This is a genomic window from Thermus islandicus DSM 21543 (genome assembly GCF_000421625.1).
GTDB lineage: Bacteria > Deinococcota > Deinococci > Deinococcales > Thermaceae > Thermus > Thermus islandicus.
In genome coordinates, this window is record NZ_ATXJ01000001.1 from 162,695 (window position 1) to 215,954 (window position 53,260).

Consider the following 53,260-nt stretch of genomic DNA (forward strand, 5'->3'; position numbering starts at 1 on the left):
AGGACGCGGACTACGATGTGGTGCGGGAGGCCCGGCGCATCTCCGGACAGGACAAGTGAGGGCCAGGCCCCCGGGGCCGCCCTGAGGTCCTTTGGGCCCTCCCATGATTGAGGTGAGGCGCCTAAGCAAGGTCTACCCCGACGGGACGCGTGCCCTTTCCGGGGTAACCGTTTCCATACCCGAGGGCGACTTCGTGGCCATCCTCGGCCTTTCCGGGGCAGGCAAGAGCACCTTCCTGCGCACCCTAAACCGCCTGGTGGAGCCCACCGAGGGGGAGGTGTGGGTTGGCGGGGTAGAGGTGACCCGGCTCTCCCGCAAGGACCTCCAGGCCTTCCGCCGCCAGGTGGGCTTCATCTTTCAGCAGTTCAACCTGGTCCAGCGGCTCACCGTCTTGGAAAACGTCCTCCACGGTCGCCTGGGCTACCTCCCCACCTGGCGGGGGCTTCTGGGCCTGTACCGCGAGGAGGATGTGGCCATCGCCCTGGAACAGATCCGGCGCGTGGGGCTTCAGGGCAAGGAGCGGGCCCGGGCCGACCAGCTCTCCGGTGGACAGCAGCAGCGGGTGGCCATCGCCCGGGCCCTGGCCCAGGAGCCCCGGCTGATCCTGGCCGACGAGCCCATGGCCTCCCTGGACCCCCGGCTTTCCGACGTGATCCTGGGCATCCTCAAGGAGTACAACGAGGAAAAAGGGGTGACTGTCCTGGTGAACATCCACGTGCTGGAGCTGGCCCGGCGCTATGCTCGCCGCATCCTGGCCTTCAACCGGGGGCATCTGGTGTTTGACGGCCCCGTGGAGGCCCTCACCCCGGAGGTGGAGGCCCGGGTGTACGCGGGCAACCTGGAGGCGCTATGAGCCTCGGCCTCTTCCTCGCCGGCCTCCTCCTGGCGGGCCTTCTGGGCCTGGGCCAGGGCTCGGTGCGCCGCTACCAGGTGGCCGCCGGGCTAGGCCTCCTGGTGGCCAGCGCCGCCTTCCCCCTGGCGCAGGCCGTGGGGTACCTCTCCCGGGAGGCCCTGGGGCCCACCCTCCTGGCCCTGCTGCCCTTCGCCCCGTACCTAGCCCTGGTGCCCCTAGGGGGGCTTCTGGCCCTGGGGTTCGCCCCCCTGGGGGGGCGGGTAGCGGGGCTCGGGGGAGCGGTGGGAGGCGGGCTAGGCCTCCTTAGCCTCCTTGCCTTCCTGCAGGGCCCGGCGCACCTGGTGCGCCTCAAGCCCCTCCCCGGCCTCATGGAGGGGTTTGCGGGCCTCGCCCTCTTCCTCACCCTCGCCCTCCTCGCCTACCAGGACCGGCGCCGGGCCTGGCTCTGGCTTCCCTTGGGGGGGGCTCTGGGCCTTGCGGGCTTCCTCTGGCTCAGCTCGCCCGCGGGGCACACCTACTTCCCCCGGATGGAGGGCTACTACAAGCTGGTCCTGCCCGCGGAACCCGGCGCGGAGAGGCGCCTGGTGGAGCGCTTCAACCAGGGCCTCGAGGCGCTCAACCAGGCACGACGGGAGATCGGCCTGCCCCCCCTTAAACCCGTGGAGAGCCTCGCCGGCCTGGGCGAGGGACGCCTCCCCCAGGAGGTCAGCCAGGAGGGGTACCGGCTCCTCCGTCCGCAGGCCCCGGGCTACGGCGCCGCCGCCCTCCTGCTCTTCCTTGGTGTCCTGACGGGGTCCGGGCTCTGGCTCCTCCGGTCCCCCAGCCTCCAGGAAGCCGGGGACCTACGCGCGGGCCTCGTCCTGGCCGGGGTGGCCTTGAGCGTCTTTCCTGCCTTTGACGCCACGGAGTTTGACCTGGGCAAGCTGGTCAAGGGCTGGCCCTTCCTGGTGAACTTCCTGCACCGAGCCTGGCCCCCCAACCTGGCCCAGCCGGAAAGCGGCCTCTATCCCCTCCAGAGCGTGGCCAGCGAGATGCTCCTCACGGTGGAGATCGCCCTGGTGGGCACCCTGCTCGCCGCCCTTTTCGCCCTCCCCACCAGCTTCCTGGCCGCGCGCAACCTCACCTTCCGGAGCCCCCTTCTCCGCCCCCTCTTCTACCTGGTGCGGGCCTTCTACAACGTGGACCGGGGGATAGACACCCTGATCCTGGCCCTGGTCCTGGTGGCGGCCGTGGGGCTCGGCCCCTTCGCCGGGGTGCTGGCCATGGCCATCCACTCCCTGGCCGACCTGGGCAAGCTCTACTCCGAGGCCATAGAGAACGTGGACCGGGGGCCCATTGAGGCCCTGGAGAGCGTGGGAGCGAGCGGCAGCAACGTCCTCCGCTGGGCCATCCTGCCCCAGGTCCTGCCCCTCTTCGTGTCCTACACCCTCTACCGCTTTGAGATCAACTTCCGCGTGTCCATCGTCCTCGGGCTGGTGGGAGCGGGAGGGATCGGCTTCTTCATCAAGGGGGCCATGGACGCCGGGCACTACGACCAGATGGTGATCGGGATCCTCGCCATCGTGCTGGTGGTGAACCTCATTGACTTCGCCTCCAGCTGGCTGCGAAGCCGCTTGGTGTAGGCCCCGGAGCCTCAGGACTGGAGGAGGGCCTCGGCCTCGAGGCGGGCGAGGACCCGCTCCAGGCTTCCCCCCCGCCAGCGCTCCACGGCATAGGTGGAAAGGGGAAAGCGCTCCTTAAGCCGCCTAAGAAGCCCCGCCGCGTCCTCAGGACGGCTTCCCTGGAGGACCAAAAGGTACCCCGTCTTAAGCCGGAAGGCCAGATCCCCCCGCCTAAGCTCCTCCTGGAGCTTCCCGGGGGGGGTCTCCGTGCCCAGGTAGATAAGGACCAGGGGCCGCCTCAGGGCCAGGCCCTCCAGGGCCCCCGCCATCCGCCTGAGGTCCTCCAGGCTCCCCACCCCGGGCAGGGGGGGGAGGAGGGGAGCCTCCCGCCCCGTGCCGAGGAAGAAGGCGGCCCCAAAGGCCAACGCTCCCAGGATCCCGCCCAGGGCCACGATCCCCGGCGCCTCGAGCCCCGTGAGGAGCAGGGTGCCCTCGAGGGCGAGCTGGAAGGCCAGAAGCCCCAGGCCCAGCACCAGGGCCAGCTGTACCGGAAAGGCCAGGGGAAAGCGGGAGTAGAGGCTTCCCGCCCCCGCCAAGAGCAGGGCGGCCGCCACCAGGCCGAGGCCCCGGTCCACCTGGCCCGGCGGGCCGAACCAGGCCAGGGGGGCGAGCCCGAGCAGGCAAAGACCCCAGGGCAGAAGGAAAAGCCCCCGCATGCCTCCCAAGGCTACCACAACCCCCCTTAAGCCGGCCTTAGCATGAGGGGGTGGAGCCCCTTGCGGAGCGCCTCAGGCCCCAAAACCTGGAGGAGGTCCTGGGCCAGCCCCACCTCACCGGCCCCCAGGGCCTTCTCCGCCGGATGCTGGAGGGGAAGAGGCTCTTTTCCATGGTCCTCTTCGGCCCCCCGGGCACGGGCAAGACCACCCTGGCGAGGCTCCTCGCCGAGGGGGCGGGGAGGCCCTTCCTCCGGCTTTCCGCCGTGGAGGCGGGGCTTAAGGAGGTGCGCCAGGCGGTAGAAAGGGCCAAGGAGGGAGGGGGGCTCGTCCTCCTCCTGGACGAGGTCCACCGCTTCAACAAGGCCCAGCAGGACGCCCTCCTCCCCCACCTGGAGTCGGGCCTCCTCACCCTCATCGGGGCCACGGCGGAAAACCCGGCCTTTGAGCTCGTCCCCGCCCTCCGCTCCCGCCTCCGCTTTTTCCCCTTGAGGCCCCTCCAGGAGGCCGACCTCCTCGCCCTCCTCCGCCGGGCCCTGGAGGACCCCCGGGGGCTTCCCGGCACCCCTTACGAGGAGGAGGCCCTAAGGCTCCTGGCGAGGGCGGCCGAGGGGGATGCCCGCTTTGCCCTGAACACCCTAGAGCTGGCCGCAAGCTTCGGCCGGGTGGACCTAAAGAGCGTGCGGGAGGCCCTGGGGGCGGAGCGCTTCGGCATGGACCGGGAGGGGGACCGCTTTTACGACCTGGTCTCCGCCCTCCACAAGTCCCTGCGGGGAAGCCACGTGGACGCCGCCCTTTACTACCTGGCGAGGCTCCTCAAAGGCGGGGCCGACCCCCGGTACCTCGCCCGGAGGCTCATCCGGGTGGCCCTCGAGGACGTAGGCCTCGCCGACCCCCTGGCCCTAAGGCTCACCGTGGCCGCCAAGGAGGCCTACGAGGCCCTAGGAAGCCCGGAAGGGGAGCTGGCCCTGGTGGAGGCCACGGTCTACCTCGCCTTGGCCCCGAAGAGCCACAGCCTCTATGCCGCCTGGAAGCGGGCGGAGGAGGCGGCCAGGGCACACCCCGAGGCCCCCGTTCCCCTGAACCTGAGGAACGCCCCCACCGGCTTGGCCCGCGCTCTGGGCCACGGGGAGGGCTACGCCTACTACCACGAGGACAAGGAAGGCAGCTTCGCCCAAAGGTACCTGCCTGAGGGCCTCGAGGGCCTCCTCCTTTTCCAGGCCCAGGGGGAGGGCTGGGAGGAGCGGGTTCGGGCCCGGCTGGCCCAGCTTAGGGCCCGGTTTCAAGGCGGAAGCGAAGGGCCCCCGCCAGATAGATGATGAGGTTTTCCCCCACGAAAGCCCCCGCCTCGAGGCCCCCCTCCGGCCCCATATAACCGAAAGCCGCCTGGGGCACCAGGAGGACAGGGGGGCCGCAGAAAAAGTTGTACCCTCCGGGCGTACACGGAGGAAGAAGCCCCACGGCCAAGTGAAGGGGGGGGCTCAGGTAAAACCCCCCCTGGCCCAGGAGCACCCCCCCGGGGCTAAGGTGGCCTTAAGCCCAGCCCGAAGGCCAAGCTGAACGGAAAAGTTCTCCTCCTGGGCCCCATCGCCCCGGGCATAGGCCAGATAGGGAAGGGGAATCAGGGGGTAACGATCCCGGTTGGAAAAGGGATTCCGCATCAGGCTGAGCCCCAGGGCCAGCTCCTCTCCCCGCACCGGCTCGGGCGAACGCAAAACGGCCACCGGAAGGCACCCCGCAAGGAGAAGCGCCAAGGTCCAGACCGCACGCATACCCGTTGCCCCCTCGGGACGAGGGTAGCCCTTCGGGGATCAGCCCTTCAAGCCCTCCTCAAAGGTGGCCACCACCCGCCGCTCAAAGAGGAGGTAGAGGAGGGCAATGGGGAGCACGGAGAGCAGGGCCGCCGCCGAGAGGAGGCCCCAGTCCGTGGGGTACTTGCGCTGGAGGTCCGTGAGCCAGGTCTGCACCGTCCAGAACCGGGGGTCCGAAACGACGACCCGGGGGTAGAGGACCAGGTTCCAGTGGGCAGCGAAGGCCAGCACCCCGGCCGCCACCAGGCTGGGCCGGACCAGGGGGAGGAGGATGCGGAAGAGGAGGACCCGGTGCCCCGCCCCGTCCAGCCTGGCCGCCTCCAGAAGCTCCTCAGGGACGGCCCGCATGGCCTGGTAGACGAGGTAGACCACGAAGGGGCTCGCGGCGAAGGGCAGGACCAGGGCCCAGGGGGTCTCCAGGAGGGAAAGCCGTTTGAGGATGCCGTAAAGGGGAACCAAGAGGAGCTCGGCCGGGACGGCCATGAGGACCAGGTAGAAGGGGAGAAGCCCAAGCCCCGCCCGGAGGGCGTAGGCGGCGAGGAGGGCGGTGAGGAGCTGGAGGAGGGCCACCCCCGAGGAAAGGCCCAGGGAAAAGAGAAGCCTCCCCCAAAACCCCTCCTTGGCCAGGGCGCGCACGTTCTCCAAGCTGAGGCCCACCCGGGAAAAGAGCTCCCCCGAGTACACCGCCTCCTTGGGCATGAAGGCGGCGTAGGCCATCCAGAGGAAGGGGAGGAGCGCAAAGAAAAGGGCGAGGAGGGCGAGGAGGTGGCGCACGGGGGCATTCTACTAAACCCCGCCGAGGCCTGGCCCTCGGCGGGGAACCTCACGGGCCCCTAGTAGAGGTAGTAGCCGCCCGCGTAGTAGGAGACCTGCAAACCCTCGCCCCCGGGCCCGCCGTAGAGGAAGTAACCGCCCGCGTAGCGGGCCTCGGCCAGCCCAAGGAGGCCGAGCAGGAGGAGCGTAAGAAGGATCCGCCGCATCTTCCTCACCTCCTTTCCCCCGGCTTCCTGCCGGGACACCCTCCTTTTACGTACCCCACCGCGGCTTTCGCCGCGGTGGGGGCCCCAAAAGGGCCTCCTTACAGCCTGAGTTTGGCCATCCCAGGTTGCGAAACCAGCGTGCGGACACTTAGCCCAGCTCCCTTGAAGGAAAGGGGGTTAAGATGCCCTTGTGAAGCCCCTTTCTGGCATCAAGGTCCTGGACCTCTCTCGCGTTCTCGCCGGCCCCCTCTGCACCCTCATCCTGGCCGACCTGGGGGCCGAGGTGGTCAAGGTGGAGCCCCCTTGGGGGGACGAGACCCGGGGCTGGGGACCGCCCTTTTTGAAGGGGGAGAGCGCCTACTTTCTTTCGGTGAACCGGGGCAAGCGGAGCCTGGCCCTGGACCTGAAGCGTCCCGAAGGCCAGGAGGTGGTGCGGCGCCTCGCCCAAAGGGCCGATGTCCTGGTGGAGAACTTCAAGACGGGGGACCTTGAGCGCTACGGCCTGGACTATGAGCGCCTAAAGGGCCTGAACCCCCGACTGGTCTACCTCTCCCTCACCGGCTTCGGCCACACCGGGCCTCGGGCCAAGGAGCCGGGCTACGACGCGGCCCTCCAAGGCTATACCGGGATCATGTCGGTGACCGGGGAGCCCGAGGGCCCGCCCATGAAGGTGGGGGTGGCCTGGATTGACGTCATGACCGGAATGATGGGGGCGGTGGCGGTGCTCGCTGCCCTTCTGGAGCGGGAGAGGAGCGGAAAGGGCCAGCACATTGACCTCGCCCTCTTTGACGTGGGCCTCTTCGCCCTGGCGAACCTCGGGGAGAGCTACCTCCTCACGGGAACCCCCCCGAGGCGCCTCGGCAACGCCCACGCTCAGATCGTCCCCTACGGGGCCTTTCCCGCCGAGGACGGCTGGCTCGTCCTCGCCGTGGGGAACGACGAACAGTTCCGGAGGCTCTGCCAAGCGGTAGGGCTTCCCGAGCTCGCCCTGCGCTTTCCCAAAAACGCCCTTCGGGTGGCCCACCGCAAGGAGGTGGAAGGAGCCCTCTCCCAGGTCCTCCGCACCCAGCCCCGGGCCTTCTGGCTCAGGCTTCTCAAGGAAGCGGGTGTCCCCGCCGCGCCCGTGAACGACCTCAAAGAGACCTTCCAGGACCCTCAGGCGGAGGCCCGGGGGGCCGTCTGGACCCTCCCCCACCCCCTCCTGGGCACCCCCCCCACCCTGGCGAACCCCCTGCGCTTCCTCTCCCGCACCCCCGCAGGGCCAAGCCTCCCCCCGCCCCTCCTGGGAGAACACACGGAGGAGGTCCTCCTCGAGGCGGGCTTCTCCCCGGAGGAGGTCTCGGCCCTTGTGGAAAAGGGCGTGGTCCAGAAGGGAACCCTGGTAGAGGAGGGGGGAAAACTCCCGTGAGCGAGGCCCCTTTTCCACGGGAGCCCGCAGGGGCGGGCCTGTGGACAACCCTGTGGATAAACTGCCCCCGGCTTCCCAGCGGCGCCCGACCCGGAGCGCTTAGGGCTGCTTCCTTCCGGACCTGACCCGGTTCACGCCCGGACCGCCGCGCTGGACCGGGGGCTCGGGTAGTATAGCACCCATGGAGGCCCTGAGGCTACAGGGGATCGGCAAGCGCTACGGGCGCAAGCCCGTCCTGGAGGGGGTGAGCCTTTCCGTGCGCCCGGGGGAGATCTACGCCCTGGCCGGCCCCAACGGATCGGGCAAGACCACCCTGATCCGCTTGGTCACGGGGCTGGCCTTTCCCACCGAGGGGCGGGCCTTCCTCCTGGGAGAGGACGTGCACAAGAGCCCCGGTGCCCGGCGCCATCTGGGGGCGGTGGTGGAGGCCCCCGCCGCCTTTTACCCCTACCTCACGGGGCGGGAAAACCTGCGCCTTTACGCTTCCCTCTCGGGGGTGAAGGAGGAGGCCCGCCTCACCGAGGTGCTGGCGCGGCTTAAGCTCCTCGCCGTGGCCGACCAGAAGGTGGGGCGCTACTCCCTGGGGCAGAGGCAGCGCCTGGGCCTCGCCGCCGCCATCCTGCACCGCCCCAAGGTTCTGGTCCTGGACGAACCCACCTCGGGTCTGGACCCCGAGGGGGTGGAGCTCGTGCACGGCCTCCTCCAGGAGCTTGCCCGGGAAGGGGTCGCCGTCCTCCTCTCCACCCACCACCTAAGGGAGGTCTCGGGGTACGCCCAAAAGGTGGGGATCCTCGGCGGGGGAAGGCTCCTGGACGAGGTAGACCTCCCAAGCCGGGAGGTCTACCGCCTCGAGGCCGAGCCCCTGGAGGGGGCCCTGGCCCTCCTCAGGAGCCTTCCCCGGGTGGCCTCGGCCCGGATCCAGGGCGGGGCCATCCTCTTTGAGGGGGAGCCGGAGGCCGCCCTCCAGGCCCTTTTGCGGGAGGGCTACCGGGTGAGGGCCCTTTTCCCCCAGCGCTTTGACCTCCAGGCCTACTACCAGGAAAGGGTGAGGCATGCCTAGGCTCGTCCTCCTGGAGCTCTTCAAGCTCTTCCGGCTGCGCTCGGTGGGGCTCGGCCTCCTCGCCGCCTTCCTCCTTCCCTTCCTCTGGGCCTTGGCCCCGGGGCTCAAGGAGGTCTACGGCCTGGTCCTGGCCTCGGGCTGGCAGGTGGTGGCCTTGAGCCTCCTCGCCGGGATGGAGTTCCTCTTTCCCTTCCTGGTGGTCATGGCGGCGAGCGAGGCCCTGGGCAGCGAGGTGAGCCAGGGCACCCTAAAGGGCCTCCTCCTCCGCCCCCTTCCCCGGAGCGCCCTCCTCCTCGCCAAGCTTCTCGCCCTCCTCCTCTACCCCTTCGTCCTCCTGGGGGCAAGCTTCCTCGGGGGGGTGGTGGCGGGGCTGCCCCACGGCCTTGGCCCCTTCTTTGGCGGCACGGGCCTAGGGGAAGGGGGGTTCGCCGGCACGGGCCTCCTCACCCCAAAGGCGGCCCTCCTGGAGCTCCTCCGGGCCCATCTGCTGGCGGGGGCGGTGCTTTTGCCCCTCGCCTCCCTGGCCCTCCTCTACGGCACCCTCTTCCTCTCCACCACGGCAAGCGCCCTGGCGGCGGTGGCCACCCTCCTCCTCATGCGCCTTCTCGTGGCCTTCCCCGCCCTCGTCCCCTTCCTCCTCACCACCTACCTGGACCTCCACCTGAGGCCCCACGCGGCCGGGCTCGGCCTTCCCCTCCTCCTCATCTACACCGCGGGCTTCGCCCTCCTCGCCGCCCTGGTCTTTGAGCGCAGGGACCTTTAGGCGGCGCTGGCTGGTATCATAGGGCCAAGATGGAAGAACCCAGGATCACGCCCCTGGCCCGAAGGCTTGCCGAGGAAAACGGCATTGACTGGCGGAGGCTTAAGGGCACGGGCCCGGACGGCACCATCGTGGAGCGGGACATCCTGGCCTTCCTGGCCAAGGTGATGGCGGGGGAGGTGGACCTGCCCCCCGTGCCGGAGACCCCCCCGCCCCTCCCCCCCGAGGAGGAGCTCAAGCGGGCCCAGGAGGCCTTGGGCCGGGAGGGGGTGGACCTGGCCGACCTTATCCCCGAAGCCCCCAAGGCCCCCACCCTCCAGGTGGAGGAGGTGGCGGAGGAGGAGCTGGAGCTGGACTTCCTCGAGGTGGACCTCTCGGAGGAAGAGGAGGCCCTGCTCCTCCCCGAGGAGGAAGCCCCCGAACCCCTGGAGGCCTGGGAGGAGGACCTCCTGAAGGCCGAAGCCCCAGCCGAGGAGGCCCCTGAACCCCTGGAGGCCTGGGAGGAGGAAGCCCCCCTCGCCAAAGAAGAGGGGCCGCCCGCCGCCTTTCAGCAGGAGGCCAACCTGGGCCTCCTGCCAGGGACGGCCCCCGCGCCCGCCCTAAGGGTTCTCGTCCTCCGCAAGCGGGTGGATCTGGCCGGTCTGGAGGCGGCCCTCGCCGCCTTCCAGGAGGCCTATGGGGTGGCCAAGACCCCCCTCCCCTTCCTCCTGCGGGCGGCGGAAAAGGCCCTTGGGGAGCTGGCGCTCCCCTACCCCGCCCTGTTGGGCCGGAGGGAAGGGGAAGGGGTGCGGGGCCTAAAGCCCGCCAGGGGCTTCCTCGCCCTCTTCCGGGAGGAGGACGGGGAGGAGGGGGAGGGCCTCCTCTGCTTCTACGGGGAGGAAGAGGTCCACACCGGCCGCCCGAGCCTCTTCCTCTCCCCGGAGGGGGTGCTCGCCGCCTCGGGCCTCGAGGCCTCCCTGGCCCGGAAACTCCTGGACCGGGTCGCCCTCTACCTGGAGCGCCCCGTCCTCCTGCTGGCTTAAATCAGCGCCTCCGCCGCTTCCTCCGGCTTCCGGGAATGGGCTCGGGGGGTTTTAGCCCCTGGAGGCGGGCCTCGAGGGCCCGGATCTCGTCCCTAAGCCTCGCGGCCCTTTCAAAATCCAAGGCCTCCGCCGCCTGCCACATGGCGAGCTCCAGCTCCGCGAGGCGCGCTTTCAGGTCCTCCCCGGAGAGGTCGGCCTCGAGGGGGGCCTCCCCGTACCCCTCGGGCCGGATCACCGCCCGCACCTCCTTCCGCACCGTCTTGGGGGTGATGCCGTGCTCCTGGTTATAGGCCTCCTGGATCGCCCGCCTCCGGTTCGTCTCCTCTATGGCCTTCCGCATGGCCTCGGACACCTGGTCGGCGTAGAGCCAGACCTCCCCCCGGGCGTTCCGCGCCGCCCGGCCGATGGTCTGGATGAGGCTCCGTTCGCTCCTCAAAAACCCCTCCTTGTCCGCGTCCAGGATGGCCACCAGGCTCACCTCGGGAAGGTCCAGGCCCTCCCTGAGGAGGTTGATCCCCACCAGGCAGTCGTAGTGGCCCAAGCGGAGGTCCCTCACCAGGGCCTGGCGCTCAAAGGCGTCCAGCTCGTGGTGGAGGTAGCGCGCCCGTATCCCGTGCTCCACCAGGAAGCTCGTGAGCTCCTCGGCCATGCGCACGGTGAGCACGGTGACCAGGGTGCGCTCGCCCCGGCTGGCTCTCTCCCTTATCCCCTCCATGAGGTCCAGGATCTGGTTCTCCGTGGGCTTGACCCGCACCAGGGGGTCCAAAAGCCCCGTGGGCCGGATGATCTGCTCCACCACGCGGCCCGAATGTTCCAGCTCAAAGGGCCCCGGGGTGGCGGAGACGAAGACCACCTGGCTCACCCGCTCCAGAAACTCCTCAAAGCGAAGGGGGCGGTTGTCCAGGGCCGAAGGCAGGCGGAAGCCGTAGTCCACCAGGGTCTTCTTCCTCACGTAGTCCCCCCGGTACATCCCCTGAAGCTGGGGCACGGTCACGTGAGACTCGTCCAGGAAGACCAGGAAGTCCTCGGGGAAGTAGTCCAGAAGGGTGTAGGGGGGCTCCCCGGGGGCCTTCCCCGTGAAGTAGCGGGCGTAGTTCTCCACCCCCGGGCAGGTGCCCATGACCCGGAGCATCTCCAGGTCGTAGAGGGTGCGCTCCTTGAGGCGCGCCGCATAGAGGACCTCCCCCCGCTCCTCAAAGTAGCGGACCCTCTCCCAGAGCTCCTTCTCTATCTCCTTCAGGATCTCCTCTAGCCCCTCCGGGCTTAGGTAGTGGGTGGCGGGGAAGAGGACGAAGCCGGGAAGCTCGCGAAGCCTTTCCCCCGTGATGGGGTGGACCTGGAGGATGCGCTCCACCTCGTCCCCAAAGAGCTCCACCCGGAGGGGCTCCGTCTCGTAGGCGGGGAAGATCTCCAGCACCTCCCCCCTGGCCCGGAAGCGCCCCGGGGCGAGGTCTATCTCGTTCCGCTCGTAGCCGAGCTCAAGAAGCCGCCCCAGAAGGGCCTCCCGGGGGTAGGGCTTCCCCCTTTCCACCACCAGGTTCCTCGCCCGATACTCCCTCGGGTCCCCAAGGCCGTAGATGGCCGAGACCGAGGCCACCACGATCACGTCCCGCCGGGTGAGGAGGCTTCGGGTGGTGGAGTGCCTTAGGCGCTCAATCTCCGGGTTGATGCTGGCGTCCTTCTCTATGTAGAGGTCCTTCCCCGGCACGTAGGCCTCGGGCTGGTAGTAGTCGTAGTAGCTGATGAAGTACTCCACGGCGTTCTCCGGAAAGAGCTCCCGAAACTCCGCCGCAAGCTGGGCCGCCAGGATCTTGTTGGGGGCGAGGACCAAGGCGGGCCGCCCCAGGGCCTCTATGACCCGGGCCACCGTCACCGTCTTCCCCGTGCCCGTGGCCCCAAGGAGGGTCACGTAGCGCTCCCCCGCCTTCAGGGCCTCCACCAGCTCGGCGATGGCCCTCGGCTGGTCCCCCTTGGGCGCTGGCCCCCGGTAGCGGAAGCTCATCCTTTAGAGTATAGGGCCCCCGCCCGGCCTTGACTGGGGTGGAAAAAGCCCCCCGCCCCTTTGGGGCGGGGGGCAGGGCGAGAGCGCCTAGAACTTGACGGTGTAGCTGATCTTGAAGCCCCGGCCGTAGGAGGTGTTCGCAGGCGTGCGGGCGAGGTCCGTGAGCACGAACTCCCCGTAGGCCACGCTGAGGTTGTAGTAGTCCGCCTGCAGGTAGAAGCCCTCCACCAGGCCGGACTGGGTGCCCGGGGTAGCCGCCCAAGGCCCCAAGATGGGGTCGGGGGAGCGGTAGACCCGGTCACGGGCAAAGTTGAAGGCCTGGTTGCCCGAGCCCACCGTGGGCAGCCCACCAACCACCAGCTTATCCCCCTCGTAGTGGGCGTAGGCCGCGCTCACGTTCACCTTGGGGGCCAGGAAGTCGCTGATCTTGATGCCAAATCGGTAGTAGAGCTCGTAGGTGGTGGTGGGGGTGTTAACCCCGCCGCCCGCAGTGGAGTTCCCTACGTAGTCCGTCTTCCGGTAAGAAACAGCACTGTCCAGGCTGAGGCCGAAGAGGATGGGATCGGTGGAAACCTGCACCCCGGCCTTCAGGGTGGTGTAATCGCCGGTTGGTGCCGCGGGACCCGTGAAGCTGTGGTAGCGGAAGCCCGGGGAGAGGCTCAGAAGGGCCAGCTTGAAGGGCTTGGCCAGGTTGGCGTAGACCTGGATGTCGGTGTAGCCGGGGATGTAGAAGCTGACGTACTGGGCGGTGAGGTTGAGGGTGGGAACCAGGGCGTCCTGGGCCGCGCCGTCATGGGCCACCCGAACGCCGAAGCTAGAGGAGTAGTTCTGGTTCTCGTGGTTCTCGTCGACGGGCAGGTAGTAGTAGACGTTGTTGTAGCTGCCGCCCGCGTTGGCCGGGTTGCTGAGGTCAAAGTACCCGTTGCCGTTATTGTAGTAGCGGTTGTAGAAGCCGGTGAGGCTGAAGCCCCGGAAGGAGCCCAGGGTGAGGGCGGCGCCCAGAGCGCTTTCGTAAGTACCAGGTCCCCCACCGTACGTGGTCTCGCTTTCCGCGTAGCCCTTGAGGGAGAGGGGCCCAAAGCCGACGCTGGCGGAGATGCCCAGGCCGCGGGTGTCGGCGCCGTAAGGGGCGCCCGCCTTCAGCAAACCATAGTAGTTAGTGTCCTCGTTTTCCGACATGCCTGCCTGGCCGTCGGCGTACTGCGGGTCCACGGCGTGGTAGTTGGCGGAGAGGGAGACGGGACCCAGCTTGGTTTCGCCCTGAACGTAATAAGCCCAGTCCGAAAGGGCATTATTGAAGCAGTTGGCCACCGGGCTTCCAGGAGTCTGGGAACAAACCCAGAGGGCCGAGAGGCTCAAGGGACCAAGCTCAAGCCCGCCGTCCACTCCGATGGCGGACCTGTTGCCCAGGTTGGTGGCGTAGTTCAGGGCCAGGTTAAGGGCGGAGAAGGGCTTGAAGGCAGTACGGATACCGAAGTAGTTCCCGTTAAGCGCCGGGCTACCATCCGCACCCGCCGCAGCCACCCCGGCCACCACGGTCACATTGGGGGAGAGGGGGAACTTGGTGGCGGAGAAGGTGGCCACCATACCCTGGCGGGGGTTGGCCGGCTCGGGGTCGTTGTCGTTGGCAAAGAGGTAGTCGTTGAATTTGAAGGCGCTGTTGCTCCGGCTGTAGGCCACGCTGAAGGGCTGGCCGTCCACCGAGCCCTTGACGCTGGCGGCATCGAAGTAGATGGGGGGCACGTTGCTCAAAGCACCGGTGAACGCATCCACGTTGAGGGTAGCGCTGGCCTCGCTCACCGCCACCCCTTGGGCCGCCGGGGCGTTGTTCTTCACCCCGAAGGTGAGGGAGGCACCACCATAAGAAAGGTTCCGTCCAGCGATGATGTCTGCCTTCTGAACGGGCGAGGAGGCGTTACCAAAGGCCCCTGTGGAGAAAGCGTTGCCCGGGAAAAGGCGGTCAACGTCAAAGGCGAGGCCCGTAGAAGTGGTGGTGCCGTAGGTGACGGAGAGGGAGCCCTTGATGGAGTACTGCACCTTGGAGAGGTCGGCCACCTGGGACTCCAGCTTGGAGACCTTCTCGGAGAGGGAGACGAGGTCGGAGCGGAGGGCGGCGGCGAACTCCTGGACGGCGGCCACGTCCTCCTTGGTGGCGAACTCCCCAAAGTTCACCCCCTGGAGGTCGGCGAGGCCCTTCTCCAGGGCGGTCACCCGGTCCTGGAGGGAGAGGACGTCCTGGTTGAGGAGGACGGCGAGCTCGTTCAGGGCCTGGATGGCCTGGGCGTTGGCCTCCACCTGGGTGGAGAGGGCGGCCACGTCCCCCTTCACCCCCTGCACGTCCTCGGAGAGGGCCTGGAGCTGCTCGGCGAGCTGCTGGGCCTGGGCCAGGGCGGTGTCCGCGGCGATGGAGGCGGCCTCCACCCGGTCCATGAGGTCCTGGAGGGCGGCCTGGTCCATGCCGGGCTCGGCCGGCTTGGCCTTCAGCTCCTCAATCAGGCTCTCCAGGCGGGCGATGTCCTCCTTGGTGGCGGCGCTGTCCTCCAGGGCGGAGACCCTAACCCCCAAGGCGGCGAGCTCGGCCGCAAGCTCCTGCACGGCGTTCTTCAGGGCCTCGAGGTCCTCGGGGGAGAGGGCCTGCATAGTGGGGGAGGTGCCCTTGGCCTTCAGCTCCTCCTCAATCTGCTGCAGGAGGCGGTAGATGATGAGGGCCGCCTGGTAGCGGGTGAGGTTCTCGTTGCCCCGGAAGGTGCCGTCCGGGAAGCCGAGGAGGAGCCCCTTGGCCGCCAGGGCCTCCACGGCCTCCTTGGCCCAGTGCCCGGCGGGCACGTCGGAGAACTGGGCTAGACCGAACCCCAAGGAGAGGACGGTCAAAAGCCCGGCCAGTAGCACGACAAGCCTTTTCTTCATAGCTCCCTACACCTCCTTTGGAGGTCTGGGGCTTGGGCGGACGAGTTTCCGCGTTTCCTCTCCGCTTTCTGCCCCGGGTGCAAGGCCAGCGGGCCACCTACGGCCCTCACTTTGACCTTGCGCCCGCAGGTATCATAAAGGGCTCATCGGGGCCTTGTCAAGCCCGGAAGGCTTCCCCTATACTCCCCCTGGGGCTTTTGCCCCTGAAGGCGGGAAGCGCAGGGGGCCTTCTGGCCTCACGAGGTGGCGGACCCCCAAAGGGGGATAACCGGCGAGGGCCGGGAAAGATCGAAGGATCCGCGGATGCCGCCCGGGGTGCGCCCGCCCCGCCCGCCTAAGGACCCCCAAGGGAAAGCCCGCCCCGCGAGGGGGGGACAACCAAGGGGGAGGGCAGACGAGGGGGGCTTCCGCCCCCCGGAGAGGGGGTTTTATGTGCGGCATTGTGGGCTATGTGGGGTTTAGGAAGGCCACGGACGTGCTCTTGGACGGGCTTAGGCGGCTGGAGTACCGGGGGTACGACTCCGCGGGGGTGGCGGTGCGGACCCCGGAGGGGCTTAGGGTGGTCAAGCGCTCGGGGAAGCTCTCGGCCCTCGAGGAGGCCCTGAAGGGGGTGGAGCTTTCCGGGAACCTGGGGATCGGCCACACCCGCTGGGCCACCCACGGGGCCCCCACGGACCCGAACGCCCACCCCCACGCCACGGAGGACGGCAGGATCACCCTCATCCACAACGGGATCTTTGAGAACTACCTGGAGCTCAAGGAGGCCCTGAAGGCTCGAGGGCACGGCTTCCGGTCGGAGACGGACAGCGAGGTCCTGGCCCACCTGGTGGAGGAGAAGTACCGGGGGGACCTCTTCCTCGCGGTGCGGGAGGCCTTGGAAGAGGTGCGGGGGGCCTACGCCGTGGCCGTGATCCACGCCGGGCACGAGGAGATCGTGGCCGCGAGGACGGTGAGTCCCCTGGTCATCGGCCTGGGGGAGGGGGAGAACTTCCTGGCCTCGGACGTGCCCGCCCTCCTCCCCTACACCCGAAGGGTCATCTTCCTCCACGACGGGGACGTGGCCCGGATCACCCGGGAAGGGGTGGAGATCACCGACCTCCAGGGCCGCCCCGTGGCCCGGGAGGCCGTGGAGGTGGACTGGACCCTCGAGGCCGCGGAGAAGGGGGGGTTTCCCCACTACATGCTGAAGGAGATCCACGAGCAGCCCTGGGTCCTGGAGAGCACCCTAGGAGGGCGCCTTCTGGAGGAGGAAGGGGACGTGGCCCTGGACCTCGCCCTGGACCCTAAGGAGGTGGAGCGGGTCCAGGTGATCGCCTGCGGCACCGCAAGCTACGCCGGGCTCTACGGGAAGTACCTCCTGGAGGCCCTGGCCCGCATCCCCACCGAGTGGGACGTGGCCAGCGAGTACCGCTACCGCGATCCCCTGGTGGACGGGAAGACCCTGGCCCTGGCCATCAGCCAGTCCGGGGAGACCATTGACACCCTCGAGGCCCTAAGGGAGGCCAGGCGCAAGGGGGCGAGGACCCTTGGGGTGGTGAACGCCAAGGGCTCCAGCCTCACCCGGGAGGTGGAGGAGGTCCTCTACATCCACGCGGGGCCGGAGATCGGGGTGGCCTCCACCAAGGCCTACCTGGCCATGCTGGCGGCCATGGCCCTCCTCGCCGTGCGCTTCGGCCGGGCCCGGGGGGTTTTGGATCGGGAGGCCTCCCGGGGCCTCATCCGGGAGATGCGCAAGCTGCCCCGCCTGGTGGAGGAGGTCCTGGAGAAGCGGCCCCTCATCGCCCACGTGGCCGAAAAGTACCACCAGGCCCAGGACTTCCTCTTCCTGGGAAGGCACGTCCAGACCCCCACCGCCTACGAGGGGGCCCTGAAGCTCAAGGAGATCAGCTACATCCACGCCGAGGCCTACCCCGCCGGGGAGATGAAGCACGGGCCCATCGCCCTCATTGACGAGCACCTCCCCGTGGTGGTCCTGGCCACCCAAGGCCCCCTCTACGAGAAGACCCTTTCCAACATCCAGGAGGTGCGGGCGAGGGGCGGCAAGGTGATCGCCATCGCCACCGAGGGGGACGAGGAGATAAGGAAGCTCGCCCAGGAGGTGATCTACGTGCCCCAGGTCCACCCCCTCCTCGCTCCCATCGTGAGCGTGGTGCCCCTGCAGCTTCTGGCCTACGAGATCGCCGTCCTCCTGGGGCGGGACGTGGACCAGCCCCGGAACCTGGCCAAGAGCGTGACGGTGGAGTAGGGCCTAGACCAGGCGGAGAAAGACCTCCACCAGCCTCGGGTCCAGGCCCTTGCCGGCCTGGGCCCGAAGCTCCTCCCGGGCCCTCTCGGGGGGCCAGGCGGGCTTGTAGGGGCGCTCGGAGACCAGGGCGTCCCAGACGTCCGCCACGGCGAAGATCCGGGCCTCGAGGGGGATCTCCTCCCCCTTGAGGCCCTTGGGGTAGCCCGAGCCATCCCAGCGCTCGTGGTGGTGGAGGACCACGTTCAGGGCGGTCTTGGGGAAGAAGGGGAGGTCCTTGAGGATCTCCAGGCCCACCTCGGGGTGGGTCTGGACCAGGCGCCACTCCCGGGTGACCAGGGCGGAGGGCTTCTTCAGCACCTCGTCGGGAAGGGCCAGCTTCCCCAGGTCGTGGAAGTAGGCCCCCAGGCGCAGGCCCTCGAGGTCGGGAAAGCCCAGGGCCTTGGCCAGGCGCACGGCGAGCTCGGCCACCCTCTCCGTGTGGCCCTTGGTCTCCAGGTCCCGGCACTCCAAGACCCGGGAAAGGGCCTTGAGGGCGGCCTCCCGGGTGAGGCGGAGGGCACGGAGCTGGAAGAGGCGCTCTAGGGCCTCCTCCAGCCTCTTGGCCACCACCTTGAGGAGGTCCTCGTCCCCCTTGCGGTAGGGCACCCTCTCCCCGAAGGTGGCCAGGGCCAGCACGCCGTACGGCCTGCCCCGGAGCCTTAAGGGAACCAGGAGGGCGGAGCGGAGGCCGAGTTCAACGAAGGGCCTGAGGGCGCCGGGAAAGCGGGCGTAGTCCTCCACGTAGACCGGCCCCTCCCAGAGGCCGGGGTGGCCTAGGTCAGCCCTGAAAGGGCTACCTTGCAGCCCCTGGCCGAAGCGGACGGGGTGGGCCTGGTAGAGGCGGGGGAGGCCCCTGGGGTAGCGGCCCACCATCACCTCCGGGCGCACCTCCCCCTTGCGGAAGCGGTAGAGGGCCCCCCCGTGGTAGGGGGTGAGGCGGAGCAGGGTTTCCAGGGCCTCCCTGGCCATCCCCAGGGGCTCCCGGGAAGCCTCCAGGGAAAGGGAAAGCTCCAGGAGGGCCTTGTGGCGCTCCGCCTCGAGGCGGGCCTCCTCCAAGGCGGCGATCCGGGCCAGGGCCATCCCCGCCGCCTCAGCCAGGGCCTGGGCCAGGAAGGCCTCCTCGGGGAGGATCTCCCCCGCTTCCCCCACGGTGTCCAGGGAGAGCACCCCCAAGACCTGTCCCTTGGGGTCGCGAAGGGGTACCCCCAGGTAGGCCCCGGGCCGGGGCCGGCTCTCCAGGAACACCGCAGAAGGCTCCGCGAGGACGTCGGGAAGGAAGACCATCCTTCCCTCTTCCAGGACGCGCCAGGAAACCCCCTGGCCCCGGCTCAGGCGGAAACCCACCCTCTCGGCGGAAAGCCCCGCCGCGGCCACCAGCTCCAAAACGTCCTCCTCCGGGCGGTAGAGGAGGAGGAGGGCCGAAGCCGCCCGGGTGCTCTCCTTCAGGACCCCCACGGTCTTGCAATAGACCTCCTCCCGGCGCTCCAGGGGGGCGAGCAGGCGGAAGGCCCGGGCCAAGGCCTCGAGGCGCTTCCGCTCCAGGGCCCCGGCACCCATGACCGGGCTATTGTACCAGGGACGGCCCCCGGTCCGCGGGGGCAAAGCCGAGGCGCGGTTCGGCCTCAAAGGCCCGCCCCCAGGGAAAGCGGAGGGAGACGAGGTCAAGCCGCCTCCCCTCCAGCGCCGCGTAAGCCCAGAGGGCGGCCACCCCCTGGGCGCCCGGGGGCAGGGGCTCGGGGTAGCGGGCCCGAAGGTAGGGCCTCCCCACCTCCCCCCACCAGTACTGGAAGTAGGCCTCGGCGAGCCGCAGAAGCCGCCCTTCCCCATTCCCCAGGAAAAGCCCCCCCTGGGCCAGGGCGCTGCCCAGGTTGTTGGCCGGGGTGCCCCAGGCGGCGTAGGCGGCGAGGCGGGCGTAGAGGCCGAGGCCCTGGAGGTAGGCCATGAGCCGAGGGTCGCCCCGGTTCACCCGGGAGAGGTCGGCCAAGGCCACCCTGTGGCGGGCCATGAGGCGGAGAAGGTCCAAAGCGGCCTGCCTCGGGTCCTCCCCCGCGTAGGCGTAGAGGACCAGGTCCGGCCCCTCCTCCAGGGCCGCGGGGCGGGCCGCGGCGCTCCAGAGGAGCCGGGCCGCGGTTTCCCCCAAGGGGAGGCCCTCGTAGGGGGTTACCCGCCCGGCCAGGGAAGGGGTCTCGTAGACCACCGCCACCCGAAGCCCGGGCCTGAGGGCCCGGAGGAGGAGGACCTGCCCCGCCTCATCGGCCCCGGGACGGCTGGGATAGGGCAGGGAAGCCGCCTCCTGGGGTGCGGGGGAGCCCCTTAGGGCGTCGTCCCATACCGCTTCCACATACACCTCAGGAAACCCCGACCAAGGGGAGAGGGCCTTCAGGACCCGAAGGTTCCGTTCCCTTTGGGTGGTGTCCCAGCGGGGCACCACCCCGAAGAGGTAGAGCCTCCCGCCATACCGCACCCGCCAGGAAAGGAGGGGACCCAGGCGGGCCAGGGCGTCCTCCGGGGGCAGGGAAAGGTGGCGGCTCTGAAGTAGCCCTCCGTAGGCTAGGGCGTCCAGGGCAGCCACTAGGCCCTCTCCCGGGTTGGAAAGGAGCCAGGCGCGAAGCCGGGAAAGGTCCGCCCCCTCCGGTCCCCGGTAGGCCTCCCGGGGCGGGCAGAGGACCAACCCCCAGTCGCAGGGGGCCCAGCTGGGCGGACGGTCGTCCAGGGGAAGGTAAAGAAGGGCGAGCAGGGAAGCGGTCCAGCGAGGCCAGGCCCCGATCACCCCGCCGCCTTAGGGGTCTCGGCCTGGTGCGTTTCCTCCAGGTACCTTTCCGCCATCATGGCCGCCCGGGTCCCCGCCCCTACGCTGGTGGTGAGCTGGCGGTAAATGGGGTCGGCCACGTCCCCCGCGGCGAAGATTCCGGGCACCGAGGTGAAGACCTCGTCCCGCACGGCGATATAGCCATCGGGCCTGAGCTCCACCACCCCCTTGAGGAAGGCGGTGTTGGGCTCGTGGCCGATGAAGACGAAGACGCCGTCCGCGGGGTAGAGGTACTCCTCCCCGGTCTTCAGGTTTTTAAGGCGGACCCCCGTCACCTGGTCCTCCCCCAGGATCTCGGTGACGATGTGGGAGAAGAGGAAGTGCATCTTGGGGTTCTGGAAGGCCCGCCTTTGGGCCACCTTGTTGGCCCGAAGCTCGTCCCGGCGGTGGACGAGGGTCACCTTGCGGGCGAACTTGGTGAGGAAAAGGCCCTCCTCCACCGCGGCATCCCCCCCGCCCACCACCACCACCTCCTTGTCCCGGAAGAAGTAGCCGTCGCAGGTGGCGCAGGTGGAAACCCCCCGGCCGTAAAACTTGTCCTCCCCAGGCACCCCAAGCCTCCGGGGATTGGCCCCGGTGGCGAGGATGACCGCCCGGGCCCGGTAGCTCCGCTCGTAGCCCCGCACCAGAAAACCCCCTTCGGCCCTCTCTAGCCCCAAGACCTCGTCCATGACGATCCGGGCCCCGAACTTCTCGGCCTGGGCTACCATGCGGGCCGCAAGCTCAGGGCCCGAGATCCCCTCGGGGAAACCGGGGTAGTTTTCCACCTCCTCCGTCTGGGCGATCTGCCCACCCGGAAGGCCCTTTTCCAGGATGATCGTCTTGAGCTGGGCCCGGCCCGCATAGATCCCTGCGGTGAGCCCGGCAGGCCCCCCACCCACGATGACCACGTCGTAGGCTTCCTCCTCCGGCCTTGCGCCCGAACGAACCCCTAGGGTCAAGTCCATGCCGCCTCCTCCCTCCAGGATACCCCCCAGGATACAGATAGGGGGTATATCACCTAGCCTGGCCCGAGGGGAACGGGACGTCAAGGGGGAAAAACGCAATCCGAGCCGCACCTGGTGACCCCAGGGGGATTCGAACCCCCGTCTCGGCCTTGAGAGGGCCGTGTCCTAGGCCTCTAGACGATGGGGCCGCACGCGGCTCGGATCGCTTTGGTGACCCCAGGGGGATTCGAACCCCCGCCGCCGCCTTGAAAGGGCGGTGACCTAACCGCTAGTCGATGGGGCCAAAAGTTTGGCTGGGGTGCGTGGATTCGAACCACGACCGGCGGATCCAGAGTCCGCTGTCCTACCCTTAGACGACACCCCAGCAGGGCATGCCCGACCCCTCGGGCAGAGGTTATGGTACACTCTGAGGGGCAGATTGGCAAGCCCCATCGGTCCCTATGGAAGAAAGTCTTTTACGAATCCTAAGCCAGTACGTCTCTTCCCGGGCCGCGGAGAACCTCGTGCGCCGGGCCCTGACCCTGGGGAGGCCCTCCCGGCCTGAGGACTGGGCCAGGCTGGTGGAGGAAGGGATCTGGCCCGAGCTGAGGCGGCTCCTTCCCTTCAGGGAGATGCCTCCCGAGCTCAAGGCCTGGGTGCGGGAAAGGCGAAGCCAAGCCCCTCCCGAGGAGGAAGAGGAAGGGGAGGAGGCAGCCCTTTGGGAGGCCGTAGACCTGGAAGACCCCGCCCTCCGGGCCCGCCTGGCCCAGCGCCTGGCCCGCCTCGAGGGGGTGGTCGGGGTGGTGGTGGCCGGGGAAAGCGGCAGGGAGGAGCTCTTCGCCGGGGAGCCCGTCTCCTTGGACCCGGCCCACCTCCTCCTGAGGCGGCAAGGGTACCGCACCTTCTACGCCGTCTTTGGGGAGCGCCTGGTGGCCCTGCGCGCCCTGGGCCAGGGGTATGTGGGGATCGCCGCGCACAAGGAGATCAACGTGGGCCGCCTTCTGCACGGGCTCAGGCGGCTAGTGAACGCGAAGGAGGTGGAGGGATGAAGAGGTGGCTTTTCCTGGCGGCGCTTTTCGGCTTGGCTCTGGCCGCACCCCTACCCCAGGTGTACGACCGCCTGGAGCGGGCCCTGGCCCAGGTGCGCCTGGACAACCCCACCCAGGCCCTGGCGGCCTTGGACCAGGCCCAAGGCCTCTTGCGCCAGGAGGCGGAGGGCCTTCCCCCGGTCCTCCGCGACGCAGCCATGGGCAATCTCCAGGAGGCGCGCCAGGCGGTGGTGCGGAAGAGCCGGGCGGACCTCGAGGCCCGCCTCCTCCTGGTGCGCCACCTCCTGGGTAAGGCCCTCTACGACGGCTTCTTCCAGGCCCCGCAAGGGGAGAAGGCCGCCTACCTCGCCCGCCTGGCCCGGGCCACGGGCCTGGGGCAGGGGGAGGTCCAGGAGGCGATAGGCCTTCCCCCCGAGGAGGCGAGGCGGCGCCTGGAGGGCCGCTACCTGGAGCTTATGGCCCAGGACCTGGCCCAGGCCCTCTCCGCCTCCTCCCGCCCGCAGGCCTACCTGGCCCTGGCCCGGGCCTACGCCCGGTTCCTGGTGGTCCAGGACAGCCCCCAGAGCACCCTAAAGGCCCAGGATTTCGTCCAGACCCTGGCTAGGGTATCCGGAGGGGAGGCCTTCCGCCCCCAGGTTCAGGAGCTGGAGAAGAGGGTGGGCCTCTGGAAAGAGGCCCTCAAGGGGAGCACGGCCCAGGCCGCCCCCCCGCCCCCCCCCGCCCCCCACCCCCCCGCACCCCAGAGCGCGCCCCTCCCCACCCCCCAGGCCCCTCCCCCCAGAACCCCCCTGGCGGAAACCCCCCTTCCCCAGGCGCTCCGGGAGGAGACCAGCCTCCTCCGCCTCGAGCCCGAGGTGGCCCGGCGCGTGGGGGAGGCCCTGGAGCGCATGGCCATCCCCAGCCTGGTGAACTGGCTGGACTTCCTGGACGAGGTGCGCAGCGGCCTGGCCCAAGCCCTGCTGTACACGCAAAACGGCCAGCACGAGCGCTCAAGGGCCCAGCTGGCCTACGCCTACAGCCGCTTCCGCCTCAAGGTCTACCCGGTGGTGGGGGCTTACGCCCCGGACCTGGCCGAGCGCGCCGACCGGCTCTTCCTCCTTATGCAAAACGCGGTGGGCCTGCGAACCGTGGACTTCGCCCTCCTCCTGGGGGAGGTCCAGGAGATGGAGGAAAGGCTCCTCGGGGGCACCCTGGGGCCCTGGCACGGCCTCCAGGTGGAGGTGCAGCTCTTCCTCCTGGGCCTGCCCCGGGCCATCTTCTTCCTCCTGGCCGCGGCCTTGGCCTTCTTTCCCCTCTACCTGATCCGCCTCACCTTCGGGGGCAGGAACGTGTACTGGAACCTCCTGGGGCTCGCCTTCCTCTTCCTGGTGCTTCCCATCGTCACCGAAGGGCTCTCCTACATGGGCTCCATCCTGGCCGAGTACGGGGGCCTGCCCGCCCTGGGGGTGCTCTCCAACCTCTCCGTGGCCCAGGCCCTGATGCCCTACCTGGCCTGGGGGCTCTCCGCCTTCCTGGTGGTGGCCCTGGCCACCGCAGGGCTCCGGGGCATCGCCGCCCAGTTCGGCCTCCTCAAGGAGCGGGGGGCGGAGGTAGTCACCACGGAGGAAAGGCCCTCCTCCACCCTCACCAGCGAGACCATCGTGGAGTGGGACGAGGAGTTCTAGGCCCCCCCGCTCTGGCGCCAGAGCTGGGGGCCCAACGCGGGCTTGCACCCGCATGGGGGCCCCGGTCAACGTATCCGAGACCCCCTTCCTGAGGCTTTCCTTGTGCCTGGGCTCGGATGCGGGGGCTACTCCAAGCGGGTTCCCGGCCCCACCCCGTACCCCCGGGCCCAGTCGGCGGCGGGCATAGGGCGCCTGCCCTCGGGCTGGACCTCGAGGAGGCGGAGGAGTCCCTCCCCCGTGCCCACCAGGACCCCTTCCCGGTCCACAGCCTGCACCACCCCAGGCGCTCCCCGCCCCGGCTCCGGCCGCATCCTGAGGGCCTTCACCCGCCTTCCCCCGTGGAAGAAGTAGCTCCCGGGCCAGGGCTGGACCCCCCGGTGGCGGTTAAAGATGGCCTCGGCGCTCTCCTCAAAGCGCACCCTTCCCTCCTCCTTGGTGAGGAGGGGGGCGTAGCTGGCCTCCCCCTCCTGGGGGACGGGGACGAGGTGGGGAAGCCTCTCCAGCACCTCCAGGAGAAGCTCAATGCCCTTGTCCCGGAGCCTCTCGGAGAGGGCCACCGCGTCCTCCTCGGGAAGGATCTCCGTGCGCCAAACGGCGTAGAGGGGCCCGGTGTCCAGCCCCTCCTCGGTCTTCATGATGGAAACCCCCGTCTCCCGCTCCCCGCGGATCAGCGCCCAGGGGACGGGAGCCGGCCCCCGGTACTTGGGGAGGAGGGAGGGGTGGAGGTTGAGGAAGCCATAGGGGGGCACCTCCAGCACCTCCTTGGGCAGCACCTTGCCGTAGGCCGCGGTGACGGCCACCTCCGGGGAAGCGGCGCGGAAAGCCTCCAGAAACTCCCGGTTGCCCTTGAGCCGCTCGGGCTTGAGGAGGGGAAGGCCGTGGTCCGAGGCGTACCGGGCCACGGGGCTCGGGGCGGGCCTTAGGCCCCTTCCCTGGGGCTTATCGGGCTGGGTCACCACCAGGACCACCTGGTGGCGGCGGCGCAAGGCCTCGAGGACGGGCACCGACCAGGCGGGGGTGCCGAAGAAGGCCACCCTCATCGGGCGAGCTCCTTGAGGCGGGCCCGGGCCTCCTTCTGGAGGCGGGCGAGCTCCTTTCGGTTCTCCTCCAGGAAGGCCTCCCGCTTGGGCCCAGGGAGGCGCTCAAAGAAGAGGATCCCGTCCAGGTGGTCTATCTCGTGCTGGAAAACGCGGGCCATGTACCCCTCCAGCTCCAGGGTGCGAGGCCTCCCCTCCTCGTCCTGGAAGGCCACGCGGAGGCGCTCCGCGCGGGGCACCTCCTCGGAGTAGAGCCCAGGCAGGGAGAGGCACCCCTCTATTCCTTCCACCTGGCCCTCCCGGTGGGTGATCACGGGGTTCGCCACCACGTACACCCGGCGCACCAGGTCCCGGAGCGGCCTCTCCTCCTCCTCGGGCTCGTCCGCGTACTCCACGGCCACGAAGACGCGCTGGGAAAGCCCGATCTGGGGGGCGGCCAACCCCACCCCTCGGGCCTCAAACATGGTCTCCAGCATCTCCTCGGCGAGCCGCTTGATCCCGGCGAAGTCCTGGACGGGGCGGGCCTTCCTCCGTAGCACCGGGTCCCCGTAGAGGCGGATGGGATGGATCATCCTATCTATTCTAGCCCAAGCCGCACCCTTCCCAAAACCTGGCCCAGAGGGCGCACCCCCGGGGGCAGGTCCAAGACCCAAGGCCCCACCACCTCCCCCGGGCGGAAGCCCCCTTGGGGCCTAGCCTCCACCCGCTCCAGGCCCTCCAGGGCCTCCCTAGGCCCCACCACCTCCACCCTCCTCGGGGCGTAGTCCAGGACCTTGAGCCCTGGGGGCGGCTTCACCACCAGGGGCACCTCCTTGCGGAAAAGGGGGGCCTCCCGGGCCACCACCCGCACCTGGGAGGGGGAAAGGTCCACCCCGGGAAGGGGCCCCTGGGGGCCAAAGGCGGTGAGGGGCACCGCCTCCCCCCCAAGGTCCAGCCCCAGGGCCACCACCGCCTCCTCCACCCGGCTCCTCGGCCCCCGGGCCTCCACGAAGGCGGGCTCGGTCCGCACCCAGGCCCCCTGGGCGAGGACCTCCACGGGCAGGGTGCGGGTGAACAGGGCTTCCACCTGGCCCTCCACCCGGGCAGGGCGCACCTCCAGCACCTCCACCCCTTGGGGCACGGCCACCCGCACCTCGCGGCTAAAGGCCCCTTCCGCTCCCGAGAGGTCCAGGTAGGCGGAAACCGGGGGCGTGCCCTCCACCAGGGGGGCAGGCCCCCGGAGGCGCAGGAAGACCTCCTTGGGCGCCCCCTCGGCCACCTGGTCCTGCCCCAGGCCCACCACCCGAAGGGGTACGCTCAGGGCCCTCTCCACCACCGGGGTCCTTTCCCTTAGGGAGTACCAGGCGGCCAGGGCCACCAAAAAGGAGAGGAGGAGGGCGGGCCAGTCACGCATGGGCCAACCCCTTGAGCTTCTCCCGCAGGGCCTCGAGGCTGAGGGGCGGGGAAAGCCGCCCTCCCTCCGCCACCCGGATGGCCCCCGTTTCCTCGCTCACCACGATCACCAGGGCATCGGAGACCTCGGAAAGCCCCAGGGCCGCCCGGTGCCGGGTGCCCAGGCCCATGTGGGCCTCGGAGAGGGGGAAGACGCAGCCGGCGGCGAAGAGCCGGTCGCCCCGGAGGATGGCCCCCCCATCGTGCAGGGGGGTCCCGGGATGGAAGAGGGTCACCAGGAGGCGGGCGGAAAGCCTGGCCTCCACCACCTCCCCGGTGGCCGCGTACTCCCCCAAAGGGGTGCGCCGCTCCAGGGCGATGAGGGCCCCGTAGCGCCGCTCGGCCAGGCGGGCCATCCCCAAAAGGAGCTCTTCCAGGACCAAGGAGGCGGCCCTTGGCCCCTGGGCCCGTCCCAGGCGCTCCAAGAGGCCCCTAAGCTCCGGCTGGAAGACCACGATGAGGGCAAAGGCGCCCAGGGTAGCGGCGTTGCCGAGAAGCCAAGACAGGGTGGAAAGCCCGAGGAGGCTGGCGAGAAACCAGACCAGGAGGTAGACCAGAACCCCCCGCACCAGGTTGAGGGCCCGGGTACCGGAGATGAGCCGCCAGAGGTAGTAAAAGAGGACGGTGACGAGGAGGATGTCCAGGAGGTCGCGCCAGGTGAAGGGCATGGTCTAGGCCAGACCCGGGCCCCCGCCCCCGGCCTCGAGCGCTGCCCCGAAGGAGAGCCTCACCGGAGCCCCCTAGGAGCGGAGCCCCCCTTCCTCCTCCTCCTCGGCCTCCTGGGCCAGGGCCGCGATCTCCTCGGGGGACATCTCGGAAAGGGCCCGAATCGCCTGGAACTCCTCCAAAAGTTCCTGGATCTCCTCCATGGCCTCCTTCAGGGAGAGCTCCCCCTCGCGGTACTCGTCCACCACCTCCTCCATGGCCTCGAGGATCCCCACGGCGGCGCTCGCCTGGGAGAGGGCCTGGGCCAGCTCGGAAAGCCGTTCTGCCAGATCCATGCCCCCATACTACCCCAAAAGCTCCGCCAGGCGGGAAAGCGCCCGCCCGTACTTTTTGGCGAAGGCCCCATGGCGGTAGTCTTCGGGAAAGAGGGCCCCCAGGGAAACCCCCGAGGCCCGGAGGGCCAGGCCGCGGTTATAGACCTGATCCACAAAATGTACGAAGCGCAGGGCATCGTTCTGGTCCTGTATGGGCTCCAGTCCCCTTAGATAGACCGCTTCCACCCCTTCCAGGAGGTAGCGGTAGCGGATGGGGTGGAGGGCGCGGAGGTGGGCCAGGAGGTCGGGAAAGGCGTCCAGGGTCTTGGGCCTCGGGTCCTGGTGAAAGGCCTCCAGAAGCTTCCCGTCGCTCCAGGGCTCGGGGAGGCCTCCGGGGTCGCGGTGGCGGAAATCCTCCCCCTCTATCCGCTCCACGGCGAAGCGGCGGGCGAGCCCTTGGATCTGGTGCCGGAACTGCTCAGCGTTGAACCGCCCCTCCCCCAGGGCGCCGGGCGGCGTGTTGGAGGTGGTGGCCACCCGGAGGCCCCGGTCCATGGCGAGGGAAAGGAAGTGGGTCACCATCTGGGCGTTGCCGGGGTCGTCCAGCTCAAACTCGTCCAGGAAGAGGTACCGGAGGGAGGAAAACCGCCTGACCCCCTCCTTGAGGCCGAGAAGCCCCAGGGTGTAGGTGAGCTCCTCAAAGGTGAGGAAGGCCTTGGGGGAAGGGGCCTCGAGGTAGGCCGCCACCAGGAGGTGGGTCTTGCCCACCCCGAAGCCCCCGTCCAGGTAGATCCCCTGAGGCCCAGGCATCCGGGAGCGCAGGAGGCCCCGGGGACGGTCCCTTACCCAGCTTCGCAGCCGCTCCTTGGCCAGGGCCTGGGAGGGATAGCGGGGATCGGGGCGGTAGGCGGCAAAGGTGGCGCTTCGGAAGCGGGGCGGGGGCACGAAGCCCTGGAGAAGCCTTTCCAGGTCCACCTCGGGATGGCGCTCGGCCAGGCGCATGGTGTATAGCCTAGCGCACCCCTCCTAGAGCCGTCCCTTCTGCTACCCTGGTAGGGTATGGTGCGGCTTTACGGCGTCCCCGGCTGCGGCCCCTGCGAGATCGTGAAGTTGTTCCTGGCCCAGCAGGGCATCCCTTACCTCTTCGTGGACGTCAGGAAGGACGAGGCGGCGGCCCGAAGGGTGGCCGAGCTCCTGGGAAGCCCCACCGCCGGGGTAGTCCTGGAGTGGGAGGGGAGGGTGGAGGCCATCCGAGGGGTGTCCCCGGCGCGCCTCCACGCCTGGCTTGCCCACTACCGGGCCAAGGAGGCCTGAAGGGCCCTCAGGTGGTGGGCCTCGTGGTAGGCGGCGGCCCGTACCCACCCCAGGGCCGTGAGCTCCCCGAAGAAGGGGTGGGGGAAGGTGGCGGGGTGCTGGGGATCGGCCTTGGCCGCCTCCTCCAGGAGGAAGGCCCGGGCCTTGGCCAAGAAGGCCAGGACCTCCTCCAGGGAAAGCCCTCCCTTGGGCCGCACCCCCTCGGGGGCCTGGGGCTTGCCGTCCTTGACCTCCCCGGGGACGAAGGGCACGGGGGGCAGGCTCTCCCCCGCCGCAAGGCGCCTCAGGCGCCGCAGGACCCGGGCGGTGGAGTCCTCCACCAGGGCCACGTGCTCCGCCACCATGAGGGGGGTCCAGGCCCCCTCCCGGAGGGGAGCGAAAAGCCAAGCGGGGTCCGCCTCCCGAAGCAGGGCGAGGAGGGCCTCACGGGTTTCCCCAAGCCGCCTCAGGGCCTCCTCCCAGGTGCCGTAGTCCTCTAACCGAACCATGTCTCAGTGTAAACCAGGCCGTTTTTTTCCTGGCTATAGTGGGCCCATGCGGGTCGTCTTGGTGAGCGAGGCCAAAAACCGCCTCGCCGAGCTCCTCCGCCAGGTGCAGGCCGGGAAGGAGGCCCTCATCCGGGACCGGGGGATGCCCGTGGCCCTCCTCTCCCCCGCCCTGGGCTCTGGGACCCTCCTTCGGCTAGAGCGCCAGGGTCTCCTCCGCCGGGGGAAGGCCCCACCTGGAAGACCTTCCCCTTCCTACCCCTAAGAAAAACGTCCTCTAGGCCCTCCTGGAGGAACGGGAGGAGGGATGAGGTTCTGGGACACCTCGGCCCTGAGCCGGAGGAGGCGGGAAGGGGTCCTTAAGGACGAAGACCCCGCCTTGGCCCTAAAGCGCCTTCGGAGGCGCAAGGCCGCCTGGCACGAGGTCCTCCCCGCAGAAAGGGTGCGCCGGGAAGCCCTCCGCCTCCTCCAGGCCCACCCCTTGAGGACCCTGGACGCCCTTCCACTGGCTTCCCTTCTGGTGGCGGCCGAGGTCACCCTGGACGGGCGGCTGGCCCTAACGGCCTCCTTGGAGGGCGTTCCCGTGTTCGGACCTTCGGTATAATCCCCCCATGCTTACCGTGGACCTCTCGGGCAAAAAGGCCCTGGTCATGGGGGTCACCAACCAGCGGAGCCTGGGCTTCGCCATCGCCGAGAAGCTCAAGCGGGCGGGGGCGGAGGTGGCCCTAAGCTACCAGGCGGAAAGGCTCCGCCCCGAGGCGGAGAAGCTCGCCGAGGCCCTGGGAGGGGCCCTCCTCTTCCAGGCGGACGTGACCCGGGACGGGGAGCTGGACGCCCTCTTCGCCGGGGTAAGGGAGGCCTTTGGGGAGCTGGACTACCTGGTTCACGCCATCGCCTTCGCCCCCCGGGAGGCCATGGAGGGGAGGTACCTAGACACCAGGCGCCAGGACTGGCTTTTGGCCCTCGAGGTCTCCGCCTATTCCCTGGTGGCCGTGGCCCAGAGGGCCGAGCCCCTCCTCCGGGAAGGGGGCGGGATCGTCACCCTCACCTACTACGCCAGCGAGAAGGTGGTGCCCAAGTACAACGTGATGGCCATCGCCAAGGCGGCCCTCGAGGCCAGCGTCCGCTACCTGGCCTTTGAGCTCGGGCCCAAGGGGGTGCGGGTGAACGCCATCTCTGCGGGCCCTGTGCGCACCGTGGCGGCGCGGAGCATCCCCGGCTTTTCCAAGATGTACGATCGGGTGGCGCAGACCGCCCCCCTAAAGCGCAACGTGACCCAGGAGGAGGTGGGCAACCTCGGCCTCTTCCTCCTCTCGCCCCTCGCAAGCGGCATCACCGGGGAGGTCATCTACGTGGACGCCGGGTACCACATCATGGGGATGGAGGTCTAGGAGAAGGGCCGGCATCGGTTCACCGGGTCGAGCCCGGAAGCGCGGGATAGCTTTTCCCCTCCCCTTCGCCCCGTGGAGGGCGCCCTGGGGCTCGTGGCCGGCAACCCCCAGGAGAACTTGGACTTCTACCTGCGGAGCGTGACCAGGACGACCCGGCCAGGAACGTGGCCTGCCCAAGGGTCCTCCTTCCCCCATGGGCTACCATGGAGGGGATGAGGCGACCTACCCCCACGGTCTGGGTGGGCCGCGTCCCCATCGGGGGCGGCCACCCTGTCGCCGTGCAGTCCATGACCAACACCCCCACCCGCGAGGTGGAGGCCACCACAGCCCAGATCCTCGAGCTCCACCGGGCGGGGAGCGAGATCGTCCGCATCACGGTGAACGACGAGGAGGCGGCCCGGGCCGTCCCCGAGATCAAGGAGAGGCTTTCCGCCGAAGGGGTGGAGGTGCCCCTGGTGGGCGACTTCCACTTCAACGGCCACCTCCTCCTCCGCAAGCACCCCCGGATGGCCGAGGCCCTGGACAAGCTCCGCATCAACCCGGGCACCCTGGGCCGGGGGCGGCACAAGGACGAGAACTTCGCCGAGATGGTGCGGATCGCCATGGACCTGGGCAAGCCCGTAAGGATCGGGGCCAACTGGGGAAGCCTGGACCCCGCCCTCCTCACCGAGCTCATGGACCAAAACGCCAGGCGCCCCGAGCCCAAGGAGGCCCACGAGGTGGTCCTCGAGGCCCTGGTGGAGAGCGCCGTCCGCTCCTATGAGGCCGCTTTGGAGATGGGCCTTGGGGAGGACAGGATCGTCCTCTCGGCCAAGGTGTCCAAGCCGAAGGACCTGGTATGGGTCTACCAGGAGCTCGCCCGAAGGACCCAAGCCCCCCTCCACCTCGGCCTCACCGAGGCCGGGATGGGGGTGAAGGGGATTGTGGCCTCGGCCGCCGCCCTTGCCCCCCTCCTGCTCGCGGGGATCGGGGACACGATCCGGGTCTCCCTCACCCCGGCCCCGGGCGAGCCCCGCACCAAGGAGGTGGAGGTAGCCCAGGAGATCCTCCAGGCCCTGGGGCTTCGCACCTTCGCCCCCGAGGTGACGAGTTGCCCGGGGTGCGGCCGCACCACCAGCACCTTCTTCCAGGAGCTCGCGGAGGAGGTGAACCGCCACCTCAAGGCCAGGCTCCCCGAGTGGAGGGCCCGCTACCCCGGGGTGGAGGGGCTCAAGGTGGCGGTGATGGGCTGCGTGGTCAACGGCCCCGGGGAGAGCAAGCACGCCCACATCGGCATCTCCCTCCCCGGCGCCGGGGAGGAGCCCAAGGCCCCCGTTTACGCCGACGGGAAGCTCCTCGCCATCCTCAAGGGGGAGAGGATCGCCGAGGAGTTCCTCGCCCTCGTGGAGGCCTACGTCAAGGCCCGCTTTGCCCCGAAGGCCTGATGCGACCACCCTGGGCCCCGGCCGTATGCTGCCCTTTTCCTTCCATATAGAGGCCCGCTCGGGAAGGGCCCGGGTGGGAAGGCTTTTCACCCCCCACGGGGCGGTGGAGACCCCCCTCTTCATGCCCGTGGGCACCCAGGGCTCGGTGAAGGGCCTCCTGCCCAGGGACCTCAAAGAAATCGGGAGCCAGGTCCTCCTCGCCAACACCTACCACCTCCTTTTGAGGCCTGGCCCCGAAAGGGTCCAGGCCCTCGGGGGGCTCCACGGCTTCGCGGGCTGGAAGGGCCCCTGGCTCACGGACTCGGGGGGCTTCCAGGTGATGAGCCTCGGGCACCTGCGCCGCCTGGACGAGGAAGGGGTGGTCTTCCGGAGCCACCTGGACGGGAGCCTGGTGAGGCTCACCCCCGAAAGGAGCGTGGAGGTGCAGGAAGCCTTAGGAGCGGACCTCATCATGGCCCTGGACGAGTGCCCCCCCTACCCCTCCTCCCGGGATTACCTGGAATCCTCCCTGGAAAGGACCCTCCGCTGGCTGGAGCGAAGCCTCAAGGCCAAGACCCGGGCCGACCAGGCCCTCTTCGGCATCGCCCAGGGGGGAACGGACCCCGAGCTCAGGAGGCGCTCCACCCTGGAGACCCTCCGGTTTGACCTCCCGGGGTACGCCATCGGGGGCCTGGCCGTGGGGGAGCCCAAGGAGGCCATGTTCGCCATGGTGGACCTCTCCACCGCCCTCCTCCCCGAAGGCCGCCCCCGCTACCTCATGGGGGTGGGCCACCCCGAGGACCTGGTGGCGGCGGTGGCCCTGGGGGTGGACCTCTTTGACTGCGTCTACCCCACCCGGACGGGCCGCTTCGGGAGCGCCCTCGTCCCGGAGGGGCGGCTCAACCTGAAGAACGCCCGCTTCCTGGAGGACAAGGGGCCCTTGGAGGAGGGGTGCGACTGCTACGCCTGCCGGACCTATAGCCGGGCCTACCTCGCCCACCTGGTCCGCGCGGGGGAGATGCTCGGGGGGATCCTCCTCTCCCTCCACAACCTCCGCTACCTCCACCGGCTCCTCGAGGGGGCCCGGGCCGCCATCCGGCAGGGATGCTTCGCGACCTTCGCCCTGGCCTTTGCGGAAAGGCGCTTCGGCAAGGCGGTGCCCGCCTGGTTCCGGGAGGCCCTGGTCCGAGGCGGCCACCTCCCCGGCTAACCCTCCCGGTAGAAGCGGCTTCTCCGATAGTAGTCCTCTAAGAGAAGCTTAAAAAAGGCGGCGGCGGGCACCCCCAGAAGGGCCCCCCACAGGCCGAAGAGGCTTGCCCCCACCAGGATGGCGGCGATGGCGGTCACCGGGTGGAGCCTGGTGGCCCGGCCCACGATGAGGGGGCCCAGGAGGTTGCCCTCCAGCTGGTTGGCGAGCCAGAGGACAAGGAAGGCGAGGAGCACCTTCAGCCAGCCCCCGGTGGCGGCCAGGAGGAGGGCGGGAACCCCGGAGACGATCACGCCCACGAAGGGGATGAGGTTGAAGACCCCGGCCAGAAACCCCAGGCTCGCCGCCAGGGGCACCCCCACCAAGGAGAGCCCCACCCCCACGAAGGTGCCCACGAAGAGGGCTACCAGGAGCTGGCCCCGGACATACCCGCCCACGCTCCGGTCCAGCTTGGCCGCAAGCTCCCCCACCAGGGGCTGGTAGGGCTCGGGAAAGGCCAAAAGGGCCGCCCGCCCCAGGCGGGGAAGGTCGTAGAGGAAGTAGATGGAAAGCGTCAAGGCCGTGAGGAGCTGGAAGACCCCGCCCACCAGGGAGGCGAAGAAGCCGAGGAGGTTCCCTCCCTGGGAGAGAAGCCCCTGCGCCAGGCGCACCAAGGTCTCCAGAAAGCTTTGCAAAAGGCCCTGCAGGTTGCGGCTCACCTCCCCCAGGATAGGCCTCAGGCTCTCCGGCAGGGGCACGGCCCGGATCCGGTCAGGAAGGCCCACGAGCCAGGCCAGGAAAGGATCCAGGAGCCGGGGAAGCTCCTGGGCCAGGCGGGAAAGCTCCAGCACCGTCTGGGCGGTGAGGAAGGAGGCCAGGCCCAAAAAGAGGCCAAGGCCCACATAGACCAGGGCCACCCCCAGGACCCGGGGTAGCCTCCTCGCCTCCAGAAAGCGCACCACGGGATGGGCGAGGTAGGCGAAGGCGAAGGCGGCGAGCAGGACGGAAAGGGCGGGCCAGACCCGAACCAGAAAGAGGTAGGCCAGGTAGAAGAGGAGGAGGTAGACCAATACCCGCACGTAGGGGTTCTGCCAAACCTGGACGAAGGCCTGGCGCATGGGGCCTATTCTAAGCCGAAAAAGGTCCGGGCCCTGCGCAACAGTTCGTCTGGGGAGAGCCCCTGGAAGAGGAAGGGGCTGCGCCCTGGAGGCCCCTCCCAGATCTCCAGGAGGAGGCGGGGTGGGCCGCCCTGAAGGCCCGTGCGCCCCACGTAGCCCACGGGGTCCCCCCGGGCCACCCGCTGCCCCACCTTTAGGCCCCGGTAGGGGGCCTCGAGGTGGGCGTAGACGGAGGTGCGCCCGTCCGGGTGGCGGATCCAAACCTGGAGGCCCTTCAGGCGGTCCAGGTCCTCCGGGGAAGCCCCTCCCCTCACCCTTTCCATCAGGGCCTTATAGGCCTCTGGGCCCGGCTCCTGGTAGGCCTGGTCCACCCGGACCACCTCTCCTGAGGCCACCGCCACCACGCCCGTCCCCAGGACCACGGGGACGCAGGCCTCCCCTGGCCGGAAGACAAAGCCCGCGCTCACCCCCTTGCGGTAAGGACGGGGGGCATTCGGCAGGTCCTCGGGGCGGGAGGGCAGGCAGGCCCCGGGGAGGGGAAACCGGTACCCCTCCGGGGCCAGGGCGGCCTTCTTTTCCCAAAGACGCACCTCTTGGCGCAGAGCGGCGAGCTGCCTGCCCCTCACGGCGAAACCGAAGGTCACCACCAGGGCGTAGAGGGCGAGGGCCAGGAGGAGGTAGTGCCCCGGCTTCGGGTTCATACCCCAAGTCTAAGGGGGGCCTGGGGAGGCCTGCCTCCCCAGGCCCCCTTCTTTGCCACCTAGAGAAGCTTCAGGAGCTCCTTCTTCACCTCCTTGGCGGAAAGGCCTTCCAGCTTCAGGCCCTTAGCCCTCTCTAGAAGCTCGTAAAGCTTAGGGATATGGCTCGTGGCCACGCGGAAGGTGACCTCCTGGCCCGCCACCTTGACCCGCACCTTCTGCAGGTTGGGGTACTGGCGGCGCTTGGAGATGCCCGTGGTCTTCCGGCCCACGCCCCCTTCCCGCTTCGCCTTGCCCCTTCGCTCAATGGAGTTGGCCACGATGGGCCGCTTTCCGCTTAGCTCGCACACCTTGGACATCGCACCCTCCCGTGCCCGAAGGCAAACCCTTAGGAGTATAGCATAGGGTAGACTCTCGGGGATGCCCACGGTGCTCGTACCCCTCCTCCTGGCCCTGGACCAGATCCTGAAGCTTTGGGCCCTGGAGCACCTCTCCCCCATCCCCAGACCCCTGATCGGGGACCTCCTCTACCTCACCCTGGTGCGGAACACGGGGGCAGGCTTCGGCCTCCTCCAGGGCCAGGCCTCCCTTTTGGGCTGGATGAGCCTCCTGGTGGGGGGGGTTCTCCTCTACCTCCTGGGCCACCGCCGCTACCCCCTGGGGTGGACCCTGGGCCTCTCCCTGCTGGCGGCCGGCGCCTTAGGCAACGGCATAGACCGCCTGGGCCGGGGGTGGGTGGTGGACTACCTGGACCTGGGGACCAGCCTCCCCCTCATCGCCCATTTCCCCGTCTTCAACCTGGCGGACGTGTGCGTGACCCTAGGCGCCCTCTTCCTCCTCCTTAGCCCCAGGCGGCGGCGCCGCTACTGAGGCCGCGCCTCGAGGACCCGGGCGAAGCGCTCCAGGGCCTTCCTCAGGTTCTCCTCGCCCGTGGCGTAGGAGAGACGGACGTGGCCAAAGGCGGCGAAGTCCGTGCCGGGAACCACGGCCACCCCCGCCTGCAGAAGCCGCTCCGCCGCCTTGACCTCGTCTGCGGCCAAGGGAGAGGTGTCCATGAGCACGTAGAAAGCCCCGCTGGGACGCACCGCCCTCAGGCCGATCCGGTGAAGGCCCTCCAGGAGCAGGTCCCGCCGCCTGCGGTAGGCCTCGCGGGCCATCTCCACGAAGGCGCGGGAGGCCTCGAGGTTGGTGAGGGCCTCGAGGGCCGCCCACTGGGCGATGGTGTCGGGGCTCGTGGTGGACTGGCTGGAGATGTCGGCCATGGCCCGGATCACCGCCTTGGGCCCGCAGGCGTAGCCGATGCGCCAGCCCGTCATGGCAAAGGCCTTGGCCGCCCCGTTCACCGTGAGGGTGTGCTCGGGGGCCACGCGCCCGGGGGAGAAGTGGACCCCCTCGTAGATGAGGTGCTCGTAGATCTCGTCGGAAACCAGATAGAAGTCGTGCTCCAGGGCGAGTTCCGCCAGGGCCTTTAGGACCTCCTCGGGGTAGACGGCCCCCGTGGGGTTGTTGGGGGAGTTGACCACGAGGACCTTGGTCCTTCCCGTGATGGCCCGCTTCACCCTCTCGGGGTCGGGGACGAAGCCCTCCTCGGGAAGGGTTTCCACCTCCACGGGCACCCCGCCCGCCAGGCGCACCATCTCCGGGTAGCTCACCCAGTAGGGGCGGAGGAGGATGACCTCGTCCCCGGGGTCCAGGAGGGCCTGGAAGAGGTTGAAGAGGGCCTGCTTCCCCCCCACGGTGACAAGGGTCTCCTCGGGGGTGACCTCCAGGCCGTTTTCCCGGCGGAACTTCTCCGCCAGGGCCTCCCGGAGCTCAGGGATCCCAGCGGGGGGGGCGTACTTGGTCTTGCCCTGGGCCAGGGCCCGCCTCGCCGCCTCCTTCACGTGCTCGGGGGTGTCAAAGTCGGGCTCGCCGGCGGTTAAGGCCACCAAGTCCACCCCCTTCCGCCTGAGCTCGAGGGCCTTGGCGTTCACCGCCACCGTGGCCGAGGGCTTCAGGGCCCGGACCCTTTGGGAGAGGCTGCGCATGGCCTAAGTATACGCGGGGAGAAGGGGGACGTGGCGGAAGGCGAGGCCCTTAAGGAGGTGGCGCGCCGGGGGCGAAAGCGGCGTGTGGGGCGGCGCTACCGCCTCTACCTCTTCGCTTCCCGGGTGCGGAAGGAGGCGGGCCCCAAGCTCGGAAGTCCTTCGCCGCCTGAAGGAAGCCCTCTAGGCCCCCGCCGGCTGAGGCAAGGGCATCCTCCTCCAGGCCCCGGCCCTTCCCCCCACCACCCTCAGGCCCAAGGGCCGCACCTCGGCCCGGTAGACCGAGGCCTCCGGGAGGAGTTCCCCGTCGGCGTGGGCGGGGACGGGCTGGGCGAACTCCACCGCCACCTCCCTCCCAGCCAGGGCCAGGATCTGGGGATGGCCCAGGTGGCGCCCGAGGAGGAGGCGGGGGAGGATGAGGGCCACCCCAAAGCGGGACAACTCCCGGGCAAGGACCAAGGCCAGGAGGCCGTCCCGGGGATCGGCCATGGGGGCGATGGGGATGCCCCCGCCGTACATGGGCCCGTTCATGGCGGCGAGGAGGAGCATTTTCCCCCGGTGGACCTCAGCCCCGTCCACCACCACCCGGCCCTCGGGGAGCCTGAGGTCCTTGAGGACGGCGAAGAGGGCGTAGAGGTAGCGGGGCATCCCCCGGAGGAAGGGAGGGGCGGAGAGGGCCCTTTGGGCCACCAGGGCGTCAAAGCCTATCCCTAAGGAGGCCCCGAAGGGCTCCCCGTTCACCAGGCCCAGGTCTATGGCCTCCTCGGGGGCGAAGAGGGCGAGCTCCAGGGCCTGGGGCCAGGACAGACCCCTAAGGCCCAGCATGCGGGCGAAATCGTTGCCGCTGCCGATGGGCACCACCCCCAGGACCTTCTTCGTGCCGAAGAGGCCCCTAAGGGCCTCGTGGACCGTCCCATCCCCCCCCACGGCCACCACCCGGGCTCCCTCGGGGGCCTGGCGGGCGAGCTCCGTGGCGTGGCCGGGACCCTCGGTGAGGAAGGCCCTCGCCCCCCGCTCGCGGGCCGCCTTGAGGATGGCCCCGGAGAGCCTACCCACCTTGCCGCGACCCGCGGCGGGGTTCACGATCACCCACTGCTCCACCCCCGTATTCTAGGGCCATGGGCCTCCTCGCCCACTTCCTCCGAGGGCCCCACAAGAAGACCACCCTCCTCCTCACCCGGGCGGGCCCCGTGGAAAACCCCCACCACCTCCTCTACAGCCACCCGGGCCTCCCCCTCGCCCTCGAGGGCCGGGAAGCCCTCCTCGCCCTCCTCCCCCTCCTAAGGCGCTTCCCCATCGCCCACGTCTACGCCGCCGACAGCCTCGCCGAGGCCGAGGCGGCCGGGCTCCTCGCCGGGGCCTTAGGGGTGCCCCACACCCTCCTCCCCGAGCTTCGGGAGAGGCACTGGGGCCTTTGGGAGGGGAAAAGCTTCGCCGAGGTCCAGACTTCCTTCCCCGAGGCGGTGCGCGCCTGGCTCCGGGACGAAGCGGGCTTCGCCCCGCCCCAAGGGGAAAGCCTCCTAGAGGCCTGGGCGCGCGGGAAACGGGCGGTGAAGGACCTCCTCGTGCGGCACGCCGGGCAGGCCCTCCTCCTCGTGGGCAACTGCACCCTCAACCGGGCCGCCCTGAGCCTCGCCCTACCCCTCCCTCCCGAGGAGGGCCTCCGGGTGGAGCAGGACTACGCCAGGCTTTCCGTGGTGGACTTCTACGGGGAGGAGGGGGTGGTGAAGGCCCTGAACCTGGGGTTAGACTGAGGGCATGATCCGGCCCCTGGCCAGGAGCGACCTCCCCGGGCTCCTCAGGCTCCTCCACCACATGGACCAAAGCCCCGAGCGGGGGGTTCTCGCCCCGGAGGCCAGGGACCTCGAGGGCCTGGCCGAGGAGCTGGAGGACGGCCTGGTCCTGGTGCGGGAGGGGGAGGTGGAGGGCTACGTGGGCCTTTACCCCTTCTGGGACGGGGCGGCCCTGGAGGGCCCCCTGGCCTACCGGAGGGAGGACCTCCCCTCCCTCCTGAAGGCCGCGGAGGAGCGGGCCCAAGGGCTTAGCCTGGAGAGGCTCTACGCCTTCCCCCGGGAGGAGAACCAGACCCTGCGCAAGGCCCTGGAGGAGGCGGGCTTTGGCCTCCTCCACCTCACCTACTTCTTCGTGAAGCGGCCCGAGGGCCTGGGCTACCCCGTTCCAGAAGGCGTGCGGGTGGAGGAGGGCTTCCCGGGGGCCGAGATCTACCGGGAGCTCTACCGGAAAAGCGAGGAGGGTTGGGCCCTAAGGCTCAAGTGGACGGACGAGGAGCTTGAGGAGCACTTCCAGGACCCGGCCGTGCACCTCCTGGTGGCCTACCAGGGGGAGAACCCCGTGGGGATGGCCGAGGTGGAGCTGGAGGGGAGGGAGGCGAGCGTAGCCTACATCGGGGTCGTGCCCGAGGCCCGGGGGCGGGGGATCGGGAGAACCCTCCTCTCCGAGGCGGCGCGGCTTGCCCGAAGGAAGGGGGCGGACCTCTTAAGGGTCCGGGCCCACCACCACGAAACCGGGGCCCTGGAACTCTACCGCAACCTGGGCTTCCACCTCGAGGAGGCCGTGGCCACCTACGCTAAGGAGCTCAGGGCGAGCCGGTAGGTTCGGGCGTGGGCCTCCACGGTGAGGCGGGGGTCGCGGTTATACCCTCCGCCCATGACCACCACCAAGGGTACCCCGAGCCGCTTGACCAGGGCGAAGACCCTTTGGTCCCGCTGTTCCACCCCTTCCAGGGAAAGGGCAAGCCTCCCGAAGCGGTCCCCCTTCAGGACATCCACCCCGGCGTTGTAGAAGACGAGGTGGGGCCGGAATCCCTGGGCCCGCTCCAGGGCCTCGTCTAGGGCCCTCAGGTAGGCCTCGTCCCCTACCCCGTCCGGCAGGCCCACGTCCAGGTCGCTTGCCTCCTTCTTCAGGGGGTAGTTCCGCTCCCCGTGGAGGGAGAGGGTGAAGACGGAAGGGTCCCCCTGGAAGAAGACCGCTGTGCCGTTCCCCTGGTGGGCGTCCAGGTCCACCACCAGCACCCTCCCCGAAAAGCCCCTGGCCCTGAGCCAGCGCACGGCCACGGCCACATCGTTGAAGAGGCTATACCCCTCGGCCCGGTCAGGGTAGGCGTGGTGGGTGCCCCCGGCGAGGTTGAGGCCGAGGCCCTCCCTTAGGGCGTCCTCCGCCGCAAGAAGGGTTCCCCCGGCGGCGTGGAGGGCCCTCCGGAGGAGGGAGGGGGTAAAGGGGAGGCCGAGCCTAAGGGACTCCGCCCGGGAAAGCCCCTCCCGGAAAAGCCTCTCCAGGTAGGCAGGGTCGTGGGCCAGGAAGAGGGCTTCCCGAGGGACCTCGGGGGCGGGAAGGACGGGGAGGAGGCCCTTCAGGGCCTCGGCCACCCCCCGGTACTTGTAGAGGGGGAAGGGGTGCCCCTCGGGCAGGTCCAGGGAAAGGTGGGCCGTGGAGTAGGCCTTCACGCCCCCATTCTGGCAGAATGAGGGGGAAGCGTGCGCCTCCTCCTCCTTTCCGACCAGGTCCACCCCCACATCTACTCCCCCCGCTTTCCCGAAAACCTTCCCCCCTTTGACCTGGTCCTGGCGGCGGGGGACCTGCCCGGGGCGTACCTGGAGTACGTGGCCGCCAAGGTCCAGGTGCCCGTCCTCTTCGTGCCCGGAAACCACGGGGAGGAGTGGGTGTGGGAGGAGGGGAGGCGGAAGCGGCCCGGGGGGGTGGTCAACCTCCACGGCCGGCTTTTCCGCTACCGGGGCCTCTTCCTCTACGGCATCGGGGGCGTCCCCCGCTACCGGGAGGGGGAGGGGCAGCTCGCCCCGGGGGCGCTCTTCCACCTGGCCCTGAAACCCTTCCCCGTAGCCTTCCCCCGAAGGCTTCTAACCGGCCACGGGGTGGACATCCTCCTGACCCACGCCCCGCCCCCTGGGCCCACGGCCGGGGAGGACTTCGCCCACCGGGGGGCCTCCGCCTTCCTCCTCTTCCACCGCCTCTTCCGCCCCAGGCTCCACGTCCATGGCCACACCCCCCTTCTCGGGGCGAACCCCAAGAGGCGGCACCGCACCCCCCTGGGCGTAGAGGTGGTCCACGCCCAGGGCTACGCCCTCATCGGGCTTCCCTGATCTGGCCTCGTAGGCGGCCACCGCCAGGTTCAGGGAGCGCACCTGCCCCGGCATGGGGATCCTGAAGCGGGCGAGGACCTCCTCGGGAAGCCCCCGGGTCTCGGGGCCGAAGAGGAGGTAGTCCCCCTCCTGGAAGCGGGCCTGGTAGAGGGAGGTCTCCCCCCGGGCGGTGAAGGCCCACACCCTCGCCCCCGGGGGCAGGCCCTCCAGGAAGGCCTCAAAGGAGCCGTGGACCCGGAGGTCCACGCGGGGCCAGTAGTCCAGGCCCGCCCGCCGGAGCTTGGGGCTAGAGAGGAGGAAGCCCAGGGGATGGATGAGGTGGAGGGTGGATCCCGGGTGCGGGCGATGTTTCCGGCGTTCTGGGGGATCTCGGGTTGGTGGAGCCTCACCGCCTCCGGTACCGGGTGGCCGCTCCCCGGCCCAGCCGTTCCGCCCGCCCCTCCCGGATCAGGCGGCCTAGGAGGTTCAGGGCGCCTTTTCGGGAAAGCCCGAGGGCCCTTTCCACCTCGAGGCGGCGCCGCGGCACCTCCAGGAGGGCCAGGGCCCGCTCCGCCAGGGGGTCTTTGCGGGCCAGGTGGTACCGGCCTCCCTCCCGACGCACCAGCCCCATCCTTTCCATGCGGGCGAGGACCCGGCGCGCGGCCTCCTCGGGGAGCTGGAGGGCCCGGGAAAGCTCCTCCAAGGGGGCCTCCCCCACCCGGCGCAGGTGGGCCACGGCGATCAGGTGGTCCAGGCTGAAGGCCCCGAGGCGCTCCTGAGCCTCGGCAAGCTCCCGCACGAAGGCCTCGTCCAGCTCAGGGTTGTAGAGGACCAAGGTCAGGGCCTCGGGATACAGGCGGTACTCCGGGGGCTCCTTGCCGTGCTTGAGGAGGAGGCGGTACATCTTGCCCACCCCGCTCCCCGCCCGCTCCACGTAGCCCAGGCGGTAGAGGGCCTCGGCCAGGCGGGGGTTCCGCCGCTTGGGAGGGTGGCGGAGGACGTTTTCCGGGGTGATCCCCGGGGGGAAGCCGCCGGGGTTGGAGACCTCGAGGCGGTCCCGGTGGTGGTGGACCTGGATGGCGTCCAGGCTCTGCCAGTCCCGGTGGACCAGGGCATTGAGGAGGGCCTCGCGGTAGACCTCCTGGTCAAAGTCCCAGATCTCTATGCGAAAGAGGCCCACGGTGAGGTAGCGCACCCGGTTCCGGGCCTGGATCAGGTCGCGAAGCCTCTCCAAAAGGGCGGGGATGGGCCGGAGGAGGTCCTCCCGGAAGCGGTAGCCCTCCTCCCCCTCGTGGTAGTAGTAGCTCACCTCGGCCTGGGGGAGAAGCCGCCTTAAGGCGAGGGGCGTCCCCGCGAGGAGGAGGCCCGCCACCGTGGGGCGCTCCTCCCCTTCCACCCGCTCCAGGAGGCCCAGGGCGAAGAGGAGCTCCAGGTCGGGCAGGGCGGCCAAGGCGCTCCCCCGCTCCTCGAGGAGGCGCCGGAGGCGGAGGACCTCCAGGGGGTCCAGATCGGAGAGGCTCGCCGCCGGCAGCACCTGGGCGGTGAAGTCCGGCTCGGGCAGGGCCTGGCCCATCCGCAGCTCCGTGAGGCGCCTCCCGTCCCAAAAGGGCACCCGACCCGCCCCTACGGCGATGGCGGCGGGGCTTTGGGGCACGTGCAGGGCCAAAACCCGCCCCTCTGGCCCCTCCACCACCTCCACGTAGGGCAGGAGAAGGCCCTGGGTGAGCTGGAAGAGGGCGTGGGTGATCTGGAGGGGGTGGATCTCCGAGGCCCCCAGGACCTTCCCCCCCCGGCTGACCCCCAGGAAGAGAACCCCTCCCTTGTGGTTGGCGAGGCCGGCGGCGTAGCGGGCCAGCTCCTCCGGGGAAAGGTCGGGGGGAAGGAAGAGGGTGCGCTCGTCCTGGCCTAGGGCAAGGCGTTCCTTAAGCTCCTCCCACGTCACGGCCCCCAGTTTACGGGAGGCCCGACAGGCGTAGGACTGGGCGTGCAGGGCGAAAGAGATTTTCGCGACATTGTCCCATTCATGGGTTACATTTGGCGGATCACTCCCGGTAAAATATGCTGTTTGCACCTATAGCGATTGCATATCGTCAATTTATCTCTTGACATTATGCAAAGAGAGGTCTACCCTATTCCCCAAGGAGGTGGGCATGCGGCACCTGGGAACCTTAAGAGGCGTAGCGGCGTTGGGACTTTCGGGTCTGGCCCTGGCGGAAGGGGTGAACGGGGCGGACACGGCCTGGATGCTGGTCTCCACGGCCCTGGTCCTCCTGATGACCCCAGCCCTGGCCTTCTTCTACGGGGGGCTCGTCCGGAGCAAAAACGCCCTGAACACCATGATGATGAGCTTCGCGGCCCTGGCCTTCGTGGGCGTGGGCTGGGCCCTTCTGGGGTACACCCTGGCCTTTGGGGACGGCGGCCGCTTTCTGGGCAGCCTGCAGCACCTCTTCCTCAAGGGGGTAGGCCTCGAGGCCAAGGGCACCATCCCCCACATCCTCTTCCTGGCCTTCCAGGGCACCTTCGCCATCATCACCGCCGCCCTGGTCTCGGGCTCCGTGGTGGAAAGGATGCGCTTTCCCGCCTACCTGGCCTTCCTCACCCTCTGGGGGCTTCTCGTCTACGCCCCCATAGCCCACTGGGTCTGGGGCGGGGGATTCCTGGGCGCCCTGGGCGCCTTGGACTTCGCCGGGGGTACGGTGGTCCACATCAACGCCGGCGTCGCTGGGCTGGTGGCGGCCCTGGCCCTGGGCCCCCGAAAGGACTTCGGCCGCCAGGCCATCCTGCCCCACAGCGTCCCCCTCACCCTGCTCGGGGCGGCCCTCCTTTGGTTCGGCTGGTTCGGCTTCAACGGAGGAAGCGCCCTAGCCGCCAACGCCTCGGCCGCCTTGGCTTTCGCCAACACCATGCTGGCCCCTGCGGCTACCCTCCTCGTCTGGACCCTTTTGGACCTCGTCCGTACGGGGAAGGCCACGGCGGTGGGGGCGGCCACGGCCATCGTGGTGGGCCTGGTGGCCGTGACCCCGGCCGCGGGCTTTGTCTCCCCCCTTTCCGCCCTCCTCCTGGGGGCCCTCGCCGCCTTCCCCAGCTACTACGTCCTCCTCTGGAGGGCGAGGACCCGGCTGGACGACAGCCTGGACGTCTTCGCCGGCCACGGGGTCGGGGGCATCACCGGAGCCCTCCTTACCGGCGTTCTGGCCCAGAAATCGTGGAACGGGGTAGCGGACGGCCTCCTCTTCGGCAACCCCGCCCAGCTGGGCATCCAGGCCTTGGCGGTGGCGGTGGCCATCCTCTACAGCGCCCTCGCCACCTTCCTCCTCCTCAAGCTGGTGGCCCTCTTCACCCCCCTCAAGGCGGAGGCCAGGGAGGAGGGGCTGGGGCTGGACATCACCCAGCACGGCGAGGAGGCTTACACCTCGGGCGAGGGAGCCATCCTGGTGCTCTCGGAGGGCCTTCCCCCGGCCCCCAAGCCTGCGGGAGGTAGGGCATGAAGCTCATCGTGGCCATCGTCCGCCCGGAAAAGCTGAACGAGGTCCTGGAGGCCCTTTTCAAGGCGGAGGTCCGTGGGCTCACCCTGAGCCGGGTCCAGGGCCACGGCGGCGAGACGGAGAAGGTGGAGACCTACCGGGGCACCACGGTGAAGATGGAGCTCCACGAGAAGGTGCGCCTGGAGATCGGGGTCTCCGAGCCCTTCGTGAAGCCCACGGTGGAGGCCATCCTGAGGGCGGCCCGCACCGGGGAGGTGGGGGACGGCAAGATCTTCGTCCTTCCGGTGGAGAAGGTGTACCGGATCCGCACCGGGGAGGAGGACGAGGCCGCGGTGACCCCGGTACAATAGGGGTGTGACGGCCAGGCAGCGGCGCATCCTCCACCACCTGGTGGAGGCCTACATCCGGACCAAGGCCCCGGTGCCCTCGGCGCGGCTCGCCGAGGCCCTGGGCCTTAGCCCTGCCCTGGCCCGCTACGAGCTCATCGCCCTCGAGGAGATGGGCTACCTCACCAAGCCCCACGCCTCCGCCGGCAGGGTGCCCACCCGCCAGGCCTACCGCCAGTACTCCCTCTCCCTCCTCCCCCCTGCTCCCCTTCCCGAGGCCACCCAGCGCAACCTGGCGAAGGCCCTGGAAGGTGCCCGGGAGCCCGAGGCCTTCCTGGTCAAGATGGCCGCCGGGCTCTCCGGCTACCCTGCCCTCCTTCGGCTAAGGCCCCGGCGCACGCCCAGGGTTCTCCAAGTCCACCTCTCCCCCCTTCCTGAGGGCACCCTGGCGGTGATGGTCCTGGAAGGGGGGAGGGTGCGGGAGGTGCGCCTCTCCCTAAGCCTTCCCCCAGAACGGCTCAAGCAGGCGGAGGAAGCCCTCTCCGGGCCCTTCGCCGCCCTGCCCCCGGCCCCGCCCGGCCTGGAGGACCTCTTCGCCGGGCTTTCCCGGGCCCTGCTTGGGGGGCTTTCCCTCACCTATAGGGAGGGGCTTTCCGAGGTGCTCAAAGAGCCCGAGGCCCAGGACCCGGGCTTCCTGGAGCGCCTGGTGCGCCTCTACGAGCGGGAGGGCGAGGACCTCCTCACCCCTCCGGGCCGGGTGGACGTGCGGGTGGGGGAGGTGGAGGGCCTGGCCCAGGTGCAGGCGGGCTTCCAGCGGGGCGAGTGGCAGGGGGAGATCGTCCTCATCGGCCCCCTGCGCATGCGCTACACCCAGGCCCTCTCCGTGGCCTACAGCCTGGGGGAGCTCTATACTGGTAGCCGTGCGGGTTGAGGTGCGGCTCTTCGCCCTCTACCGGGAGCAGGCGGGGCGGGACCGGATGTCCCTGGAGCTCCCCGAGGGCGCCACGGTGGGGACAGCCAAGGCGGCCCTCGAGGCCCTCTTCCCCGGCCTCCGCCTGGCCGGGGGCCTGGCGGCGGTCAACCAGGACCTCGCCGACCCCGACACCCCGCTAAGGGAGGGGGACGAGCTGGCCTTCCTGCCGCCGGTTTCGGGCGGGGAGGCTTCCCCGGACTCCTTCGGCCTCACCCGGGACCCCCTGGACCTGGAGGCCCTTGTGGCCTGGGCCACGGCCCCCGAGTACGGGGCGGTGGTGAGCTTCCTCGGCACCACCCGGAGCCCCAACCGGGGGGAGGAGGTGGCCTTTTTGGAGTACGAGGCCTACCCGGAGATGGCCCTCAAAGCCATGGCAAGGATCCTCGAGGAGATGCGCCATCGCTGGCCCCTGGGCCGGATCGCCCTCTGGCACCGCCTGGGCCGGGTGGACCCCGGGGAGGCCTCCATCGCCATCGTGGTCTCGGCGCGGCACCGCAAGGAGGCCTTCGCCGCCTGCCAGTACGCCATTGACCGGGTGAAGCAGGTCCTGCCCGTCTGGAAGAAGGAGCACCGCAAGGACGGAAGCTTCTGGGTGGAGGGCTTCGCCCCGGAGGAGAAAAGGCTTTGAGGCTCGAGGCCACGCCCTCTTGTGGGGGAAGATGATCTCCTTCACGGCCATCGCCGGGCTCCTCCTCCTCGTCCTCTTCGCCCTGCCCCTCCTCCTGGGGTTTCTGGCGGGAAGGGCCTTCCGGGAAGGCCGGGGCCGGGTGGGCCTAGGCCTCCTCCTTTTCGGGGCTTTCCTGGGCCTTCTGGCGAGGCCCAGGCCCTTGGGGCTCCTTCTCCTCCTTATGGGCCTCCTTTTGGGCTACGGGAGGCTTCGGCTATAATGGGGGGATGACCGAGCGGGCCCTGCGCCCCCTGACGGAGGAAGAGTACCTGGCCCTGGAGAGGGAAAGCCCCCTTCGCCACGAGCTCCTCGAGGGCTTCCCCTACGCCATGGCGGGGGCCAGCCTGGACCACAACCTCCTCGTCACCAACCTGGTGGCCCTCCTCAAACCCTTGGCCCGGGCCAAGGGGTGCAGGGTTTACAGCGAAACGGTGAAGCTCAAGCTCTCCGAGGACACCTTCTACTACCCTGACGTCATGGTGGTGTGCGGCCCCAAGGCCCACCCCCTGTACGAAACCTCCCCCTGTCTGGTGGCGGAGGTGCTTTCCCCGGGCACGGAGGTCCAGGACCGGCGGGAGAAGCTTTCCCGCTACCTTCGCCTCCCGAGCCTTCTGGGCTACCTAATCTTGGAAAGCGGGCGGCCGGGAGGGGTTCTTTACCGGAGGACCCCGGAGGGGTTCCGGGAAGAGGCCTTAGGGGAAACCCTGGTTCTGCCCTGCCTCGAGGGAACCCTCCCCCTCGCCGCCCTCTACGAGGGGGTAGCATGAGGCCCATCCTGGAGCTCCTTCCCGAGGAGCTTCCCGGGGAGGGCTACCGCAAGGCCCAGATCGCCCACTGGCTCTACGCCAAGGGGGCCCTGGACTTCGCCGAGATGACCGACCTCCCCAAGGCCCTGCGGGAGGCCCTGGACCGGGAGTGGCGCATCTCGGAGTTCGCCCTGGTGGAGGCCTACCCGAGCCAAGACGGGAGCGTGAAGTACCTCTTCACCCTCCTGGACGGCCAGAGGACCGAGGCCGTCTACATGCCCTACGAGAACCGGAAGACCGTCTGCCTCTCCACCATGGTGGGCTGCCCGGCGGGGTGCGCCTTCTGCGCCACCGGGGCCATGGGCTTCGGGCGAAACCTCACCGCGGCGGAGATCCTCTCCCAGATCCTCGCCATCGCCCACCACCAGGGCCTTTCCCCCCGGGAGATCCGGAACGTGGTCCTGATGGGCATGGGGGAGCCCCTCTTGAACCTCAAAAACGTCCTCAAGGCGGTGCGGGTCATGCTGCACCCCAAGGGGCTCGCCCTGAGCCCAAGGCGCGTCACCCTCTCCACCGTGGGGATCCCGAAGGGGATCCTGCGCCTCGCCGAGGAGGACCTGGGGGTGCGCCTCGCCCTCTCCCTCCACGCCCCCGACGACGAAACCCGGAAGAAGATCATCCCCACCGCCCACCGCTACCCCATCGCCGAGATCCTGGAGGCGGTCCGCCACTACTACGCCAGGACGAAGCGGCGGGTCACCTTGGAGTACACCCTCCTCCAGGGGGTGAACGACCACCCCTGGCAGGCCAGGCTCCTCGCCAAGCTCCTAAAGGGCCTGAGCGCCCACGTGAACCTCATCCCCTTCAACCCCTGGGAGGGCGCCCCGGTGGAGGGGACGCCCAGGGCGGGCATCCTGGCCTTCGCCGGGGAGCTTAAGCGCCTGGGGGTGCCCACCTCCATAAGGTGGAGCCGGGGCCAGGACGTGGGGGCGGCCTGCGGCCAGCTTGCCCTGAAGCGGCCCCTCCCCCTCACACCGCCTCTAGAAGGCGCCGGGCGATGACGAGCTTCAGGATCTCGCTCGTCCCCTCCCCGATGCGGGTGAGGCGGGCGTCCCGCCAGTAGCGCTCCACGGGGTAGTCCTTGATGTACCCATACCCCCCGAGGACCTGGATGGCCTGGTCGCAGGCCTTCACCGCCACCTCGCTGGCGAAGAGCTTGGCCTGGGCGGCCTCGAGGGTAAAGGGCCTCCCGGCGTCCCTTAACTCCGCCGCCTTGAGGTAAAGAAGCCTCGCCGCCTCCAGCTCCGTGGCCGCCTCCGCGAGCTTGAAGGAGACCCCCTCGTACTCGGCGATGGGCCTCCCGAAGGCCTCCCGCCCCTTGGCGTACGCCAGGGCGTAGTCCAGGGCGGCCCGGCCCAAGCCCACGGCCATGGCGGCGATCCCGATCCGCCCCCCGTCCAGCACCCTCAAGACGTCGTAGAAGCCCTTCCCCCGCTCGCCCAAGAGGGCCTCCTCCGGGAGGAGGAGATCCTCCAGCACGAGCTGGGCCGTGTCCGAGGCGTTGAGGCCAAGCTTCTCCTCCTTCCTCCCCACCTTTAGGCCCCGCTCGGGGCGGAAGAAGGCGAAGGCGGAGATGCCCAGGTGCTTCTTCTCGGGGTTTGGCGCCGGGTCGGTGCGGGCCACGATCACGTAGACCCCGGCCACGCTCCCCTGGGTGATGAACTGCTTGGTGCCGTTAAGCCGCCACCCCCCTTCCACCTTCTCCGCCCGGGTCTTAAGGGCCGCGGCGTCCGAGCCCGAGCCGGGCTCCGTGAGGCCCCAGGCCCCCAGGGCCTCCCCCGAGGCCAGCTTGGGAAGGAAGGTCTGCTTCTGCGCTTCGCTCCCGGCGAGGAGGATGTGCCCCGTGGCCAAGGAGTTGTGGCTCGCCACGGTGAGGGCCAGGGCGCCGTCGTGGTAGGCGATCTCCTCCACCATGCGGGCGAAGAGCCTCGTGGGGAGGCCCGCCCCCCCGTAGGCCTCGGGCACCTGGGCCCCGAAGACCCCGAACTCGGCGAGCTTCCGCACCAGGTCCCAGGGGAAGGCCCCGGTCCGGTCCCGCTCCGCCGCCCCCGGGGCCACCTCCGCCTTCAAGAACTCGCGGAAAGGCCCCAGGACCTGCCTCTCCTCTGCACTCTCCTCAAACCACAGGTCCATGGTGGGACCAGTATAACCTTTTCCCGCAGTCCGGTAAAAATGCGTCAGGCCACAGGGGTGCTAGAGTCTAGCCTGATGCTCCTCCTCCTGGGCCCCACGGACAGCGGCAAGACCACCCTGGCTGGAAGGCTTCTCCAGAAGGCGGGCGAGGCCTACCTCCTGGACCTGGACCCGGGACAGGGGGCGCTTCCCGGAAGCTTCACCCTGTTCCGCTTTCGCGAGGGCGTCCTCACCCCGGTGCGCCGCGCCCTGGTGGGGGCCCCCTCCCCGGCGGGGGTGGAGGCCAGGGCCCTGGTGGCGGGCCTCCGCTTAGCCCGCCTCATCCCCCCGGGAAGCCCGGTGGTGGCGGACACGGACGGGCTTTTGGACCCCGAGTACCGCCTCCTCCAGGTGGAGGCCCTAAACCCCACCGAGGTGGTGGTCCTGGGGGCGGAAGGCCTCTATAGGGCCCTCGCCTGGCGGAGGGACCTCAGGGTGCGCCTCCTGCCCCCTTTGCCCGAGGCCCGCAGGAAGACGCCCGCCGAAAGGCGGAGAAAGCGTCTGGAAAGGCTCCTCGCCCACTTCCAAGGGGCGGGGCCGAGGCTTGCCCCCCTCGAGGGCCCCCCCTCCCCGGAGAGGCTCTACGGCCTCCTGGACCCCGAGGGGTTCCTCCTGGGCTACGGGAGGCTCCTCGCCTTTGGGGGCGGGGAGGGCCTCTTCCTCACCCCGGCCAAGGGGGAGGTGGCCAAGGCCCTCCCCACCCGGCTTCTCCTCCCTACCCCCGCACTACCAGGTTGAGGATCTTCCCGGGCACGTAGATTTCCTTCACCACCTCCTTGCCCTCGAGGTGGGCCTTTACGTTCCGCACCTTAAGGGCCTCGGCCCTCGCCATCTCCAGGGGGGCGTCCTTGGGGATCCGGACCGTCCCCCGCACCCTCCCGTTCACCTGGACCGCCACCTCCACCAGGTCCTTCTCCAGAGCCTTCTCGTCCAGCTCGGGCCAGCCCGCCTGGAAGAGGCTGTCGGGCCAGAACCAGTGCCAAAGCTCCTCGGCCAGGTGGGGGGCGAAGGGGAAGAGCATCTGCAGGTAGTAGCGGAGGGCGGTGCGGTAGACGGGGGTTACGGGGCGCGCCTTCCGGTACTCGTAGAGGGCGTTCAGGAACTCCATGAGGGCGGCGATGGCGGTGTTGAAGCGGAGGGCCTCGAGGTCCTCCGTCACCTTCTTCAGGGTTTCGTGGAGCTTCCCGTAAAGCTCCCGGTCCTCCCCTTCCAGGGCCTCCGCCTCAAAGACCCCGCTCGTCTGCAAGAGGGCCTCCCGGTCCTCGGCCACCCGCCTGTAAATGCGGTTCAGGAAGCGCCACGCCCCCTGGACCCCCTCCTCGGTCCAGACCATCTCGTTCTCAGGAGGGGCGGCGAAGAGGATGGTGATGCGGGCGATGTCCGCCCCCTGCTCCCTCACGAAGGGCCCCACCATGACCCCGTTGCCCTTGGACTTGCTCATCACGGCGGGCTTCCAGAGGTGCAGGGTGCCGTCCTCGTGGGCCCTGACCTCCGCGCCCATCTTCCTCACGTCCTCCAGGGAGAGCTCCCTCTCGGGGATCTCCAGCCGGATCCTCGTGGACTCGGGAAGCCGCACCCTCTCCCCCTCCACCTCCACGGGGCCGAAGTCGGTCCAGGCCAGGACCATCCCCTGGGTAAAGAGGCCCTGGAAGGGCTCCTCCACCGCCACCAGGCCCAGGTCGTGGAGGAACTTGGTGAAGAAGCGGCTGTAGAGGAGGTGGAGGACGGCATGCTCCACCCCGCCGATGTACTGGTCCACGGGCATCCAGGCGTTGGCCTTCTTGGGGTCAAAGGGAAGGCGGTCGTTATGGGAATCGGTGTAGCGGAGGTAGTACCAGCTAGAGTCAAAGAAGGTGTCCATGGTGTCGGTGTCCCGCCGGGCGGGGCCACCGCACTTGGGGCAGGTGGTCTCGTAGAACTCGGGGTGGGCCTCCAGGGGGCTTTTCCCCTTGGGGCGGATGTCCTCCACGTCCTTGAGGTCGGGAAGGAGCACGGGCAGCTCCTCCTCGGGGACGGGCACCACCCCGCAAGCGGGGCAGTGGACCATGGGGATGGGGGTGCCCCAGTAGCGCTGGCGGCTGATGAGCCAGTCCCGGAGGCGGTAGGTGACCCGGCCCCTCCCTAAGCCCTTCTCCTCCAGCCAGGCGATGACCTTCCGCTTGCCCTCCTCGCTCTCCGTGCCGTCAAAGGGCCCGGAGTTCACCATGACCCCGGGCTCCTCGTAGGCCCTCTCCAGGGGCTCGGGGAGGGGCTCGCCGGGGTGCTCAATCACCTTCCGTATGGGGAGGCCGTGCCGCACGGCGAACTCGTAATCCCGCTGGTCGTGGGCGGGCACGGCCATGATGGCCCCGGTCCCGTAGCCATAGAGCACGTAGTCGGCGGTCCAGATGGGGATCCTCTCCAGGGTGGCCGGGTTAAGGGCATAGGCGCCGAGGAAGACCCCGGTCTTCTCCCTTCCCTCCGCCTGCCGCTCCATCTCCGTCTTGCGCTTGGCGGCCTCCACGTAGGCCAGGACCTCCTCCCGCCTCTCGGGGGCGGCGAGCTCCAGGGTGAGGGGGTGCTCGGGGGCGAGGACCAGGAAGGTGGCCCCGAAGAGGGTGTCGGGGCGGGTGGTGAAGACGGGGATCTGCACCTCCTTCCCCTCCACGGGGAAGCGGATCTCCGCCCCCTCCGAGCGGCCGATCCAGGCCCTTTGCATGGCCTTCACCTTCTCGGGCCAGCGGAGGCCCTCGAGGTCCTTAAGGAGCCTCTCGGCGTAGGCGGTGATGCGCAGGTACCACTGCTCCAGCTCCCGCTTCTCCACCGGGGTGTCCTCGTGGCGCCAGCACCGGCCCTCCACCACCTGCTCGTTGGCAAGGACGGTCTGGCACTTGGGGCACCAGTTGACGAGCCCCTTGGCCCGGTAGGCCAGGCCCTTCTCCCACATCTTGAGGAAGATCCACTGGTTGAAGCGGTAATACTCGGGCTCGCAGGTGGTAACCTCCCGGTCCCAGTCGTAGAGGATGCCCATGAGCCGGAGGCTCTCCTTGGCCTGACGGATGTTCTCGTAGGTCCAGTCCCGGGGGTGGACCCCGAACTTGAGGGCGGCGTTCTCCGCCGGCAGGCCGAAGGCGTCCCAGCCCATGGGGTGGAGGACCTCGTACCCCTGCACCCGGCGGAAGCGGGCCAGGACGTCCCCCATGGTGTAGTTCTTCAGGTGGCCCATGTGCAGGTCCCCCGAGGGGTAGGGGAACATAACGAGGACGTACTGCTTCCCCTTCCCCTGAGGGAAGTCCCTGGCCTTCATGAACCCCTTCTCCTCCCAGAAGCGTTGCCACTTGGGCTCTATGGCGTGGGGGTTGTACTTCTCCATGGCTCCTCCTCAAAAAAATCCCTTCCCCCGGGGGAAGGGACGACCAGGCCCCTCCCCGCCTCAGGGGGCTAGCCTGGCCCAGCGCATGGGACCATGATACACCTACTCCTCCAGGCTCTGGGCCACCACCGCCCCCAGGAGCAGGGCCAAAAGGACCAGGTAGAGGCCCAAAAGGGCCAGGACGAACCCCGCCAGAGGGCCGTAGAGGAGCTCGTACTGGGAGCGGGGGAGGAGGCGGGGAAGGCCCAGCCGAACCCCCTCAAAAAGGAGGGTGGCCACCCCCGCCCCGGCGGCAAGGGGAAGGAGCTCTTCCAGGGCCCGCACGCCCCGGAGGAGGGCATAGGTGAGGAGGAAGAGGAAGAAGGCCGCCATGAGGGGCACGAGCTCCTCCAGGGGGCCTAGAAGGCCCTGGGGCAGGAAGCGGGCGAGAAACCCCAGGGCGAGGCCGAGGAGGGCGAGGAGGATG

55 protein-coding genes, 3 tRNA genes, 1 other RNA gene and 1 pseudogene (2 of these 60 cut by a window edge) are annotated in these 53,260 nt (G+C 69.5%); 29 read left to right on the plus strand and 31 right to left on the minus strand.

Features of this window, described 5'->3' with window-relative positions:
* The 3 genes in view from H531_RS0100850 to phnE are tightly spaced (at most 44 nt apart) and all read left to right on the plus strand, a layout consistent with a single transcriptional unit that may run on beyond the window.
* On the plus strand, positions 1-59 hold the final stretch of the coding sequence (locus tag H531_RS0100850) for a phosphate/phosphite/phosphonate ABC transporter substrate-binding protein (protein WP_022797476.1). The gene continues 811 nt to the left of window position 1, outside the view; 59 of the gene's 870 nt are visible here — the last part of the coding sequence; its start codon lies beyond the left edge, outside the window; it ends in the stop codon at positions 57-59.
* A 44-nt stretch (positions 60-103) separates the two neighbouring features.
* Entirely contained in the window at positions 104-853 is a 750-nt protein-coding gene (gene phnC / locus H531_RS0100855) for a phosphonate ABC transporter ATP-binding protein (RefSeq protein ID WP_022797477.1), read from the plus strand.
* Entirely contained in the window at positions 850-2,475 is a 1,626-nt protein-coding gene (phnE, locus tag H531_RS0100860; RefSeq protein ID WP_022797478.1) for a phosphonate ABC transporter, permease protein PhnE, read from the plus strand. The genes phnC and phnE overlap by 4 nt, the downstream gene beginning before the upstream one ends.
* An 11-nt stretch (positions 2,476-2,486) precedes the next feature.
* Here the strand turns inward: phnE and H531_RS0100865 are convergent, their stop codons facing one another.
* Positions 2,487-3,170 carry a hypothetical protein gene (locus tag H531_RS0100865; RefSeq protein ID WP_022797479.1) on the minus strand — a complete coding sequence of 228 codons (684 nt, stop codon included), beginning with the start codon at positions 3,168-3,170 and terminating at the stop codon, positions 2,487-2,489.
* Positions 3,171-3,220: 50 nt separating this feature from the next.
* Between H531_RS0100865 and H531_RS0100870 the strand changes: the two genes are divergently transcribed.
* A complete protein-coding gene (locus tag H531_RS0100870; RefSeq protein ID WP_022797480.1) occupies positions 3,221-4,486 on the plus strand; it encodes a replication-associated recombination protein A in 1,266 nt (421 codons plus the stop codon).
* 162 nt (positions 4,487-4,648) lie between these two features.
* On the opposite strand, the gene H531_RS12560 is transcribed toward H531_RS0100870, so the two are convergent.
* The 3 genes from H531_RS12560 to H531_RS0100885 all read right to left on the minus strand — a co-directional run bounded on the left by H531_RS12560 (position 4,649) and on the right by H531_RS0100885 (position 5,958).
* Entirely contained in the window at positions 4,649-4,939 is a 291-nt protein-coding gene (locus H531_RS12560) for a hypothetical protein (RefSeq protein WP_022797482.1), read from the minus strand.
* A gap of 39 nt (positions 4,940-4,978) precedes the next feature.
* Positions 4,979-5,695, minus strand: coding sequence for a carbohydrate ABC transporter permease (locus H531_RS0100880; RefSeq protein ID WP_084521265.1), 717 nt, complete (start codon positions 5,693-5,695; stop codon positions 4,979-4,981).
* A gap of 116 nt (positions 5,696-5,811) precedes the next feature.
* Positions 5,812-5,958: a hypothetical protein gene (locus H531_RS0100885; protein ID WP_156860425.1), complete on the minus strand. Its 147-nt coding sequence runs from the start codon at positions 5,956-5,958 to the stop codon at positions 5,812-5,814.
* A gap of 190 nt (positions 5,959-6,148) precedes the next feature.
* Between H531_RS0100885 and H531_RS0100890 the strand changes: the two genes are divergently transcribed.
* Complete coding sequence (locus H531_RS0100890; RefSeq protein ID WP_022797485.1) at positions 6,149-7,366, plus strand: CaiB/BaiF CoA transferase family protein; 1,218 nt, start codon at positions 6,149-6,151, stop codon at positions 7,364-7,366.
* Between the two features lie 61 nt (positions 7,367-7,427).
* Here H531_RS0100890 and ffs read toward each other — a convergent pair.
* Positions 7,428-7,528, minus strand: an RNA gene (gene ffs, locus H531_RS13750) — signal recognition particle sRNA small type.
* A 19-nt stretch (positions 7,529-7,547) separates the two neighbouring features.
* On the opposite strand from ffs, the gene H531_RS0100895 reads away from it, so the two are divergent.
* Genes H531_RS0100895 through H531_RS0100905 form a run of 3 tightly spaced genes read left to right on the plus strand, consistent with a single transcriptional unit; the run spans position 7,548 to position 10,208 of the window.
* On the plus strand, positions 7,548-8,426 hold the full coding sequence (locus tag H531_RS0100895; protein ID WP_022797486.1) for an ABC transporter ATP-binding protein: 879 nt from the start codon (positions 7,548-7,550) through the stop codon (positions 8,424-8,426).
* Positions 8,419-9,189, plus strand: a complete 771-nt coding sequence (locus H531_RS0100900) for a DUF2705 family protein (RefSeq protein WP_022797487.1) — start codon at positions 8,419-8,421, stop codon at positions 9,187-9,189. Before H531_RS0100895 ends, H531_RS0100900 begins: the two co-directional genes overlap by 8 nt.
* A 29-nt stretch (positions 9,190-9,218) precedes the next feature.
* Entirely contained in the window at positions 9,219-10,208 is a 990-nt protein-coding gene (locus tag H531_RS0100905; RefSeq protein WP_022797488.1) for an E3 binding domain-containing protein, read from the plus strand.
* Between the two features lies 1 nt (position 10,209).
* Here the strand turns inward: H531_RS0100905 and uvrB are convergent, their stop codons facing one another.
* Both uvrB and H531_RS0100915 read right to left on the minus strand, forming a co-directional pair.
* Positions 10,210-12,210, minus strand: a complete 2,001-nt coding sequence (gene uvrB / locus H531_RS0100910; RefSeq protein WP_022797489.1) for an excinuclease ABC subunit UvrB — start codon at positions 12,208-12,210, stop codon at positions 10,210-10,212.
* Between the two features lie 87 nt (positions 12,211-12,297).
* Positions 12,298-15,117 carry an S-layer homology domain-containing protein gene (locus tag H531_RS0100915; protein ID WP_022797490.1) on the minus strand — a complete coding sequence of 940 codons (2,820 nt, stop codon included), beginning with the start codon at positions 15,115-15,117 and terminating at the stop codon, positions 12,298-12,300.
* Between the two features lie 430 nt (positions 15,118-15,547).
* Between H531_RS0100915 and glmS the strand changes: the two genes are divergently transcribed.
* Entirely contained in the window at positions 15,548-17,362 is a 1,815-nt protein-coding gene (glmS, locus tag H531_RS0100920; protein ID WP_022797491.1) for a glutamine--fructose-6-phosphate transaminase (isomerizing), read from the plus strand.
* Between the two features lie 3 nt (positions 17,363-17,365).
* Here glmS and H531_RS0100925 read toward each other — a convergent pair whose 3' ends face one another.
* The 6 genes from H531_RS0100925 to H531_RS0100950 form a co-directional block, all read right to left on the minus strand.
* Positions 17,366-18,958, minus strand: coding sequence for an HD domain-containing phosphohydrolase (locus H531_RS0100925; RefSeq protein WP_022797492.1), 1,593 nt, complete (start codon positions 18,956-18,958; stop codon positions 17,366-17,368).
* Between the two features lie 7 nt (positions 18,959-18,965).
* Positions 18,966-20,171, minus strand: a complete 1,206-nt coding sequence (locus H531_RS0100930) for a DUF4127 family protein (protein ID WP_022797493.1) — start codon at positions 20,169-20,171, stop codon at positions 18,966-18,968.
* A complete protein-coding gene (gene trxB / locus H531_RS0100935) occupies positions 20,168-21,157 on the minus strand; it encodes a thioredoxin-disulfide reductase (RefSeq protein ID WP_022797494.1) in 990 nt (329 codons plus the stop codon). Before trxB ends, H531_RS0100930 begins: the two co-directional genes overlap by 4 nt.
* Before the next feature lie 112 nt (positions 21,158-21,269).
* Positions 21,270-21,345: transfer RNA gene (locus tag H531_RS0100940), tRNA-Glu, on the minus strand.
* Between the two features lie 20 nt (positions 21,346-21,365).
* A tRNA-Glu gene (locus H531_RS0100945) sits at positions 21,366-21,440 on the minus strand.
* A 7-nt stretch (positions 21,441-21,447) separates the two neighbouring features.
* Positions 21,448-21,521, minus strand: a tRNA-Gln gene (locus H531_RS0100950).
* A gap of 76 nt (positions 21,522-21,597) precedes the next feature.
* Here H531_RS0100950 and H531_RS0100955 point away from each other — a divergent pair.
* A complete protein-coding gene (locus tag H531_RS0100955; protein ID WP_022797495.1) occupies positions 21,598-22,185 on the plus strand; it encodes a hypothetical protein in 588 nt (195 codons plus the stop codon).
* Complete coding sequence (locus H531_RS0100960; RefSeq protein ID WP_022797496.1) at positions 22,182-23,849, plus strand: hypothetical protein; 1,668 nt, start codon at positions 22,182-22,184, stop codon at positions 23,847-23,849. Before H531_RS0100955 ends, H531_RS0100960 begins: the two co-directional genes overlap by 4 nt.
* A gap of 125 nt (positions 23,850-23,974) precedes the next feature.
* Here H531_RS0100960 and fmt read toward each other — a convergent pair whose 3' ends face one another.
* The 6 genes from fmt to zapE all read right to left on the minus strand — a co-directional run bounded on the left by fmt (position 23,975) and on the right by zapE (position 28,299).
* A complete protein-coding gene (gene fmt / locus H531_RS0100965) occupies positions 23,975-24,889 on the minus strand; it encodes a methionyl-tRNA formyltransferase (RefSeq protein WP_022797497.1) in 915 nt (304 codons plus the stop codon).
* The gene (def, locus tag H531_RS0100970; protein WP_022797498.1) at positions 24,886-25,458 is read right to left on the minus strand and encodes a peptide deformylase; all 573 of its coding nucleotides are present in this window, start codon (positions 25,456-25,458) and stop codon (positions 24,886-24,888) included. Before def ends, fmt begins: the two co-directional genes overlap by 4 nt.
* A gap of 5 nt (positions 25,459-25,463) precedes the next feature.
* Positions 25,464-26,279, minus strand: coding sequence for a CdaR family protein (locus H531_RS0100975; protein ID WP_022797499.1), 816 nt, complete (start codon positions 26,277-26,279; stop codon positions 25,464-25,466).
* A complete protein-coding gene (gene cdaA / locus H531_RS0100980; RefSeq protein ID WP_022797500.1) occupies positions 26,272-26,985 on the minus strand; it encodes a diadenylate cyclase CdaA in 714 nt (237 codons plus the stop codon). The genes H531_RS0100975 and cdaA overlap by 8 nt, the downstream gene beginning before the upstream one ends.
* 72 nt (positions 26,986-27,057) lie before the next feature.
* The gene (locus H531_RS0100985; protein WP_022797501.1) at positions 27,058-27,318 is read right to left on the minus strand and encodes a hypothetical protein; all 261 of its coding nucleotides are present in this window, start codon (positions 27,316-27,318) and stop codon (positions 27,058-27,060) included.
* Positions 27,319-27,327: 9 nt separating this feature from the next.
* Positions 27,328-28,299: an AFG1/ZapE family ATPase gene (gene zapE, locus H531_RS0100990; protein WP_022797502.1), complete on the minus strand. Its 972-nt coding sequence runs from the start codon at positions 28,297-28,299 to the stop codon at positions 27,328-27,330.
* A 57-nt stretch (positions 28,300-28,356) separates the two neighbouring features.
* Between zapE and H531_RS0100995 the strand changes: the two genes are divergently transcribed.
* Complete coding sequence (locus H531_RS0100995) at positions 28,357-28,611, plus strand: glutaredoxin family protein (protein ID WP_022797503.1); 255 nt, start codon at positions 28,357-28,359, stop codon at positions 28,609-28,611.
* Here the strand turns inward: H531_RS0100995 and H531_RS0101000 are convergent.
* Entirely contained in the window at positions 28,590-29,099 is a 510-nt protein-coding gene (locus tag H531_RS0101000) for a DinB family protein (protein WP_022797504.1), read from the minus strand. The genes H531_RS0100995 and H531_RS0101000 overlap by 22 nt on opposite strands.
* A gap of 46 nt (positions 29,100-29,145) precedes the next feature.
* Here H531_RS0101000 and H531_RS13385 point away from each other — a divergent pair, with 46 nt between their 5' ends.
* The 5 genes from H531_RS13385 to tgt all read left to right on the plus strand — a co-directional run bounded on the left by H531_RS13385 (position 29,146) and on the right by tgt (position 33,100).
* Positions 29,146-29,361: a type II toxin-antitoxin system Phd/YefM family antitoxin gene (locus tag H531_RS13385; RefSeq protein ID WP_156860426.1), complete on the plus strand. Its 216-nt coding sequence runs from the start codon at positions 29,146-29,148 to the stop codon at positions 29,359-29,361.
* Positions 29,362-29,403: 42 nt separating this feature from the next.
* Entirely contained in the window at positions 29,404-29,700 is a 297-nt protein-coding gene (locus H531_RS12570) for a type II toxin-antitoxin system VapC family toxin (protein ID WP_169562191.1), read from the plus strand.
* A gap of 7 nt (positions 29,701-29,707) precedes the next feature.
* Positions 29,708-30,487 (plus strand): enoyl-ACP reductase FabI, encoded by a 780-nt coding sequence (locus H531_RS0101015; protein WP_022797505.1) that lies wholly within the window; start codon positions 29,708-29,710, stop codon positions 30,485-30,487.
* A 203-nt stretch (positions 30,488-30,690) separates the two neighbouring features.
* Positions 30,691-31,911: a flavodoxin-dependent (E)-4-hydroxy-3-methylbut-2-enyl-diphosphate synthase gene (ispG, locus tag H531_RS0101020; RefSeq protein ID WP_022797506.1), complete on the plus strand. Its 1,221-nt coding sequence runs from the start codon at positions 30,691-30,693 to the stop codon at positions 31,909-31,911.
* A 25-nt stretch (positions 31,912-31,936) separates the two neighbouring features.
* Positions 31,937-33,100, plus strand: coding sequence for a tRNA guanosine(34) transglycosylase Tgt (tgt, locus tag H531_RS0101025; protein ID WP_022797507.1), 1,164 nt, complete (start codon positions 31,937-31,939; stop codon positions 33,098-33,100).
* Here the strand turns inward: tgt and H531_RS0101030 are convergent.
* The 3 genes from H531_RS0101030 to rpmB are packed head-to-tail and all read right to left on the minus strand — an operon-like array spanning position 33,097 to position 35,251.
* A complete protein-coding gene (locus tag H531_RS0101030; RefSeq protein ID WP_022797508.1) occupies positions 33,097-34,194 on the minus strand; it encodes an AI-2E family transporter in 1,098 nt (365 codons plus the stop codon). The two genes, tgt and H531_RS0101030, sit on opposite strands and share 4 nt — an antisense overlap.
* A gap of 5 nt (positions 34,195-34,199) precedes the next feature.
* A complete protein-coding gene (locus tag H531_RS0101035; RefSeq protein WP_022797509.1) occupies positions 34,200-34,895 on the minus strand; it encodes a M23 family metallopeptidase in 696 nt (231 codons plus the stop codon).
* 59 nt (positions 34,896-34,954) lie between these two features.
* A complete protein-coding gene (gene rpmB / locus H531_RS0101040) occupies positions 34,955-35,251 on the minus strand; it encodes a 50S ribosomal protein L28 (protein WP_022797510.1) in 297 nt (98 codons plus the stop codon).
* Between the two features lie 61 nt (positions 35,252-35,312).
* Here rpmB and lspA point away from each other — a divergent pair, with 61 nt between their 5' ends.
* Positions 35,313-35,762, plus strand: a complete 450-nt coding sequence (lspA, locus tag H531_RS0101045) for a signal peptidase II (RefSeq protein WP_022797511.1) — start codon at positions 35,313-35,315, stop codon at positions 35,760-35,762.
* Here the strand turns inward: lspA and aspC are convergent.
* Entirely contained in the window at positions 35,756-36,919 is a 1,164-nt protein-coding gene (gene aspC, locus H531_RS0101050; protein WP_022797512.1) for an aspartate/prephenate aminotransferase, read from the minus strand. The two genes, lspA and aspC, sit on opposite strands and share 7 nt — an antisense overlap.
* A gap of 180 nt (positions 36,920-37,099) precedes the next feature.
* Positions 37,100-38,017 carry a diacylglycerol/lipid kinase family protein gene (locus tag H531_RS0101055; protein ID WP_022797513.1) on the minus strand — a complete coding sequence of 306 codons (918 nt, stop codon included), beginning with the start codon at positions 38,015-38,017 and terminating at the stop codon, positions 37,100-37,102.
* 17 nt (positions 38,018-38,034) lie between these two features.
* Here H531_RS0101055 and H531_RS0101060 point away from each other — a divergent pair, with 17 nt between their 5' ends.
* Together H531_RS0101060 and H531_RS0101065 are read left to right on the plus strand one after the other, a co-directional pair.
* Positions 38,035-38,670: a histidine phosphatase family protein gene (locus H531_RS0101060; RefSeq protein ID WP_022797514.1), complete on the plus strand. Its 636-nt coding sequence runs from the start codon at positions 38,035-38,037 to the stop codon at positions 38,668-38,670.
* Between the two features lie 4 nt (positions 38,671-38,674).
* Complete coding sequence (locus H531_RS0101065) at positions 38,675-39,529, plus strand: GNAT family N-acetyltransferase (RefSeq protein ID WP_022797515.1); 855 nt, start codon at positions 38,675-38,677, stop codon at positions 39,527-39,529.
* On the opposite strand, the gene H531_RS0101070 is transcribed toward H531_RS0101065, so the two are convergent.
* Positions 39,499-40,380: a histone deacetylase family protein gene (locus H531_RS0101070; RefSeq protein ID WP_022797516.1), complete on the minus strand. Its 882-nt coding sequence runs from the start codon at positions 40,378-40,380 to the stop codon at positions 39,499-39,501. The genes H531_RS0101065 and H531_RS0101070 overlap by 31 nt on opposite strands.
* A gap of 30 nt (positions 40,381-40,410) precedes the next feature.
* Between H531_RS0101070 and H531_RS0101075 the strand changes: the two genes are divergently transcribed.
* Positions 40,411-41,034 carry a metallophosphoesterase gene (locus H531_RS0101075; RefSeq protein ID WP_022797517.1) on the plus strand — a complete coding sequence of 208 codons (624 nt, stop codon included), beginning with the start codon at positions 40,411-40,413 and terminating at the stop codon, positions 41,032-41,034.
* 3 nt (positions 41,035-41,037) lie between these two features.
* Here the strand turns inward: H531_RS0101075 and H531_RS13755 are convergent.
* Positions 41,038-41,423 (minus strand): annotated as a pseudogene (locus H531_RS13755) (tRNA (cytidine(34)-2'-O)-methyltransferase); the annotation flags it as partial.
* Entirely contained in the window at positions 41,420-42,955 is a 1,536-nt protein-coding gene (locus tag H531_RS0101080; protein ID WP_022797518.1) for an ATP-binding protein, read from the minus strand. The pseudogene H531_RS13755 and the gene H531_RS0101080, both read right to left, overlap by 4 nt.
* Positions 42,956-43,163: 208 nt before the next feature.
* Here H531_RS0101080 and H531_RS0101085 point away from each other — a divergent pair, with 208 nt between their 5' ends.
* Genes H531_RS0101085 through rlmN form a run of 7 tightly spaced genes read left to right on the plus strand, consistent with a single transcriptional unit; the run spans position 43,164 to position 48,271 of the window.
* A complete protein-coding gene (locus H531_RS0101085) occupies positions 43,164-44,501 on the plus strand; it encodes an ammonium transporter (protein ID WP_022797519.1) in 1,338 nt (445 codons plus the stop codon).
* Entirely contained in the window at positions 44,498-44,848 is a 351-nt protein-coding gene (locus tag H531_RS0101090; RefSeq protein ID WP_022797520.1) for a P-II family nitrogen regulator, read from the plus strand. Before H531_RS0101085 ends, H531_RS0101090 begins: the two co-directional genes overlap by 4 nt.
* A gap of 4 nt (positions 44,849-44,852) precedes the next feature.
* The gene (locus H531_RS0101095) at positions 44,853-45,755 is read left to right on the plus strand and encodes an HrcA family transcriptional regulator (protein ID WP_022797521.1); all 903 of its coding nucleotides are present in this window, start codon (positions 44,853-44,855) and stop codon (positions 45,753-45,755) included.
* Entirely contained in the window at positions 45,745-46,425 is a 681-nt protein-coding gene (locus H531_RS0101100) for a molybdenum cofactor biosynthesis protein (protein WP_022797522.1), read from the plus strand. Before H531_RS0101095 ends, H531_RS0101100 begins: the two co-directional genes overlap by 11 nt.
* A gap of 31 nt (positions 46,426-46,456) precedes the next feature.
* Complete coding sequence (locus H531_RS0101105; RefSeq protein WP_028490573.1) at positions 46,457-46,684, plus strand: hypothetical protein; 228 nt, start codon at positions 46,457-46,459, stop codon at positions 46,682-46,684.
* Between the two features lie 7 nt (positions 46,685-46,691).
* Positions 46,692-47,231 carry a Uma2 family endonuclease gene (locus H531_RS0101110; RefSeq protein ID WP_022797524.1) on the plus strand — a complete coding sequence of 180 codons (540 nt, stop codon included), beginning with the start codon at positions 46,692-46,694 and terminating at the stop codon, positions 47,229-47,231.
* Positions 47,228-48,271 carry a dual-specificity RNA methyltransferase RlmN gene (gene rlmN / locus H531_RS0101115; RefSeq protein WP_022797525.1) on the plus strand — a complete coding sequence of 348 codons (1,044 nt, stop codon included), beginning with the start codon at positions 47,228-47,230 and terminating at the stop codon, positions 48,269-48,271. The genes H531_RS0101110 and rlmN overlap by 4 nt, the downstream gene beginning before the upstream one ends.
* Here the strand turns inward: rlmN and H531_RS0101120 are convergent.
* Positions 48,240-49,403, minus strand: a complete 1,164-nt coding sequence (locus H531_RS0101120; RefSeq protein WP_022797526.1) for an acyl-CoA dehydrogenase family protein — start codon at positions 49,401-49,403, stop codon at positions 48,240-48,242. The genes rlmN and H531_RS0101120 overlap by 32 nt on opposite strands.
* A 75-nt stretch (positions 49,404-49,478) precedes the next feature.
* Here H531_RS0101120 and H531_RS0101125 point away from each other — a divergent pair, with 75 nt between their 5' ends.
* Entirely contained in the window at positions 49,479-50,180 is a 702-nt protein-coding gene (locus tag H531_RS0101125) for a Clp1/GlmU family protein (RefSeq protein WP_022797527.1), read from the plus strand.
* Here H531_RS0101125 and leuS read toward each other — a convergent pair.
* Both leuS and H531_RS0101135 read right to left on the minus strand, forming a co-directional pair.
* Positions 50,158-52,794 carry a leucine--tRNA ligase gene (leuS, locus tag H531_RS0101130; RefSeq protein WP_022797528.1) on the minus strand — a complete coding sequence of 879 codons (2,637 nt, stop codon included), beginning with the start codon at positions 52,792-52,794 and terminating at the stop codon, positions 50,158-50,160. The two genes, H531_RS0101125 and leuS, sit on opposite strands and share 23 nt — an antisense overlap.
* A gap of 102 nt (positions 52,795-52,896) precedes the next feature.
* Positions 52,897-53,260, minus strand: partial view of a YhjD/YihY/BrkB family envelope integrity protein gene (locus H531_RS0101135; protein WP_022797529.1) — the 3' end only. It continues 410 nt past the right edge of the window; 364 of the gene's 774 nt are visible here — the last part of the coding sequence; its start codon lies off the right edge, out of view; it ends in the stop codon at positions 52,897-52,899.

What these genes read in the sequence shown, in the direction of transcription:
- H531_RS0100900 (WP_022797487.1), top strand. Translation starts at nt 8,419, where the DNA reads ATGCCTAGGCTCGTCCTCCTGGAGCTCTTCAAGCTCTTCCGGCTGCGC.
- H531_RS0101035 (WP_022797509.1), bottom strand. Translation starts at nt 34,895, where the DNA reads ATGAACCCGAAGCCGGGGCACTACCTCCTCCTGGCCCTCGCCCTCTAC.
- H531_RS0101030 (WP_022797508.1), bottom strand. Translation starts at nt 34,194, where the DNA reads ATGCGCCAGGCCTTCGTCCAGGTTTGGCAGAACCCCTACGTGCGGGTA.
- H531_RS0101015 (WP_022797505.1), top strand. Translation starts at nt 29,708, where the DNA reads ATGCTTACCGTGGACCTCTCGGGCAAAAAGGCCCTGGTCATGGGGGTC.
- H531_RS0100975 (WP_022797499.1), bottom strand. Translation starts at nt 26,279, where the DNA reads ATGCGTGACTGGCCCGCCCTCCTCCTCTCCTTTTTGGTGGCCCTGGCC.
- H531_RS0100865 (WP_022797479.1), bottom strand. Translation starts at nt 3,170, where the DNA reads ATGCGGGGGCTTTTCCTTCTGCCCTGGGGTCTTTGCCTGCTCGGGCTC.
- rpmB (WP_022797510.1), bottom strand. Translation starts at nt 35,251, where the DNA reads ATGTCCAAGGTGTGCGAGCTAAGCGGAAAGCGGCCCATCGTGGCCAAC.
- trxB (WP_022797494.1), bottom strand. Translation starts at nt 21,157, where the DNA reads ATGGACTTGACCCTAGGGGTTCGTTCGGGCGCAAGGCCGGAGGAGGAA.
- H531_RS0101000 (WP_022797504.1), bottom strand. Translation starts at nt 29,099, where the DNA reads ATGGTTCGGTTAGAGGACTACGGCACCTGGGAGGAGGCCCTGAGGCGG.
- H531_RS12570 (WP_169562191.1), top strand. Translation starts at nt 29,404, where the DNA reads ATGAGGTTCTGGGACACCTCGGCCCTGAGCCGGAGGAGGCGGGAAGGG.
- glmS (WP_022797491.1), top strand. Translation starts at nt 15,548, where the DNA reads ATGTGCGGCATTGTGGGCTATGTGGGGTTTAGGAAGGCCACGGACGTG.
- H531_RS0101065 (WP_022797515.1), top strand. Translation starts at nt 38,675, where the DNA reads ATGATCCGGCCCCTGGCCAGGAGCGACCTCCCCGGGCTCCTCAGGCTC.
- H531_RS0100925 (WP_022797492.1), bottom strand. Translation starts at nt 18,958, where the DNA reads ATGGGTGCCGGGGCCCTGGAGCGGAAGCGCCTCGAGGCCTTGGCCCGG.
- H531_RS0101110 (WP_022797524.1), top strand. Translation starts at nt 46,692, where the DNA reads ATGACCGAGCGGGCCCTGCGCCCCCTGACGGAGGAAGAGTACCTGGCC.
- H531_RS0100985 (WP_022797501.1), bottom strand. Translation starts at nt 27,318, where the DNA reads ATGGATCTGGCAGAACGGCTTTCCGAGCTGGCCCAGGCCCTCTCCCAG.
- H531_RS0100915 (WP_022797490.1), bottom strand. Translation starts at nt 15,117, where the DNA reads ATGAAGAAAAGGCTTGTCGTGCTACTGGCCGGGCTTTTGACCGTCCTC.
- H531_RS0101120 (WP_022797526.1), bottom strand. Translation starts at nt 49,403, where the DNA reads ATGGACCTGTGGTTTGAGGAGAGTGCAGAGGAGAGGCAGGTCCTGGGG.
- fmt (WP_022797497.1), bottom strand. Translation starts at nt 24,889, where the DNA reads ATGAGGGTGGCCTTCTTCGGCACCCCCGCCTGGTCGGTGCCCGTCCTC.
- tgt (WP_022797507.1), top strand. Translation starts at nt 31,937, where the DNA reads ATGCTGCCCTTTTCCTTCCATATAGAGGCCCGCTCGGGAAGGGCCCGG.
- def (WP_022797498.1), bottom strand. Translation starts at nt 25,458, where the DNA reads ATGATCCATCCCATCCGCCTCTACGGGGACCCGGTGCTACGGAGGAAG.
- H531_RS0100960 (WP_022797496.1), top strand. Translation starts at nt 22,182, where the DNA reads ATGAAGAGGTGGCTTTTCCTGGCGGCGCTTTTCGGCTTGGCTCTGGCC.
- H531_RS0101085 (WP_022797519.1), top strand. Translation starts at nt 43,164, where the DNA reads ATGCGGCACCTGGGAACCTTAAGAGGCGTAGCGGCGTTGGGACTTTCG.
- H531_RS0101105 (WP_028490573.1), top strand. Translation starts at nt 46,457, where the DNA reads ATGATCTCCTTCACGGCCATCGCCGGGCTCCTCCTCCTCGTCCTCTTC.
- rlmN (WP_022797525.1), top strand. Translation starts at nt 47,228, where the DNA reads ATGAGGCCCATCCTGGAGCTCCTTCCCGAGGAGCTTCCCGGGGAGGGC.
- H531_RS0100885 (WP_156860425.1), bottom strand. Translation starts at nt 5,958, where the DNA reads ATGCGGCGGATCCTTCTTACGCTCCTCCTGCTCGGCCTCCTTGGGCTG.
- H531_RS0101090 (WP_022797520.1), top strand. Translation starts at nt 44,498, where the DNA reads ATGAAGCTCATCGTGGCCATCGTCCGCCCGGAAAAGCTGAACGAGGTC.
- aspC (WP_022797512.1), bottom strand. Translation starts at nt 36,919, where the DNA reads ATGCGCAGCCTCTCCCAAAGGGTCCGGGCCCTGAAGCCCTCGGCCACG.
- H531_RS13385 (WP_156860426.1), top strand. Translation starts at nt 29,146, where the DNA reads ATGCGGGTCGTCTTGGTGAGCGAGGCCAAAAACCGCCTCGCCGAGCTC.
- H531_RS0100955 (WP_022797495.1), top strand. Translation starts at nt 21,598, where the DNA reads ATGGAAGAAAGTCTTTTACGAATCCTAAGCCAGTACGTCTCTTCCCGG.
- cdaA (WP_022797500.1), bottom strand. Translation starts at nt 26,985, where the DNA reads ATGCCCTTCACCTGGCGCGACCTCCTGGACATCCTCCTCGTCACCGTC.
- lspA (WP_022797511.1), top strand. Translation starts at nt 35,313, where the DNA reads ATGCCCACGGTGCTCGTACCCCTCCTCCTGGCCCTGGACCAGATCCTG.
- phnE (WP_022797478.1), top strand. Translation starts at nt 850, where the DNA reads ATGAGCCTCGGCCTCTTCCTCGCCGGCCTCCTCCTGGCGGGCCTTCTG.
- ispG (WP_022797506.1), top strand. Translation starts at nt 30,691, where the DNA reads ATGGAGGGGATGAGGCGACCTACCCCCACGGTCTGGGTGGGCCGCGTC.
- H531_RS12560 (WP_022797482.1), bottom strand. Translation starts at nt 4,939, where the DNA reads ATGCGTGCGGTCTGGACCTTGGCGCTTCTCCTTGCGGGGTGCCTTCCG.
- H531_RS0100995 (WP_022797503.1), top strand. Translation starts at nt 28,357, where the DNA reads ATGGTGCGGCTTTACGGCGTCCCCGGCTGCGGCCCCTGCGAGATCGTG.
- H531_RS0100895 (WP_022797486.1), top strand. Translation starts at nt 7,548, where the DNA reads ATGGAGGCCCTGAGGCTACAGGGGATCGGCAAGCGCTACGGGCGCAAG.
- H531_RS0101125 (WP_022797527.1), top strand. Translation starts at nt 49,479, where the DNA reads ATGCTCCTCCTCCTGGGCCCCACGGACAGCGGCAAGACCACCCTGGCT.
- phnC (WP_022797477.1), top strand. Translation starts at nt 104, where the DNA reads ATGATTGAGGTGAGGCGCCTAAGCAAGGTCTACCCCGACGGGACGCGT.
- leuS (WP_022797528.1), bottom strand. Translation starts at nt 52,794, where the DNA reads ATGGAGAAGTACAACCCCCACGCCATAGAGCCCAAGTGGCAACGCTTC.
- uvrB (WP_022797489.1), bottom strand. Translation starts at nt 12,210, where the DNA reads ATGAGCTTCCGCTACCGGGGGCCAGCGCCCAAGGGGGACCAGCCGAGG.
- H531_RS0100880 (WP_084521265.1), bottom strand. Translation starts at nt 5,695, where the DNA reads ATGGCCTACGCCGCCTTCATGCCCAAGGAGGCGGTGTACTCGGGGGAG.
- H531_RS0100905 (WP_022797488.1), top strand. Translation starts at nt 9,219, where the DNA reads ATGGAAGAACCCAGGATCACGCCCCTGGCCCGAAGGCTTGCCGAGGAA.
- H531_RS0101060 (WP_022797514.1), top strand. Translation starts at nt 38,035, where the DNA reads ATGGGCCTCCTCGCCCACTTCCTCCGAGGGCCCCACAAGAAGACCACC.
- zapE (WP_022797502.1), bottom strand. Translation starts at nt 28,299, where the DNA reads ATGCGCCTGGCCGAGCGCCATCCCGAGGTGGACCTGGAAAGGCTTCTC.